This is a genomic window from Pseudogulbenkiania ferrooxidans 2002 (assembly GCF_000174355.1).
Taxonomy (GTDB): Bacteria; Pseudomonadota; Gammaproteobacteria; order Burkholderiales; family Chromobacteriaceae; genus Pseudogulbenkiania; species Pseudogulbenkiania ferrooxidans.
The window spans coordinates 270972-324799 of record NZ_ACIS01000001.1 but is presented as its reverse complement, the minus strand read 5'-3'; the positions used below and the strand labels follow the sequence as shown (position 1 = coordinate 324799).

Sequence of the window (53828 nt, the reverse complement as noted above, 5' to 3'; positions counted from 1 at the left end):
GTGCTGCCCGACCTCATGACCCAACCGCTGTTGCTGGGCGGTCTGCTGACGGGCTGGATCGTGGCCCCGCTCGCCGTCGCCCTGTGGAGATTCCGATGAAACTACGCACCGCGCTCACGCTCGCGGCGCTGCTGGCCGGCCTCGCCGCCTGCCAGGACGAACGCGCCGCCAAGACCGACCCGCTCGCCATCAAGCCCGACACCGCCTGCGCGCTCGACGGCATGCTGCTCGCCGACTACCCCGGCTCCAAGGCGCAGATCCACTACGCCCAGGGCGAGCCGGAATTCTTCTGCGACACCGTGGAGATGTTCTCGCTCTACCTCAAGCCGGAGCAGGCCAAGCGCATCACCGCGCTCTACGTGCAGGACATGGGCGCCACCCACGGCCAGGCATCCAAAGCGAACTGGATCGACGCGCACCAGGCGTTCTACGTGCAGGGCTCGTCGCAGCAGGGCTCGATGGGGGCAACGCTGGTGCCCTTCGGCCAACGTACCGAAGCCGACGCCTTCGCCAAACGCTTCGGCGGCAAGGTCCTGGCGTTCGCCGAGATCAAGGCCGACATGGTCGGGCTCGACGGCGGCGCCCTTCACGACAGCCATATGTGAGATTGCCATGTCCTACCAGAACTTCTTCCGCGACGTCGACTCCCCGCTCGCCGACAAGATCGACGGCCTCTCCAAACTGATGTACCAGCTGCGCGAAAGCCGCCGCGACATCCTGGCGCGCTACGCCGTCGACAGCGAGGAGGCCCTGCTCGACGCCATCCACGGCGCGCGCCTGGCGGAACACCCAGCTTATGACGATTACCTGTCTGCCCGGCAATTGCAGCAGCAATTTTTGGCAGTGCGCGATGAAATGACAGTCAGCCTGGAGAAAGCATGAAAAGCGCCGTTGATTACGAAATGCTGCGCGACGCCATTATCGACGACTACGGCGAAATACTGGCGCGCGATATTATCCTCTACCAGGATGCCATTAATCTCGAGTTATTAAATGGAACGTTGCTGGAAATCAAAGCGGCGTCGGATCGGGAGTATTGTTTTCTCTGGCAAGCCGGCGACCATGTGCTGCGCCTCGACACCGCGCCGCTGCACCCCGAGCTCGCCACCTTTCCGCACCATCTGCACGATGCCGCCGGCACCCTCCGCGCCGACCCGCTGACCGTGCCGGGCCGGCCGCTGGTGGACAACGTGCGGCCGCTGCTGGCCGCGCTGCAGCACGACCCGCTGCTGGGCTACGGCGCGGCCGGCGCCTGAAGCGACGACACACGCCACACGGCACGCCCCCTCACCCCGGCCCGCCCCAGCGCGGCGCCGGCGACATAAAAAAACGGCGGCCAGAGCCGCCGTTCGCTACCGTCTGGACGCGCCGAGATCCGCGTCCGGAGCGGCTCACGACACCTTGGACACCATGAAATCCACCGCTGCCTTGACGTCGGCGTCCGACAGCGCGCTGTTGCCGCCGCGTGCCGGCATCGCGCCCTTCTCGCCGGTGAAGCCTTCCAGTGCGTGCTTGTACAGGGTGTCCTTGCCCTGCGCCACGCGTGCCTGCCAGTCGCCCTTGTTGCCGAGCATCGGCGCGCCGGCGGCACCGGTCTGATGGCACATCACGCAAGTCTTCTTGAACACATCCTCGCCCGCCTTCAGCGCCGGATCGGCCGCCGCCGTGGTGGTCGCGGCAGGTGCCGCCGCCGGAGTCGCCGCCGCCTGGGCGGTGCCCTCGGCTGCCGCCTCTTTCTTGCCGCAGGCCGCCAGCGTCACCAGGCTCAACAGGGCCAGAACCAGAACCTTCTTTTTCATGCTTATCCCCTTAATTCGGAAACCGAAAAAATCGACAGCACTATTTTACCCGCTGCCTGCCGCATTAAAACCGCGGCAAGACGGTTTCTTTTAAAGGCTTGATGCGCGTCAATTCCAGCGCAGGGTCAAAAGGATTGCAATAGCGGCGAATTTCAAAATCATAAAACACGTTATTTCAGTACACTTGGAGTAAAAATTATGGCGAAGGAAGAATCCGTGTCCGACCTCAGCCGCCGTAAATTCCTCGGCACCTCGACCATGTTGGGGTTGGCGGGCATCGGCCTGAGTACCGGGCTCAGCGCCTGCAAGGACGGCGGCGCCCAGGCGGCCGCCGACAGCAGCGCAGGGGCGGCAACGGCGCCGGCCCACGGCGCCGGGCACAACCCGCACAAGCTGCCCGGCCAGCTCGACGACTACTACGGTCTGTGGTCCGGCGGCCACTCCGGCGAGATGCGCGTGCTGGGCCTGCCGTCCGGCCGCGAAATCAAGCGCATCCCGGTGTTCAACATGGACTGCATGGTCGGCTGGGGCATCACCAACGAATCCAAGGCCATCCTCGGCACCAAGCCGGACGGCACGCCCAAGTACATGGTCGGCGACACCCACCACGTGCACGCCTCCTACGCCAAGGGCACCTACGACGGCCGCTACGCCTGGGTCAACGACAAGATCAACTCGCGCCTGGCGCGCATCCGCCTCGACACCTTCGAGTGCGACAAGATCACCGAACTGCCCAACGTGCAGGGCTTCCACGGCATCTTCCCGGACAAGCGCGACCCGGTGGACCAGAACGTCGACCACACCACGCGCGTGTTCTGCGGCAGCGAATTCCACATCCCGCACCCCAACGACGGGCGTGATCTCGAATCGCCGGAGAAATACGGCGCGCTGTTCACCTGCGTCGACGCCGAGACCATGGAAGTGCGCTGGCAGTGCAAGATCGACGGCAACATGGACCTGGTCGCCACCTCGTACGACGGCAAGCTCGCTGCCTCGAACCAGTACAACACCGAGAACGGCATCCACTACGAAGACATGATGTCGGCCGAACGCGACGCCTGCGTGTTCTTCAACATCGCCCGCATCGAGCAGGCGGTGAAGGACGGCAAGTTCAAGACCGTCGGTGATTCCAAAGTCCCGGTGGTGGACGGCACCAAGGCCGCCAACGCCGACCCCAAGACCGCGCTCACCGCCTACGTGCCGGTGCCGAAGAACCCGCACGGCGTCAACGCCAGCCCGGACGCCAAGTACTTCATCTGCGCCGGCAAGCTGTCGCCCACCGCCACCGTGATCGAACTGGAGAAGGTGCTGGCCTGGTTCGACGGCAAGCTCGACGACATCAAGAAGACCATCGCCGCCGAAGTGGAACTGGGTCTGGGCCCCTTGCACACCGCCTTCGACGGCCGCGGCAACGCCTACACCACGCTGTTCCTCGACTCGCAGATGGTGAAGTGGAACGTCGCCGAAGCGATCAAGTTCTACGGCGGCGACAAGAACGCCAAGTACGTGGTGGACCGCCTCGACGTGCAGTTCCAGCCCGGCCACACCAACGCCTCGATGTCGGAAACGCGCGAAGCCGACGGCCAGTGGCTGGCGGTGGGCTGCAAGTTCTCCAAGGACCGCTTCCTGCCGGTGGGCCCGCTGCATCCGGAAAACGAGCAGCTGGTCGACATCAGTGGCGACAAGATGATCCACGTCGCCGACCACCCGGTGTACTCGGAGCCGCACGACTTCATCATCGTCAAGCGCGACAAGATCAAGACGCGCCAGGTCTACAACCTGGACGACTTCCCGCTGGCCCTGAAAGATCCGAAGGAAAGCCGCGTCGAGCGCCACGGCAACAAGGTGACGATCCACCTCGCCTCGCAGGCGCCGGCGTACAGTCTGAGGGAATTCAAGGTCAAGAAGGGCGACGAGGTGACAGTGATCCTGACCAACCTCGACAAGGTGGAAGACCTCACCCACGGCTTCGCCATACCGAAGTACAACGTCAACTTCATCGTCAACCCGCAGGAGACCAAGTCGGTCACCTTCAAGGCAGACAAGCCGGGCATTTACTGGTGCTACTGCACCCACTTCTGCCACGCGCTGCACCTGGAGATGCGCTCGCGCCTGATCGTCGAGCGCTGATCCGGCACTCACCCCTTGCAACGAAGCGTTTCGGGAAGGCCTGCGGCCTTCCCGCTTTTTTTGCCGCGCCGCCCGCTCAGTGCGGCGCCGGCTGCGCCGGTTTTTCCACCGGCAGTCCCGCCGCCACCCAATCGTCGAAACCGCCGGCGATGGAACGCACCGTGCTATAGCCCATCTGCAGCAGCGACAGCGCCGCCAGCGCGGCGCAATTGCTGGTCTGGCAATACAGCAGCACCGGACGCTGGCGCTTGGCCCACTCCGGCACCGCCTCCAGCCTGAATTCCAGCACGCCGCGCGGCAGGTTGAGCGCGCCGGGCACATGGCCGGCGGCGTACTCCGCCGGCTCGCGCACGTCCACCACCAGCACGCCGTCCGGCCGCCACGTCGCCGCCTCGGCCAGCGGCAGCTCGACGATGCGGCTACGCGCCTCCCGCACCAGATCGTGTGCGCTTCTCATCGCTTCGTCCTCTCGGCTTGTGAGGGAGGAGGTTCTCGATCACAACCTGAATGATAGCCAGCGGCGGCGCCGCTCGCCGCCCGGGACAGGCCCGAGTATGCAAGGGCAAAGAAAACGGCCCACGCCGGGGCGTGGGCCAAACACTTGGAGCGGGGTGGCGAACCCCGAGTACCGACAGCTTAGTACGCGCTGGCGAGGCCGGGAATGCGACCGATTGCCGCAGCCACCGGCACCAGGTTGGCCGAAGCCTCAGGCACGCACCAGGCGCGCGATCAGCCCACCCTCGGGGTGGTTTTCCAGCTCCAACGCGAGGCCGTGCAGTTCCGCCACGCGCTCGACGATGGAGAGCCCGAGGCCGCTGCCGGGCTGGCTCTGCCCCGGCGGGCGGAAGAAGCGCTCGCGCACCCGCTCCAGCCATTCGGCGGAAATGCCCGGACCGGTGTCGCGCACCGCGACGTGGTCGGCGGCCAGCACCAGCGTCACCGTGGCGCCGTCCGGCGAGTAGCGGATGGCGTTGTCGAGCAGGTTGCGCAGCAGCAACCCGACCAGGGTTTCGTCGCCGGAAAGCGGCAGCACCTCGGCGTCGGGGACGCTCTGCTGCAGCTCGACGCCAATGCCGCGCTCCGCGGCGACGTGCAGGGCCTCCTCCAGCGCCCGCGCGGCGATCGCCTGCCAGCGCAGCGGGGCGAGGTGGGCCGGGGTCTGCAGCGGGTCGAGCCGCGACAGCGCCAGCAGTTGCTCGGTCAGCCGCGTGGCGCGGTCGATGCCGAGCGTGAGCTGCCCCAGGGCGTGCTGCCGTGCCTTGGTGGTGGTGCTCAACTGCGCCACCTCGGCCTGGACCCGCAACGCCGCCAGCGGGGTGCGCAATTCGTGCGCGGCATCGGCGGTGAAACGGCGCTCGCGCGACAGCATCTCGGCGCCGCGCGCGATCAGCCCGTTCATGCCGTCGATCAGCGGCGCCAGTTCCGAGGGCACCGCGCGCGACAGCGGGGTCGGGTCGTCCGGGGTGCGGTGCTGCAGTTCCTCGCGCACCCGTTCCAGCGGCGCCAGCCCCCGCGCCACGCTGCGCCATAACAGGATCAGCAATACCGGCACCATCAACAGCCAGGGCAGCCATTGCGCCACGAGCAGGCCGCGCACCACCTCCCAGCGCTCCTTGAACTCCTGGGCCACCGCCACGCTGTAGTGGGCGTCGCTGAGATAGAACACGCGCCAGTGCTTGCCTTCTTCGGTATCGAGCGTCAGGAAGCCGGAAAAATCCGGATGGGGACTCAGCGCCAGCCCTTCGCCGTCGCTCATCAGCAGTTCGCCACTCGTGTTCCACACCGCCAGCGCCATGTGGTCGACCTCGCCCTCCTCACCGTGCTCGTAGGGCGGAGCGGGTCGGGTAAAGGCGCGCGAGGAATAGAGCAGCTGCTGGGCGAACAGGCGCTGCTGGCCGTCGTACTGCTCGTTGACCTCGTGCCAGGCGGCGTAGCCGGAGATGCCGGTGGCCACCAGCCACACCAGCGGCACCACCAGCATGATCATGCGCATCAGCCGGCCGCGCAGGCTCGGCGGTGTCTTCACTCCTCGTCCCCCAGGGTGTAGCCGATGCCGCGCACGGTCTTGATGAAGCCGCTGCCGAGCTTCTTGCGCAGATGGTGCACATGCACCTCGACCGCGTTGCTGTCGAGTTCCTGGTCCCAGCCGTACAGTTTCTCCTCGATCAGGCTGCGCGGCAGCACGCGCCCCTTGCTGACCAGCAGCAGCTCGAGCAGCGCCAGCTCGCGCGCGGTCAGCTCCAGCGGCTCGCCGGACAGGGTGGCGCGGCGCGCCACCGGGTCGAAGCTGAGCGCGCCGTGCAGGTAGAGCGGCCCGCTCTGGCCGTGGCGGCGGCGGATCAGCGCGCGCAGCCGCGCCGCCACCTCGGCCAGCGCGAACGGCTTGACCAGGTAGTCGTCGGCCCCGGCGTCGAGTCCCTTGAGCCGTTCCGGCAGCGCGTCGCGCGCGGTCAGGATCAGCACCGGTTCGCTGCGCCCGGCGCGGCGCCAGGCAGCCAGCACCTCCATGCCGTCGAGGCCGGGCAGGCCGAGGTCGAGGATCACGGCGTCGAAGGGCGCGCCGGAGAGCGCAGCCAGGCCGGACTTGCCGTCGCGGAACCAGTCCACCACGAAGCCCAGCTGGCCGAGCCCGGCCTTGAGGCCGTCGGCGATCATGTCGTCGTCTTCAATCAGCAGAATGCGCATGGCGTGCTCCGTCGCAAGGGTGGTCCATCAGGCACGTTAGCGTGCACTGTCACGCACCGGGCGCACCTTGATCCCGGTCACCATGGCGCGCACCAGGTTGACGCGCGAGAGCCGGCTCATCAGCAGCGCCGCCAGCACGTGCAGGCCGACGCACGCGGTCAGGGTATTGGCCAGCGCCTCGTGCAGGTTCTCCAGCCACTCCTCGCCCCAGTAGGCGTCGGTACCCATCAGGTAGCCGGTCACGCCGAGCGCCAGCACCAGCGCCATCAGCGCCAGCATCATCAGCGCGCCCAGCGGGTTGTGGCCGGGGTGGTGGTCGTCCCGCCCCTGGCGCAGCATGCGCCAGTGTTCGGCCAACCTGGACGGGGTCGGGAAGAAGTCGGCGAAGCGCGCGTGGCGGCTGCCGATGAAGCCCCACCCGATGCGCGCCAGCACCAGCGCGGCGGCGGCGTAACCGACCCAGCGGTGCGGCGGATCGCCCTCCTCCAGCAGCAACAGATTGGCCAGGATGCCCCCGGCCAGGGCCCAGTGGAAAAAGCGCACGAAACGATCCCATACCCTGATGGTTTCGTACTGTACGGTGTGGTTCATGCTCGACTCCCCGCAAACAAAAAGGCCGCAGGCGCGGCCGGGGTGTGATCCGTCTTGCGGACTCAATCCTGGATTTCGCTCTTCACCGGCTTGCCGGAGACGGTATCGTAGTAGATTTCCACTTTCTTGCCGTCCTTGTTCTTGCCGTAGAGCTCGTAGCAGTTGCCGTCCACCTTGAATTTCTTGATCTGGTAGCCTTCTTTCACCAGCTTCTGCTTGAAATCGGCTTCCTTGATCCACTGCTCCTTGGGGTGCTGCTCGCACTTGGCGGCGGCAAAGGCGGCAGGCGCGGCGACGGCGGCGATCAGGGCGGTCAGAACCAGTTTTTTCATGACAGTTTCCTCGAGTTGACGGTGGGGGGTAACGACGTGATGGCAGCCATTTAAGCCACCGCAACTTAACCGCACATTAATCGCGGCCATTATCCCGCCACTGTGGCGCGGCTGTCACACAGCCGTCACCGGACGCTCACCGCGACGTCATGTTGGCGCGGCACCATCGGACTGTCATCCGGACCGGGATACCGCCCTATGTCGCCCACACTCCAGCAAACCGCCCCCCGCCGCTACCGCGCCATCTGGATTTCGGACGTGCACCTCGGCACCTCCGGCTGCCGCGCCGAACACCTGCTCGACTTCCTACGCCACCACGACGCCGACTACCTCTACCTGGTCGGCGACATCGTCGACGGCTGGCAGTTGCGCAAATCCTGGTACTGGAAGCAGAGCCACAACGACGTGGTGCAGAAGATCCTGCGCAAGGCGCGCAAGGGCACCCGCGTGGTGTACGTGCCGGGCAACCACGACGAGGCCGCGCGCCAGTACGGCGGGCTCGACTTCGGCGGCATCGCCATCCGCCAGGAGGCCGAGCACCACACCGCCGACGGCAAGCGCCTGCTGGTGATCCACGGCGACGAGTTCGACGGCGTGATCCAGTACGCCAAGTGGCTGGCCTATCTCGGCGACAACCTGTACACGCTGATTTTGCAGCTCAACCGCGGCTACAACTGGGTGCGCAGCCAGCTCGGCCTGCCCTACTGGTCGCTGTCGCAATACCTCAAGCACAAGGTGAAGAACGCGGTGAACTTCATCAGCGACTTCGAACAGCTGCTGGCCGGCGAGGCGCGCCGGCGCGGCTTCGACGGCGTGGTGTGCGGCCACATCCACAAGGCCGAGGTGAAGGACATCGACGGCGTGCTGTACGGCAACAGCGGCGACTGGGTGGAGAGCCTGTCGGCGCTGGTGGAGCACGCCGACGGCCGGCTCGAAGTGGTGTACTGGACCCAGCTGCTCGGCAAGCCCGCCCAGGCCACCCACAACACCGAAGCCGCGGCTTCGGCCAACCTTGAACCCGCCCCGGAGGCCACATGCGCATCCTGATCGTCACCGACGCCTGGCAGCCCCAGGTCAACGGCGTGGTCCGCACGCTGACCGAGACCGTACGCGAACTCGAAGGCTTCGGCCACGACGTGGAAATGATCACGCCGCTCGAGTTCCGCACCCTGCCGTGCCCGACCTACCCCGACATCCGCCTGTCGCTGCGCCCCTACCGCGGCGTCGCCGCGCGCATCGCCGGGTTCGCCCCGCACGCCATCCACATCGCCACCGAAGGCCCGCTCGGGCTGGCGGCACGGCGCTACTGCCTGCGCCACGGCCTGGCCTTCACCACCGCCTACCACACCCGCTTCCCCGAATACATCCAGGCGCGCAGCCGGCTGCCGCTGGGCATCAGCTACGCCTGGATGCGCCGCTTCCACAACGCCGCGCGCGCCGTGATGGTGCCGACCCCGTCGATCGCCGCCGACCTCACCGCGCGCGGCTTCACCAACGTGGTGCTGTGGAGCCGCGGCGTCGACACCGCGCTGTTCACCCCGGGCGAGCGCGACCGGCTGGACGAATCGGCCCCGCCGCGCTTCGTCTACATCGGCCGGGTGGCGGTGGAAAAGAACATCGAGGCCTTCCTCAAGCTCGACCTGCCGGGATCGAAATGGGTGGTGGGCGACGGCCCGCTGCTGCCACGGCTGAAAAAGGACTACTCCGAGGTGTACTTCGCCGGGGTGTTTCCGCAGCACGAGCTGGCACGCTTCTACCGCGCCGGCGACGTGTTCGTGTTCCCCAGCCTCACCGACACCTTCGGCCTGGTGCTGCTGGAAGCGATGGCGTGCGGCACCCCGGTGGCGGCCTACCCGGTGGCCGGGCCGCTCGACGTGGTCGGCGACAGCGGCGCCGGCGTGCTCGACCACGACCTGCGCCAGGCCTGCCTGCAGGCGCTGCAGATCGACCGCGCCCACGTGCGCCGGGTGGCGGAAGGCTACTCGTGGACGGCGGCGGCACGCCAGTTCGAACGCCACCTGCACCCCAACCCCGAAGGTCTGGTGCAGCTGCAGCAGGCGCTTAGCGAAAGCCGTTAAAAGAACTTGCCCCAGCCGTAACGAGGACTATAGTGAGTACAGGACATCACAAGGAGGGCAGCGGATGCGTCATCGGCTAAAAATCGGTTGCTTTGCCTTGTTTCATCGCGCCCTGCAAAAAGTGGGCAGTGCCGGTCGGCACTAAAATCGGACCGGCTTCATTCTGCCCAAGGGTGCTACCAGCATCGCTTCCCGATGCAGGAACCCCGAAACAACCGGTTATGCCCAGGCGTTTAATCGAGAGAAAGAACAGACGACTTAATCCAGTACTTGTGGAATGAGGTTGCCGGTAAAGCAGCCGCATTTCGGGATGCCCGAAAGGGTTTGTCGAAACCGCTTCCAATGTAGCCAGATGTTCCGTTTGGAAGCATGGTGTTGTTGACCGTTCTTTATCCCTTTATACCGTTTTGGCAGGTAGACCTCGCTCACACTCCCCCCTCAGTGCATGAGGGCTTGGGTGTGAGGCAGTTAAGGTGTGAAGTAGCAGTAACATCATCGTTGACTGTTTATTGTGTATCCACTGATCTTTATGTCGTAGCAGAGGGCGCACCCACAGGGGCGCCCTCTTCCGTTTTCTCCCGCCCTCGCCCCGGCCCTATTCCGCCGGTTTGACCCAGCGCAAGCTCCGTCCCCTTTTGCCTTGCCCTCCCTCCAGCGCGCGCTAAGGTGGTAGAGAGACAAACCGTGCGGAGAACACCATGCGACAAAAATACTGGTTGAGCGGCCTTTGCGCCCTGCTGCTGGCGGCCTCGGTCGGGGCACAACCCTGGCAGGCCGGCCCCGACAACACCCCGGGCTGGAAGATGATGACGCCCGAGGAGCGCAGCGAGCACATCAAGACCATGCACTCCTTCACCTCGCTGGAGGCCTGTCAGACCTACCTCAAGCAGCACCGTGACCAGATGCAGCAGCGCGCCAAAAGCCGCCACATGCGCAGCCTGGGCCGGATGCGGCACGACCCATGCCAGCAGATGAAGGCGATGGGGCAGTTCAAACCCGCCCCCTGATCCCGGCGCTCAGCGCCAGCGCGCCGACGGCGGCAGCGGAATGAACTCGGTCTCGCCCGGCACCGCCGGGAAGCGGCCCTGCTCCCAGTCGTCGCGCGCGGCGATGATGGCCTCGCGGCGGCTGGAGACGAAATTCCAGTGCAGGTAGCGCGGGCCGTCGAGCGGCTCGCCGCCCAACAGCATCAGCCGCGTCTCCTCGCCCGCCTGCAGCCGCACCGTCACCTCCGGCTCCAGCACCGCCAGTTGCCCGGCCTCGACACGGGTTCCGTCCAGCGTCAGCCCGCCGGACACCACGTACACCGCGCGCTCCTCGGCCACGGCGTCCAGCGACCACGCCGCCCCGGCAGCCAGCCGTGCCGCCGCGAACAGCGTGCCGGAATAGCAGTGCACCGGCGAACGCAGGCCGAACGCCTCGCCCATCAGCAGGTGCAGCCAGACGCCGTCGGCCTCCTGCTGCGGCAGTTGCGGCTCCGGGTAGTGGCGGAACTCCGGCGCCATGTCTTCCAGCGCCTTGGGCAGCGCCAGCCACATCTGCATGCCCTCGACCGCCACGCCGCCGGCCCGGATATCCTCCGGCGCCCGCTCGGAATGGACGATGCCGCGCCCGGCCGCCATCAGGTTGACCGCGCCCGGCTCGATGCGCTGCACGCTGCCCAGGCTGTCGCGATGCATCATCGCCCCGGAAAACAGGTAGGTCACCGTGGCGAGCCCAATATGCGGGTGCGGCCGCACGTCGCCGGCGGTGGTGGCCGCGGCAAAATGCGCCGGGCCCATGTGGTCGAGAAACACGAACGGCCCGACCGCCTGCGTCACGGGGGCCGGCAGCAGGCGCTGTACCGGAAAGCCGATATCGGCGACGGCGGGGTCGATCAGGTAACGAATGGCACTCATGGCATTTTCCCTTCCGTATGACGGATCAAGAGCCCGTTCCAGCAGGCGGACGAGCCAAAGCAGCGTGAGGGCCGCCGGCGCACGGCAACCGGCATGGCCACGGAGGACATGAGGAGTCCGGAGCGCAGGGCGAATCACTGCCGGCACTCACGCTGCAAAAGCGCCGCCGCCTGATGGCATAGGCTAAAAGCGGCCGTGGCGGAAATCGTCGATGGCCGCCTCGACCTCCTCGCGGCTGTTCATCACGAACGGCCCCCACTGCGCGATCGGCTCGTGCAGCGGATGGCCGGCCACCACCAGCAGGCGGGCGCCAGCGGCGCTGGAGAGCGCCACCCCCTCGCGTCCCGGATGGTTGTCGAGGATCGCCATGTGCCGCTCGTGCACCTCGCGGCCGTGGCCACCGACCCCGGCCGTACCCTGGTAGACGTAGACGAAGGCATTGTGACCGTCCGCGATCGCCACCTCGTGCATGCTGCCGGCAGGCAAGTGGATGTCGAGGTAGAGCGGCAGCGTGACAGGCCGCTCCACCGCCCCGGCCACGCCGTCGGCGGCACCGGCGATCACCTGCACCTCGGCGCCGCTGGCGGCGGTATAGCGCGGGATCGCCTCGGCCGGAATGTCGCGGTAGCCCGGCGTGGTCATCTTCTGCTGCGACGGCAGGTTCAGCCACAGCTGGAAGCCGTGCATCAGGCCGTCCTCCTGCTCCGGCAGCTCGGAGTGCACGATGCCGCGCCCGGCGGTCATCCACTGCACCCCGCCCGAGGCCAGCACGCCTTCCCCACCACTGCTGTCACGGTGGCGCATGCGCCCGGCCAGCATGTAGGTCACCGTCTCGAAGCCGCGGTGCGGATGGTCCGGAAAACCGGCGATGTAGTCGTTTGGATCGTCCGAGCGGAACTCGTCCAGCATCAGGAAGGGGTCGAGGCGGCGCTGCAGATCCTGCGTCAGCACGCGCAGCAGCTTGACACCGGCGCCATCGGACACCGCCATCCCCTGCACCAGCCGCTCGACGTCGCGGCTGGCAAACGTGGTGGAAATCATCGATCTATACCTCAAGCAATAACGGGATCAACGTGCCGACTTGGCGGCGCCCAACGCCCCCGGGAACGCCAGCAACAGCAGGCCGCCGGTGATCGACAGGTTCTTCATGAACATGATCATCTGAATCTGATCGGCAAAATGGGTGTGGAAGATCAGCGCCGACACCAGGGTGAAGCCGGCCAGGGCCAGGGCCACCCAGCGCGTGAACAAGCCGGCCACCAAGAGCAGGCCACCGCCCAATTCCACCAGGATCACCAGCGGCAGCAGCGCCCCCGGCACCCCCATCGCCTGCATGTAGCCCTGGGTTCCGGCGTAGCCGGTAATCTTGCCGAAGCCGGAAATGATGAAGAGCTGCGCCAGCAGCACGCGGGAGGCGATCAGAGCCAGTTTATCCATGACATTCTCCTGTGGGGGGTCAAGCACGGAGACATTCCGTGTTGGTGTGCTGCATTATTGGCATGATTTTTTTGATTAAAAAGCGCAAAATTAAGCGCAGAAACAACCAAATTTTCGATATATGAATTTTCCCCGTACCTCGCTGGAACAATGGCGCGTACTGCAGGCCATCGTCGAACACGGCGGTTTCGCCCAGGCGGCCAGCGCGCTGAACCGCAGCCAGTCGGCCGTCAGCTACAACGTAGCGCGGCTACAGGAGCAGCTCGGCGTCGGCCTGCTGGAGGCGGAAGGACGGCGCATGAAGCTGACTGCCGCCGGCGCCGCGCTGCTGCGGGAAGCCACGCCGCTGATCGAGGCGGCGCTGCGGCTGGAGGCGCGAGCCCGCGCGCTGGACGCCGGCTGGGAGGCCGAGGTGCGGCTGGCGGTGGACAGCCTGTTCCCCACCGACGCCTTGCTGTGCGCCCTGGCCGGTTTCGCCGGCCACTGTCCCGACACCCGGCTGCAGGTGCATGAGGTGGTGATGTCCGGCGCCGACGACGCGCTCTACGCCGGCGCGGTGGAGCTCGCCATCGTCACCCGCGTTCCCAGCGGTTTCATGGGCGACTGGCTGATGGACGCCACCTTCGTCGCCGTGGCCGCGCCCGGCCACCCCCTCCTGGCGGCGGGGCAGCCGCTGGGCGAGGACGACCTGCGCCGCTACCCGCAGGTGGTGGTGCGCGACTCCGGCACGCGCCAGCCGCGCGACGAAGGATGGCTCGGCGCCAGCCAGCGCTGGACCGTGAGCAGCCCGCACACCGCGCTCGACGTGGTCAGCGCCGGTCTGGCCTATGGCTGGCTGCCGGAACACCGCATTCGCCAGCCGCTCGCCCACGGCCTGCTGCGCCCGCTACCGCTGGCGCAGGGGCAGCAGCGCAAGAGTTCGCTCTACCTGGTCAACGCCGCGGCCGAGGCGGCCGGCCCGGCCACGCGCTATCTCGCCGAGGGCTTGCGCCAGGCGGTGCAACAGCACCTGCAACAACAACTACAACAGGTTCCCTCCACGCAACAAAACAGCGACATGGCATAAGCACCACGATTCACCACTTTGTCGGCAATATCCCGCCCGGAAACGGCAAAAATTCGTGGAAAAACTGACATATATCATTTTTCTATAAAAACATAAGATATCAGTACAAAACAGTTATAGCGCAAAGGTGTAGAATGCCGCTCATTCTTCTCTTCATGTTTTGACGGACTGGCACATGGCGACTCTGACTTCCGAAAAAGTCCTTAGCGTTCACCACTGGAACGACACCCTTTTCAGCTTCACCTGCACCCGCGACCCGGGCCTGCGCTTCATCAACGGTCAGTTCGTGATGATCGGCCTGGAAGTCAACGGCAAGCCGCTGATCCGTGCCTACTCCGTCGCCAGCGCCAACTGGGAAGAGCACCTCGAGTTCTACTCGATCAAGGTACCGAACGGCCCGCTGACCTCGCGCCTGCAAGGCATCAAGCCGGGCGACAGCGTGGTGATCTCCGGCAAGCCGACCGGCACCCTGGTGCAGGACAACCTGCTGCCGGACGCCAAGAACCTGTACCTGTTGTCCACCGGTACCGGTCTGGCCCCGTTCATGTCCATCATCAAGGACCCGGAAGTCTACGACCGCTACGAAAAGATCGTGCTGATCCACGGCGTGCGCTGGGTGAGCGAGCTGGGCTACTACGACTACATCACCAAGGAACTGCCGGAGCACGAGTACCTGGGCGAGCTGGTCAAAGAAAAGCTGATCTACTACCCGACCGTGACGCGCGAACCGTTCCACAACCAGGGCCGCCTGACCGACCTGATCCTGAACGGCAAGCTCGCCGCCGACATCGGCCTGCCGCAGCTCAACCCGCAGACCGACCGCGCCCTGCTGTGCGGCAGCCCGGCGATGCTGGAAGACACCTGCAAGCTCCTCGACAACCTGGGCTTCAAGGAATCGCCGCGCATGGGCGAACCGGGCGACTACGCCATCGAGCGCGCCTTCGTCGAGAAGTAAGCCAAATCCCTCGGGACTCCCGACAAAAACAGCCCAGCCCGGTTTACACCGGCTGGGCTGTTTTTCTTGGAACTTAATCCTCCTCCTGCTCCGCCTTGTACCCCGCCGCCAGCCGCTGCTGCACCTCCTGCGGCACGGTGTCGTAGTGACTCAGTTCCAGGGAATAGGCCCCCTGCCCGGCCGTGATCGACTTGAGGCGGCCGGCGTAGCCTTCCAGCTCGGCCAACGGCACCTGGCCGCGGATCAGCGTCAGCCCCTGCGCCAGCGGCTCGGTCCCGCCCACCTGGCCGCGCCGGCCGGTGAGGTCGCCCGCGAGATCGCCGAGCCGGGCCTCGGGTGCGGTAATCTCGATCGCCACGATCGGCTCCAGCACGATCGCGCCCGCCGCGCGCAGCGCCGCCAGCATCGCCCGCCGCCCGGCGGCCTGGAAGGCGACGTCCTTGGAATCGACCGAGTGGCTCTTGCCGTCGTACACGGTGACCTTCACGTCCTCTACCGGGAAACCCGCCAGCGGCCCGGCGGCCAGCACCGAGCGCACGCCTTTTTCCACCGAGGGGATGAATTGCCCCGGGATGACGCCGCCCTTCACGGCGTCGACGAATTCGAAGCCGGCGCCGCGCGGCAACGGTTCGACGCGCAGGAACACCTCGCCGAACTGGCCGGCACCGCCGCTCTGCTTCTTGTGGCGGTGGTGACCCTCGGCGGGCCGGGTGATGGTTTCGCGGTAGGGCACGCGCGGCGGGCGGGTCGCCACCTCCAGCTTGAAGCCGCCGGCCATGCGGTCGAGCAGGTAGCGCAGGTGCAGCTCGCCCATGGCGCGCAGCACCGTCTCGTGGGTGGCCGGGTGGTAGTCGACCTTGACGCACGGGTCCTCCGCCACCAGGCGCTGCAGCACCTCGGTGATGCGCTGCTCGTCGCCGCGCCGCTTTGGCTCGATCGCCAGGCCCTGCATCGGCACCGGGAACGCCAGCGGCTGGAGGTGGATGTGATCCTCGTCGTGCGAGTCGTGCAGCACCGCGTCGAACTCGATCTCGTCGACCTTGGCCACCGCGCCGAAATCACCTGGAACCAGCCGGTCGACCTCGTCGTAACGCTTGCCCTGCAGGCGCAGCAGGTGGCCGACCTTGAACGGCTTGCGGCCTTCGCCGACGAACAGCTGGGTATCGCGCGTCACCGTGCCCTGGTGCACGCGGAAGATGCCGAGCTTGCCGACGAAGGGGTCTATCACCACCTTGAAGACGTGGGCGAGCACGTGGCGCGCCGGGTCGGGCTCGGAACGGAAGGCCAGCGCCGCCTCGCCCTCGCCCTTGTAGAACAGCGGCGGGTTGCCCTCGGTGGGGTTCGGCGCCAGCCGCGCCAGCACGTCGAGCAGCTCGGCCACGCCGGCGCCGGTCCTGGCCGAGACGAAGCAGAGCGGGATCAGGTGCCCCTCGCGCAGCGCGCGCTCCAGCGGCGCGTGCAGTTCTTCCGGCGTGACCTCGCCCTGCTCCAGGTAGCGCGCCATCAGATCCTCGTCGACCTCGACCACCTGGTCGACCAGCGCCTGGTGCGCCTCGGCCACCGACGAGAAATCGGCCGTGCCGGCCGGGTTGAAGAAACAGTCGACCACGCGGCGGGCGCCGTCGGCGGGCAGGTTGAGCGGCAGCACCTCCCGACCGAAGGCCTCGCGCAGCTGGGCCAGCAGGCCCGGCAGGTCGACGCGCTCAGCGTCGATCTTGTTCACCACCAGCATGCGGCACAGGCCGCGCTCCGCCGCCCACGCCATCATGCGGCGCGTGGTGAGCTCGATGCCGTTCTGCGCGTTGACCACCACCAGCGCCGTCTCCACCGCCGCCAGCGCCGGAATCGCCTGGCCGATGAAATCGGGGAAGCCGGGGGTGTCGAGCAAGCGGATTTCGGCCCCGTCGTGCTGGAAATGCACCAGCGCCGAACTCAGCGAGTGACGGTAGTCGCGCTCTAGTGGATCGAAATCGCACACCGTGTCTCCCCGTTCCACCGTCCCCGCCGCGGTGATCGCGCCACTCTTGTGCAGCAGCGCTTCGGCCAACGTCGTCTTGCCGCTATCGCCCTGCCCGACCAGGGCGACCGTGCGGATGGCTTCGACCGGGTAATTCGACATGACCGTCTCCTCGCATACGAATGCTCGAAGTATAGACATGTCATGGGGTGGTGCAGGCGGCGAAGGGGCAGGCACGGATTGGGGGCGACAGGGAGCGGTATCGGCGTTGGCGACGCCATCTTCATGATGACAGCGCCACCAGCGACGTTACGCTTGACCGGCGCCATGCTGATCGGTGGCGATAAACCCCCTGGACGTGATGCATCCCCAATCGGTCGTCGTACCACGGTGCGACGCCCGCTTGGAACCGAACACTACACAACTTCCTGCCAATCCGTGGCAGCATGGCGGGATTCACCATCCGGAATTCTCACCGTGTCCCGTGCCGAACGTCTGCTGCAACTGATACAGGTCTTGCGCCGCCACCGCTATCCGGTCAGCGGCGCCGCCCTGGCGGCCGAACTCGGCATCAGCCTGCGCACGCTGTATCGGGACATCGCCTCGCTACAGGCGCAAGGCGCATGCATCGAGGGGGAGACGGGTATCGGCTACGTGCTCCGCCCCGGCTTCCTGCTCCCACCGCTGATGTTCTCCGAAGAGGAAATCGAGGCCCTGGTGCTGGGCTCGCGCTGGGTGGCGAAGCAGGCCGATACCCCGCTGGGCGAGGCGGCGCGCAACGTGATCGCCAAGATCGCGGCCGTGCTGCCGCCCGAGCTGCGTCACGAACTCGACACGTCGGCGCTGCTGGTGGGGCCGGCCGAACCCGCGCCGGCCGGCGAGGTGGATTTAGCCGCCATCCGCCGGGCCATCCGCAGCGAACGCAAGCTGGAAATCCGCTACCGCGACCTCCAGGACCAGGAGTCGACACGGATCGTCTGGCCTTTCGCCCTCGGCTTCTTCGAACGCGTCCGCGTCGTCGCCGCCTGGTGCGAGCTGCGCGGGGCCATCCGGCATTTCCGCACCGACCGGATCGTGAGTCTGGCGGTCTCGGCAACACGCTATCCCCACCGCCGTCAGGCCTTGCTGCAAGAGTGGCGGCAGAGCGAAGGCATCGCCCCGTCTTAGCGCGTTCGCTACTGACAGAATCTGTCAGGGGTGGCGTCTACGATTCTTTGCAACAGGCCCGTGCCGTGCGAATGGTTCGCCGGCGACGGCCTTGTCGCAGACCTTCGGAGAACCGCCATGATGCACCCCAACTTTGTGATCCTGTACGTCGACAACCCGGCCGCGAGCGCCGCGTTCTACGCCGAATTGTTCGACCGTCAGCCCGACGAAGCCTCCCCCACCTTCGCGCTGTTCGCCTTCGCATCCGGCGCCAAGTTCGGGCTGTGGTCGAAACACACCGTGGAGCCCGCCGCCAGCACTGGCGGCGGTGGCACTGAGCTGGCCTTCGCGCTGAGCGGCGACGAGGCCGTCGATGCCCGCCATGCCGAATGGAGCGGGCGCGGACTCGAGATTCTGCAAGCGCCGGTCCGCATGGACTTCGGCTATACCTTCGTCGCCCTCGATCCCGACGGGCACCGGCTGCGCGTGTTCGCCCCGAGCGCACCGTGATGCGCCGCTGCTGGATCGCCGTCGCCTCCGCCGAACATGTCCGCCGGGGCCGTGCCGAGGGCTTCATGCAGGTGTGCCACGGCAAGGCCGCACCGTTGCGCCGCCTCGGTCCGGGCGATTGGGTGGTCTACTATTCGCCCACCGAGCGCTTCGGCGGCAGCACCCCGCTCAGGGCGTTCACGGCGATCGGCACGGTGCGGGACGGCGAGCCGTATCAGGTGGACATGGGCGACGGCTTCCTGCCGTTCCGGCGCGACGTCCGCTGGCTCGCCGCGCAAGAGGCCCCGATCATGCCGCTGCTCGATCGACTGGCGTTTTCGGCTGGCAAGCGCAACTGGGGCTACCCGTTCCGCTTCGGGCTCGTCGAGCTTGCCGAGCCCGATCTGCGGCTCATCGCGGCAGCGATGGGGGCGGTTTTGCCGGAGTGAATCTCCGGATGGGGAGCTCGGCATGCCCACCCCGCTTGTGTTAACAGGGTCAGATGGGCGGGAACGCGGCGAAGAACCGGCACAGCTCACCATCCGGGATTTGTCGATCCGCAAACGAGAAGCTGCCCTGCTCCTTCATCTCGACCGCCGCCTGCCGGATAAGGCCGTACGTCGCTCGCGCCAGACTGCCGCCGATCGTGATTCTCCTGACGCCCAACGCCGCCAACTGGCTGACGGAGAGCGCCGAACCGGACAGGCCCATGACGACGGTGAGCGGGCCGTCGATTTCTTTTACCAACGCCGCGATCACGTCCGGATCGGAGACGCCAGGCACGAACAGGCAGTCGGCTCCGGCTTCGCGGTAGCGGTTGGCGCGTTCCACCGCGGCGGCGAAGGGATTATCGACCCTTGCCAGATAACAGTCGGTCCGCGCCGTGAGCGTAAAGGGCAGGCCCGCAGCATCGGCCGCTTCACGGGCGGCCCGGATGCGCTCGGCGGCCAGGGCGAGGTCGAACAGCGGCGCGCTCGGCTCGCCGGTGAAGTCCTCGATGTTCCCGCCAACGGCCCCCACGGCGATGGCCTGGCGGATGGTCTCGCCGACCTGTTCCGGCTCGACGCCGTAGCCCGCCTCGAGATCGGCGCTGACGGGAAGGTCGACGGCCGCGGCGATCTGGCCGACGCGTTCCAGCATCGCCTCGCGGCTGACCGCCCCGGCGTAGTCGGGCAGCCCCAGGGAAAACGCGATGCCGGCGCTGGTGGTGGCGATGGCGGGAAACCCGAGCGACGAAAGCAGGCGGGCACTGCCGGCATCCCAGGCGTTCGGCATCAGGAAGGCGCCGCTGCGGCGATGCAGTTCCTTGAAAAGCCGGGCCTTGTGGCGTTGATCCATGGGCTTCTCCTCATCGGGCGTCGGCCCGGACACGGTTGGGACAGGGCAAGAGGCGCATGCGGATCGTGCCCCCATGGCGGGGATGACGCGCTCTTCCCTGCGTCGCAGCATGCCACAGCGCACTTCATGACAAAAGAATCCGGTGCCGCCTGCCGACGAGAGCAGATCCCATATCCACCCCAGAAAAACCAAACGGCCCTTCGGGGCCGTTTCGGGTCGCAACGTTGGCCGAAGCCTCAGTCCGCCAGCGTCAGCACCACCGGTGTGTGGTCGGACGGGCGTTCCCACTTGCGCGGGGCCTTGTCGATGACGCACTCGGTGGCGCGCGCCTTGAGCGCGTCGCTGATCAGGATGTGGTCGATGCGCAGGCCGAGGTTGCGGCGGAACATCATGGCGCGGTAGTCCCACCAGCTGTACTGCTTCTCGTCCTGGTTGAACAGGCGGAACGAGTCGCTCAGGCCGAGGCCGATGAGGCGGCGGAAGGCGTCGCGCTCGGGCACCGAGCACAGCACCTTGTCCTTCCACGCGTCCGGGTCGTACACGTCGCGGTCGTCCGGCGCGATGTTGTAGTCGCCCAGCAGTGCGAGGGACGGGTGGCGCGTCAGTTCGTCGGCCACGTAGCGCTCCAGCTCGGCGAGCCAGGCCAGCTTGTACGGGTACTTGGGCGAATCGACCGCCTCGCCGTTGACGAAATAGGCGCAGATCACGCGCACGCCGCCGACGGTGGCGGCGATGACGCGGCGCTGCTCGTCGTCGTAGCCGGGAATGCCCGGCACCACGTCGTCCAGGCTGTGGCCGTCGCGCACCAGGATGGCGACGCCGTTGTAGGTCTTCTGGCCCAGCCAGGCGGCGCGGTAGCCGGCGGCCTCGATCTCGGCCAGCGGGAAGGCGTCCTGGTCCATCTTCAGTTCCTGCAGGCACAGCACGTCGACCGGGGTCTCGGCCAGCCACTGCAGCACCTGCGGCAGGCGCACTTTGAGCGAGTTGACGTTCCAGGTGGCTAAACGCATCGGCAAGGTGTTCTCCAGTCAGTGCTTGTGAAAAAAGCAGATTTATTCACAAGCTCTCAGTCATTGGGAGGCCAAAGGTAACCGCTGGCGCGGGCTTCGGCCAACCTTTTTTAGCCCTTGCAGCTCTGGAACAGGTCCAACTTGGCGTCGTAGACCTGGGTCTGTACCCCCAGCACTCCCAGCACCGAGTGGAACAGGTTGTCCTGCGACCAGGCCTGGTCCTTCTTCGCCGCCAGACAGCGGGCGTTGACGCCCAATTCCTTCTGGAAGCCGTCGGAGAACCACATCACCGCCGGGATGTGCTTCTGCGCCTCCGGGGCGAACAGGTAGGGCATGCCGTGCAGGTAGACGTTGTTCTCGCCCAGCGATTCGCCGTGGTCGGAGAGGTAGATCATGCCGCTGTTGACCCCAGCGTCGGCGCGCAGCAGGTCGATCAGGCCGGACAGCACGTGGTCGGTGTAGCGGATGGTGTTGTCGAAGCCGTTGACGATGTCCTGCTGGCTGCACTGGCTCAGCTCGCTGGTGCGGCACACCGGGGTGAACTGCTCGAAGCTCTTGGGGTAGCGCTTGTAGTAAGCCGGGCCGTGGCTGCCCTTCTGGTGCAGCACGATCACGCTGTCGTGCTGCAGGTTCTGCAGGCGCTCCTTGAGACCGTCAAGCAGGATGTCGTCGTAGCATTCGCCGTCGTCGCACAAGCCCGGCGTCTTGAGGTTCGCCAGGTCTTCGTAGGCGACGCGGTTGCACACGCCCTTGCAGCCGGAATTGTTGTCGCGCCACAGGATGTCGAAGCCGGCGTGCTTGAGCACGTCGAGCAGGTTTTCACGCTTCGAGGCGGCGTCACCGGCATACTGCTCGCGTCCCATGCCGGAGAACATGCACGGCACCGACACCGCGGTTTCGGTGCCGCAGGAGCGCACGTTGGTGAAATTCAGCAGCCCGGCCTGCTTGGCAAGCTGCGGGTTGGTATCGCGCGAGTAGCCGTTGAGCGCGAAGTGGTCGGCGCGCGCGGTCTCGCCCACCACCACCACCAGCACCGTCTTGCGCTGATGCGCGGCCCAGGACGACGCCTTCTTGGCGTCGGTGCCGAGCGGCGTCACCACCACCGGGCTGCTGTCGGCGACGTGGCGCAGGTAGCTGTTGGTGGCCTGGATATAGTTGCTCGGCGTGACGATCAGGCGCAGCTGGCGGTTGTTGCGGAACAGCGAGGCGAAATCCTGGTAGGCGAAGAACACCACCCCCAGCAGCACCGCCACGCTCACCAGCAGCGTCACCAGCCGCACCCCCAGCTCGCGCAGCGGCGGGCGGTAGGCGATCGGGGTCTTCCACAGCCACAGCGCCGGCAGCACGCCCAGCCCGAGCGCGAACAGGCCCATCTTGACGGTGAGCAGGTCGCGCGTTTCGGCCGGATCGGTCTGGAACACGTTCTGGATCATGTGCATGTCGACCATGATGCCGTACTGGTTCATGAAGTACGTGACGAAGGCCGTGCACACCAGCAGCAGCGTCATCACCGGCTTGAACACGTAGGGCCAGGCCAGGAGCGCCAGCACCAGGTTGAAGAACGCCAGCAGCAACACGAAGGCTTCCGCCAGCAGCACCGGGCCGTGCCCGCCCAGGCCGGCGGTGATGCGGCCCATCTCGCGCCAGAACGGCACGTTGTAGAACACGATCAGCGCCAGCGAAAGCAACAGCGTCATGCGCTCGGGGCGCAGGGGTCGAAACAGGGACATGCGATCTTTATTCAGCAAGTAGAGGAATCGTAGGGTGCCCGGGGCACCCGGAAAGCCGCCATACTAACGCACCACGGCCGTCTTGGTACAAATACCCCCTATTTATCAGGGGGATGGCGTGTACGATCGCCACAAAAAAGCCCCCGCCACGACGGGGGCCAACAGACACGCCAACCCTGTCCGCAGACAGGGCCAGGGTCTGGTCGCTTGCTGCTCCGGTTGCCCTGAGAGCCTAGCTTAGAGTCGGCCGCGGCGCGGCGGTTCCGGCCGGGCGCACGGAACCTGCGGCGGGAGCCGTGCCGCGACGAGGACAGCCGCTGCCGCGCGGCGGGCGAAATGAACGAGGGCGCACGCGCCCTCGCCTGATGATGCCGTCAGCGGGCGTCGGCGCGCGGTCAGACCGGCGCGATCTCGACCATGCCGGAATGGCGCAGCAGCGCGTCGATCTGCGGGTCGCGGCCGCGGAAGGCGCGGAACGACTCCAGCGCCGGACGCGAACCGCCCACGGCGAGGATTTCGTTCCAGAAGCGGCGCCCGGTGTCCGGGTTGGCGCCGCCCGCCTCCTCGAACGCGGCGTAGGCGTCGGCCGACAGCACCTCCGCCCACTTGTAGCTGTAGTAGCCCGCCGCGTAGCCGCCGGCGAAGATGTGGCCGAAGCTGTTGGGGAAGCGGTTGTATTCCGGCGGGAAGTTCACCGCCACCTCCTCGCGCACCTTGGCGAGCAGTTCCAGCCAGTTGCCGTGCTCGGCGTCGAAGGCGGTGTAGAGCAGCATGTCGAACAGCGCGAACTCGAGCTGGCGCACGGTCTGCATGCCGCTCTGGAAGTTCTTGGCGGCGAGCATCTTGTCGAACAGCTCGCGCGGCAGCGGCGCACCGGTCTCGACGTGGGCGGTCATGCCCTGCAGCACGTCCCATTCCCAGCAGAAGTTCTCCATGAACTGCGAGGGCAGCTCGACCGCGTCCCACTCCACGCCGTTGATGCCGGCCACGCCCAGCTCGTCCACCTGGGTCAGCATGTGATGCAGGCCATGGCCGAACTCGTGGAACAGCGTGGTGACCTCGTCGTGGGTGAACAGCGCCGGCTTGTCGCCGACCGGGCGGCTGAAGTTGCAGGTGAGGTAGGCCACCGGGGTCTGCAGCGCGCCGTGGCGCACGCGGCGGCCGCGCGCGTCGTCCATCCAGGCGCCGGAACGCTTGCCCTCGCGCGCGTAGAGGTCGAAGTAGAAGCCGCCGATCACGGCACCGTCCTTGACGATGTCGAAGAAGCGCACGTCCTTGTGCCAGGTCGGCGCCTGGCTTTCCTGCACCGTCACCCCGTACAGCGTGTTCACCACGCCGAACAGCCCGGCCAGCACCTTGGGCTCGGGGAAATACTGCTTCACTTCCTGATCGGAGAAGGCGTAACGCGCCACGCGCAGCTTCTCGGCGACGTAGGCGAGGTCCCAGGCCTCCAGCGTCTCCATCCCCAATTGCTCGCGCGCGAAGGCCTCCAGCTCGGCGCGGTCGCGCAGCGCGAACGGCTTGGCGCGCTGCGCCAGGTCGCGCAGGAACGCCACCACCTGCTCCGGGGTCTCGGCCATCTTGGTGGCCAGCGACAGCTCGCCGAAGCTGGCGAAGCCCAGGAGCTGCGCCTCTTCGCGCGCCAGCTGCAGCTTCTCGCGGATCACCGGGGTGTTGTCGAGCTCGGCCGGGCCGAACTCGGAGGCGCGCATCACGTAGGCGTCGTAGAGCTGGCGGCGCAGCTCGCGGTTGTCGGCGTACTGCATCACCGGCAGATAGCAGGGGAACTGCAGGTTGAGCTTGTAGCCTTCTTCGCCCTCGGCCTTGGCCATCTCGGCCAGCATCGCGATCACATCTTCCGGCAGGCCGGAGAGCTCGGCCTTGTCCTCCACCTGCAGGCTGAAGGCGTCGGTGGCGTCGAGCACGTGCTGCTCGAACTGCGCCGACAGCTCGGCGAGGCGGGTCTGGATCGCGGCGAAGCGGGTCTTCTCGGCCTCCGGCAGTTCGGCGCCGGAGAGGCGGAAGTCGCGCAGGTCGTTGGCGATGATCTTCTTCTTGGCGGCGTTGTAGCCGGCGTACTCCGGCTGCTCGGCCAGGGCCTTGAAGCGCGCGAACAGCGCCAGGTTCTGCCCCAGTTCGGTCCAGAACGCCGACACCGCCGGGATGTTGGCGTTGTAGGCTTCGCGCAGTTCCGGCGTGTTGACCACGGCGTTGAGGTGGCCCACCACGCCCCAGGTGCGCGACAGTTTCTCGGTGGCGTCGGTCAGCGGTTCGACGAAGTTGTCCCAGCTCGGCGCGGCGCTCTGAGCCGTGAGCCGTGCCACGGTGGCGCGCGCGTCGGCCAGCAGTTGTTCGACGGCCGGGGTGATGTGGGCGGGGGTGATCTCGGCAAAGCGCGGCAGACCGGAGAGATCGAGCAGCGGATTCTGGCTCATGGGCGTGGCATCCTTGGACGGTTCGGCTGATGGACTCCTCGACAGCGCCTCCCCCGTGCCGGCCGGCGACACCTTTCACGGAGCGTTTCGCCTGTCCCATCAAGGACATGCCATGCCGAAACGGTCCATGCGCGCCGGATCGTGCACGGAAGCTGAGGTTTTGCGAGGAGCCCCTGTATCATAATGATGGTTTTTAGATGAGGACGTTCCGATGAATCGCAATATCCGCCGCTACGACGGCCACACCCCGCAGGTTCCCGATTCCTGTTTCGTCGACCCCTCCGCCGTGGTGATCGGCGAGGTGACGCTGGGCGAACGCGCCTCGGTCTGGCCGTGCGCGGTGATCCGCGGCGACGTCAACAGCATCCATATCGGCGAGGGCAGCAACGTGCAGGACTTCGCCATGCTGCACGTCAGCCACAAGCGCGACGAGGACCCGCTGGGCGCGCCGCTGGTGATCGGCGACAACGTCACCATCGGCCACCACGTCACGCTGCACGGCTGCACCATCGGCGACGAGGTGCTGGTGGGCATCGGCAGCACCGTGCTGGACCGCGCGGTGATCCAGCACCAGGTGATGATCGGCGCCGGCAGCCTGGTGCCGCCGGGCAAGGTGCTGGAGTCGGGTCATCTCTACCTGGGCAACCCGGTGAAGCAGGTGCGCCGCCTCAGCGACAAGGAAATCGCCTTCCTGAAGTACTCGGCCGAGCACTATCAGCGCCTGGCGGTGAAACACCAGCAGGCGCTGGACGAGGCCGATGGCGAAGCCGGCTAACGCGGGCTGTAGCTGATGCCGTTCGGCCCCTCCCCGACGGGATGGGTGGCCACAACCTTCCGGCTGGCGGTGTCGATCACCGAGAAGGTGCCGTCCTCGAGATGGCTGACGAAGGCGTAGCCGCCGTCCTGGCTCATGGCCACGCCGTGCGCCCCGCGCCCGACCTGGATGGTGGCGAGGAGCCGGCGCGTGGCCGGGTCGATCACCGACACCCGGTTGTCCGGGGACTGCGCCGTGCCCTGGTTGGCGACGTAGAGCTGGCGCCCGTCAGGCGTGGCGAACAGCTGCACCGGCAGGCGGCCGACCGCGACCTTGCCGAGCAGCCGGCGCTGCGCCCGGTCGATCACGCCCACCTTGTTTTCGGCGCTAAGCGAGACGTAGACCTGCTTCCCATCCGGGGCAAAGCCGACCTGCACCGGGGCGCGTCCCACCGCGATGCGCGCCGCCTCTTCCTGCTTGGCGACGTCGATCACCGATACGCTGTCGTCCTTCATGTTGGCAACGTACAGCTCCTTGCCGTCCGGGCTCAGGCGCAGGCCGTGCGGGTAGCGCCCGGTCGGGATCGCGCCGACCCGGGCGCGGCTGGCGAGGTCGAACACCAGCACGGCGTTGGCGCCGGAATCGCTGACGAAGGCGAGCCGGCCCGCCGCGTCGCTCACCACGTGCGCCGGGTGGCTGCCGGCCGGCAGCACGAAGGCCGGCCGCTCCAGATCGGCAATATCGAACACCAGCAGCTGGCCGGCGTCGCCCGCCGCGGCGTGATGGCCGGCGTGGGCGCTCATGCCCACCGCCAGCAGCCATTGCCCGTCGGGCGTGACCTGCACGTTGTGCGGCGCGATGTCGAGCGCAACGGTGCGGGTGGCGCCGTCGGCCAGGTGCACCGCGCTGATCGAGCTACCGCGTTCGTTGGCGGTGAACACGGTGCCGCTCGGTGCGGCCTGGCTGATGGCGCAGGCCAGCAGCAGCGCGCCGGCCTGCAGGGTGAATCGGGGGAAAAGCATGCTTGAGGCTCCGGCAAGACGGTAAAGGAACAGGGGACAGGCAGGGGCCTGCCACGGCAGACCCCTGCCTGGCTGCCGCAGCAGCGGCGACTTCGGACGGATTACGGCCGCGGCGGCATGCGCACGTTCTCGCGGTCCATCATCATCTGCATCATCATCTGCATCATGTCCATGCGCTTCATCATCATGGTGTTGCCGGTCTGATCGCCCATCATGCCCATGCCGCCGCGCGGCCCCATCATGCCGCCCATGTCCTTCATCATGCCCATGCCCTCCTGCATCAGCTTGGCCTGCTCATCCATCAGCTTCTGGCGTTCCTCGGGCGTCTTGGCGGCCAGCATCCGCTCGTGCATGTCCTGCATCCGCTTCATGTGCTCGTCCATCAGGCGGAACGACGGCCCCTGGGCCGCCGGGGGCTTGGGGGCGTCGGGCGCTTTGGCCGCCAGCAAGATACGCTGGCTCGCCGCCGGCGCGGCGTCGGCCGGATGATGGGTTTCGTTGGCCCAGGCGGTGCCGGCCACGAGCGGCAGGAGGGTCGAGGCGGCAACGACAATGATCTTCTTCATGGTGTGACTCCTGAGTGATGTCGGGGAAACAGCAGGGCTTGCGCACCGTGACCGACCCGGACGGATCGGACGGCCGTGCGCCTCCCGGCCCTGGGGCGGGAAGGACGGTGAAACGGCAGGCTAGTTATTGAAGCGGTGGAAACGAATGGTGGGCGGTGGATCGCCGACGATGGCGACCTGGGCATCGGCAAGGCGCCGGGCGGGCATCGCCAGCGGCAGGCTGGCGAGGCGCACCACGCTACACAGCACCAGGATCAGCATGCCGAGCTGGAAGAGATCGGAGGCCGGCGGCTTCAGCACACCGCCGAGGCTGTCCTCGCAGTGCTTGGCACAGGCCACGCGCGCGCCGGTGTCCGGGGCGGCGGGAGCGGCAAGCGGGGCATGGTGCGGATGCGCCGTCGCCAGCTGCGGCGTCGCCGCGCTGGCCGATGCCGCCGGCTGCGGGGCGAAACACTCGCCCAGCATGCCCGCCGAGAGCGAAAACAGCCATAGCGCGGCCAGCAGGCCGCACAGCAGGAGCAGGTGTTTTCGCAGGAAGGGCATGTCGTCGCCTTGGCGGAGGACTGTTTTCAGCCTAGCAGGCGTGGCGCCGATAATCATTGCGGCAGATCAAGGGGGACCTCGGGGGCCGTCATCGTCGTGTCATGCGGGCACGCTAGACTTAGTCGTCTATCATTGTGGCGTTCCCCCCATGACCCTCGTGAAACGCTTGTGGCTGACGGTGCTGTTCAGCGTCGCCAGCCTGATCCTGGTGCTGGCACTGGCCGGCTACCAGCTCACCTCCCTGACCCGCCAGTTCGAGCACTACCGCGAACGCCAGGCGCTTTCGGCCAACCTCAACGAACTGAAGGCCGCAGTGCTGTCGCTGGCGCGCGCCGACCCGCTGCTGCCGGACACCCCGCAGCGCCTGGCCGGCATCGAGGCCAGCGTGTCCCGGCTGCGCCAGCGCATCGTCCCCGCCCTGCCCGCCGCCCAGCGCCAGGCCGTCGGCGCGGCACTGGACAAGCACTGGGGCGAATTCGCCAAGAACCTGAAGAACGCCATCACCATCGCCGAGACCGCGCCGCAGGACGCGCTGTCGATTCCCGAGCAGGCCTACCAGTTGCACATCGTGCCGCTGGTCGAGCTGATCGACGCCCGCTTGCAAGGCGAGCAGCAGGCGCTCGGCGGGGAAGAGACGCGCATGCAGAATGCGCTGGGCGAACTGGCGATCATGGTGCTGGGGCCGATGGCGCTGGCGAGTGCCCTGGTGGTGCTGATCCAGCTGGCACTGGCACGCCACCTCAAGCGCCAGCTCGGCGCCATGGCGCAGGCGGCCGACCGCCTCGGCGAAGGCGACCTCGGGGTGCGCCTGCCGGCGCACGGCAAGGACGAGCTGGCGCAGGCATCGGCCCGCATCAACCGTTTTCTCGACCAGCTGGGCAAACTGATCCGGGCGGTGCACGACAATGCCCAGAGCGGCGAGCGGCACAGCCGCCAGGTGCGGCTGCTGACCGCGCAGGTGGAAGAGGAAACCCGGCTGCAGGCCGCCAAGAGCGAGGACAGCCGGCTCGCGGTGGGGCTGATCGCCGAGGCTTCGGCCAACATCGCGCGCCACGTCAGCCACGCCGGCCTCGGCACCCAGGACGCCGCCAGCCGCACCGAGGACGCGCGCCGCGTCGGCGCCGCCAGCGCCGAGGCCATGACCCTGCTGGCCGAGCGCATCCAGCACGCACTGGCCGACATGCAGGCGCTGCGCCAGTCGATCGGCGACATCTCCCAGATCAGCACGCTGATCCGCGACATCGCCGAGCAGACCAACCTGCTGGCGCTCAACGCCGCCATCGAAGCGGCGCGCGCCGGCGAGGCCGGACGCGGCTTCGCCGTGGTGGCGGATGAAGTGCGCAAGCTGTCGGAACGCACCTCGGACGCCACCACGCGCATCTTCACCACGCTGCAGCAGGTCGAGAAGGCCACCCACACCCTGCAGCAGACCATGGACGAGGCGCGCGGCGCCAGCGCCGAGAACACCGCGGCGCAGCAGACGCTGGGCAGCGCCCTGCTCGCCGTCGACCAGGCGCTCGCCGAGGTCAACCAGCTGATGAACGACATCGGCCAGGCCACCGAGGAACAGGGCCAGACCAGCCAGCAGATCCGCCAATCGGGCCAGGAAGTGGCCGAGCTCGCCGCCGGCATCAACCGCCAGATGCAGGAAATCACTCCGGCCATGGAGCAACTCTCCGGCGCCGCACGGGAACTCAACCAGAACCTGGCCTGGTTCCGCCTGGACGGACGGGCGGACACGCCCCAGCCGGACGCCGCCCTGGCGACGGCGCAACCGGCCTACCTGGCCGGCTGAAACGACGGCGGCAACGAAAAAACGGGGCGAATCATCGCCCCGTTTTGCATGGTGCCTCGAGCCGGCTTACAGCGCGGCCAGCGCCGCGTCGTAGTTGGGCTCGCTGCCGATCTCGGCCACCAGTTCGCTGTGCAGCACAGAGTTGTTCTCGTCCAGCACCACCACCGCGCGCGCGGTCAGGCCGGCGAGCGGGCCGCTGGCCAGCTTCACGCCCAGCGCCTCGGCGAATTCCGGGTGGCGGAAGGTGGACAGGGTGGTGACGTTGTCGATGCCTTCGGCGCCGCAGAAGCGCTTCTGCGCGAACGGCAGGTCGGCCGAGATGCACAGCACCACGGTGTTGTCGCGGCCGGCGGCCTTCTCGTTGAACTTGCGCACCGACATGGCGCAGGTCGGGGTGTCGATGCTCGGGAAGATGTTGAGGATTTTCTTCTTGCCGGCAAAGGAAGCCAGGCTGACTTCGGACAGGTCGGCCGCGGTCAGGGTGAAGTCGGCGGCGCTGGCGCCTTGGGCCGGGAGTTGGCCGGCGACGTCGACCGGGTTGCCGCGCAGGGTTACGGTTGCCATGGTGTGCATCCTCGAGAGTGGGTGGACGAATCCCGTAAGTGTGGGGGAACACGCCAGGATTTCAACCCCGCCGGCAACAGGGTCGGCACTGCGGCCCGACGTAAATAGCCTATTTTCCGGATGGAAAATCCCTGCTCAAGCTGGCATACTCCCGCCCCTTTCACTGGGTATGGGGATGATTTCGATCATTTTCATGACACCCGGCTGTACATATCGTTACAGAACTCAGGACGGCGCCGCTCTACAGTGCCGGACTTTCATCCAAGGCAGACCTACAAGAAACCGGCCACGATCCGGGCGCATGACGGAGCCGTACCACGGCCCCTTCCCAACACACAGACAGGAGAGTCTTCCCTTGAATCACCAGCATTCCCGCCATATCGGCCCGATCGCCCTGATGCTGACCGGCCTCGGCTCCATCATCGGCTCCGGCTGGCTGTTCGGTGCCGCGCACGCGGCGCAGATCGCCGGGCCGGCCGCCATCGTGGCCTGGCTCGTCGGCATGGTCATCATTCTGTCGATCGCCCTGAGCTACGCCGAACTGGGGGCGATGTTCCCGGAATCCGGCGGCATGGTGCGCTACGCGCGCTATTCGCACGGCTCGCTGCTCGGCTTCATCGCCGCCTGGGCCAACTGGATCGCCATCGTCGCGGTGATCCCGATCGAGGCCGAGGCCTCGGTGCAGTACATGAGCTCGTGGCCGTGGCCGTGGGCGCAGGCGCTGTACCAGCACGGCGAGCTGAATCCGACCGGCCTCGGCATCGCCGCGGTGCTGGTGGTGGTGTACTTCCTGCTCAACTACTGGGGGGTGAAGCTGTTCGCCAAGGCCAACAGCGCCATCACCGTGTTCAAGCTGGTGGTGCCGGCGCTCACCGCGCTGGCGCTGATCGACAGCGGCTTTCACAGCGGCAACCTGGGCAGCGCCACGCCGGGCGGCTTCGCCCCGTTCGGCTGGGCCAGCGTGATGACGGCGGTGGCCACCAGCGGCATCGTGTTCAGCTTCAACGGCTTCCAGAGCCCGATCAACCTGGCCGGCGAGGCGCGCAACCCGGGCAAGAGCATTCCCTTCGGCGTGATCGGCTCGATCCTGCTGGCGGCGGTGATCTACGTGCTCTTGCAGGTCGCCTTCCTCGGCGCGCTGACCCCGGCCGACCTGGCGCACGGCTGGCAGGGCATCGACTTCAGCTCGCCGTTCGCGCAGCTGGCACTGGCGTTCGGCCTGAACTGGCTGGTGATGACGCTCTACTTCGACGCCTTCGTCAGCCCGAGCGGCACCGGCGCCACCTACATGGCCACCACCTCGCGCATGATCTACGGCATGCAGAAGAACGGCACCATGCCGGCGCTGTTCGGCCACATCCACCCGCTCTACCGCATCCCGCGCGCGGCGATGTGGTTCAACCTGGCGGTGTCGTTCATGTTCCTGTTCTTCTTCCGCGGCTGGGGCACGCTGGCGGCGGTGATCTCGGTGGCCACGGTGATCTCCTACCTGACCGGCCCGATCAGCGCGGCCTCGCTGCGCCGCGCCGCGCCGGACCTGCCGCGCCCGCTGCGCCTGGCCGGCCTGAACCTGATCGCGCCGTTCGCCTTCGTCTGCGCCTCGCTGGTACTGTACTGGGCGCGCTGGCCGCTGACCGGCCAGATCATCTTCCTGATCGTGGCGGCGCTGCCGGTGTACTTCTGGTACCAGGCCAAGGCCGGCTGGCCGGACTTCGGCCGCGAGGTGAAGGGCGCGCTGTGGATGGTGCTGTACCTGCCGGCGCTGGCGCTGCTGTCCTACGTCGGCAGCACCGACTTCGGCGGCATCGGCCTGCTGCCGTACGGCGTGGACATGGCGGTGGTGGCGCTGATGGCGCTGGGCTTCTACGCCTGGGGCGTCAACAGCGGCTGGCGCACCCGCTACCTGGAGCAGGAGCATGACGCCGCCGCGGTGGCGGCGATGCACGAAGCGTCGCAGGAGAGCAAACGCGCCGGCCGCCTGGCCGGGCAGAACGCCTGATCTCCTCCGTTTGACAAGCATGTCATAGCAAAACGGCCAGCTTCGCTGGCCGTTTTGCCGTCCGGGCTACTGGTCGTCGGGCAGTTCCAGCCCGAGTTCGGCCAGCACCTCGCGCGCCGCGCGCACCGCCTCCAGCATGGCCGGAGCGCCGGCGTAGACGGCGGAGTGCAGCAGCACCTCGCGCAGTTCCACCAGGCTGGCGCCGTTGTTGAGGGCGCCGCGCACGTGGCCTTTCAGCTCGTGGCTGCGTCCCAGCGCGGCCAGCATAGCGCAGGTGACCAGACTGCGCGTCTTGAGGTCGATGCCCTCGCGCTGCCAGGTGCTGCCCCAGGCGTGTTCGTTGATCCAGTCCTGCACCGGGCGCGAAAAGCCATCAAGGTTGTCCATCGCCCGCTCGACGAAGGCTTCGCCCATCACCCGGGTACGCATCGCCCGGCCATTGTCGCGGTCTTGTTCGCTCATCGCGAAGTTCTCCTCCTATATAGTGGTGCTCAGCTCTTGGCAAAACGGGTGGACAGCAGCACGCCGGCCAGGATCGCCGCGATGCCCGCCACGTGGTAGACGCGGATCGTCTCGCCGAGAAACAGCAGCGACAGCAGCGCGCCGAACGCCGGCATCAGGTGGATGAAGGTGCCGGCCCGTGCCGCGCCGACCTGGGCCACGCCGTAATTGTAGCAGTAGTACGCCGCCACCGAGGGCAAGGTGCCGACGTAGAGGAAGGTGGCCAGGGTGGCGGCGTTGAGCGGGGTGGTGCGCCCGCTCGCCAGCTCGGCGGCGAACAGCGGCGCGATGCCGGTGAGCCCGACCGCCACCAGCACGGTGAGGATGCCGATGCGGTCGAGCCCCGCCGGCAGGCCGCGCAGCAGCAGGGTGTAGAGCGCCCAGACGACCATCGCGCAGAACACGATGGCGTCGCCATGGTTGATGTCGAGCTCCAAGAGCCGAGCCGGCTCGCCGTGCGCGACGATCGCCAGCACGCCGAGAAACGACACCGCGATGGCGCCCGCCTGGCGCAGGGTGAGCCGGAGACCGAAGCCCAGCGCGCCGAAGATCACGATCAGGATGGGGATGAAGGAATTCATCAGCACCGCGTTGGTGGCGGTGGTGCTCTGCAAACCGAGGTAGACCAGCGAGTTGAAGCCGCATACGCCGAGCAGACCGAGCAGCAGGATGCGGCGCCAGTGCGGCAGCCACAGAGCACGCTGGTTCCAGGCCGGACGCAGGCCGAACGGCAGCAGCAGCAACAAGGCGATGCTCCAGCGCACGAAGGACAGGGTCATGGGTGCGACGCTGGCGTGCATGGCGCGTGCCAGCACGAAATTGCCGGCCCAGAACAGTGGAGCCAGCGTCAGCGACAGGTAGGCGAACGAGGGGGAAGAGCGGGTGGTCATCGCATGACCATGCCATGCCCTCCCTGCGGCTGGCAAGCCCCCGTCACCGTCGGCGCTCAGGCCTCTGAGCCGCGCTCGAGAAACAGTCCTTCCTGCTCGACCTTGTGCTGCCGCTCCCGGATCGCTTCGGCCAACTTCGCCAGGGGCGGCGGCAGTGCGCTGCCCTCCAGCCGTGACAGCCGCACCGCGTCCTGCTCGGTCAGGGGCTGTGCGCCGTTGGCCAGCGTCAGCGCCTCGGCCTCCATCTTCCATGGCTGCCAGGCGCAGCCGGCCTGCTCCGCCACGGCGCCGACCTGCAGCGCGATGGCGATGCCGGCCGGGTCGAGGTCGCACCCCACCTGCAGCGGCAGGCGCAGCAACGCCAGCAGGTGGCCCACCGCCGCGCGCCAGCGCCGGTGCGGGTAGCCCGGCACCCACACGGTGAGGAAGGGCTGCGCCGCGCGCGTCAGCCCCTCGAACACGCTCAGGTTCTGCACCACGCGCACCCCGCGCACGCTGCCCTGCAGCGCCGTCACCGCCAGCAGCGCCTCCGGCGCCAGCGCCACGCCCTGGCCCAGCAGGTTGGCCGAAGCCAGCGGCTCGGCGCCGGCCACCAGCGTCAGCGGCCCGGACAGGAACAGGTGCGGGGTGTGAGCAGAGATGCCGCAGGCTTCCAGCTCGATGCCGTGGCCGGCGAGCCAGTCGCGGTCGCCGGCGTTGAACGCCTTGCTGCGGCCGAAGGCGTGCTGCGAGAACTGACGCTCGCTGCCCCACTGACCGGCGCTGAGCCAGGCGTCCAGCGCCTGCGCCAGCTTGAGGCGGCGCTCCAGCGTCGAGGTCGGCAGGCGGCTGCCGAGGCTGTCGGCAAGTCCCGCCAGCTCGGCGTTGCGCGGCTGCCAGCCGCGCCACAGCGCCACCGTTTCGGCCTGCTCGCGCGGATCGACCAGCCCGGCCAGGCTGCGCAGCCCGTACATGTCGCGCCAGCTCACCCAGAACGGTTGCAGCGGCGACTGGCGCAGGCCGGCTTCGGCGTGCAGCTCGATCTCGCACCAGCCCGCCTCCAGCAGACGGCGCAGCAGGTCTTCGGCCAACCCCGGGTTGGCCGTGGCGGCCATCAGCGTGCTCCAGCGCACCCGGCTCGCGCGCGAGCCGAGCCAGGTGCCGATCAGCAGCGCCTCCTCGGCGCCGAGCAGCACCGGGCGCGGCTCGCCGCGCGGCGTCAACAGCAGGTTATGGCCGCGCACGCCGAGCGGGGTGCGGGCGACGTGGTCGGGGTCGATCAGGGCGAGCCAGCGGGACATGGGCGATTCCGGAAACGGAGGGGTGGAAAGGAATAGACCGGGCGGGCGGCGACGGTTTCCGCCACCCGGCAAAAAAATCGGCCGCCCCGGGCGTGGCCAGCACGCCGGGGCGCGAGCTCAGAACCTGTCACGGCGCCGGTTCCGCGCCCTCCACCCGCCGCCGCGCCTGCAGGATCGGCGGCGCCCAGGTTTCGCCCGGGCGTTTCTTGCGCGTCGCCAGGGTCAGCTCGGACGGCGCGAAGATGTTGACGTTGTGGGTGTTGGGCGTGGTGATCAGGTACTGCGCCTCGGTGGCCTTGAGGAAGCCGGCGACGCGGTCGATGTTGAAGATGTCGAGGTGCGCGAACGGCTCGTCGATGAACACGAAGCCGGACGGGTTGGCCTCGTCCATCATCAGCGCGATGAGCAGGATCAGCGACTTCATCACCTGCTGGCCGCCGGACGCCTCGCCGTCGTTCATGCCCATCATGCCCTTCTGGTCGAAGTTGAACTTCAGCACCAGGCCGGCCTGCGCCAGCACCGCGTCGTCGTTGGCGAGCTGCGGCAGCTCGACCTCGACGCCGATGCCGGCCAGTTCGCCGAGCCGCCGCACGTTCTGGCCGTAGGCGCGCACCGTGGCGCGCAGCTTGCCGATGTAGGCGGCGCGGGCGTCGTCGGTGAGCTCGCGCGAGCGGTCGACCTCGGCCTGGCGCCGGCGGCGTTCGCGGTCGATCTGCGCCAGGTCGTCGACCAGCTTGTCCTTGAGCTGCAGCACGGCGTCGTCGGTTTCCCACTCGCCGTTGCCCAGCCGTTCTTCCAGATAATTGAGCTGGTGGCGCGCGTCGGCGGCGCCGTCGAACTCGTCTTCCAGCGCGGCGATGTGCTCCGGCGCCAGCGCGCCCTCGGGCAGCCGCGCCGCGCCCTCGCGCAGCTCGGCCAGCAGCCGGCGCAGCTGGCGCCGCGCGCCGTCCACCTCCTGACGCTGCTGGCGGTAGGCGGCGAGGCTGTCCTGCTCGCGCTGGCACACGCGGTCGTGCGCCAGGCGGGCGTCGCCGTAGCGCGTGTCGGCGGCGGCCTTCTCGGCGGCGGCCTCGGCCAGCACGGCGCCGAGCCGGGCGATTTCCGCCTCCAGCGAGGTCTTGCGCGCCTCCAGCGCGGCGAACTCCTCGGCGCGGCCGTCGAGCTGGCGGATCGCGTCCATGCCGGACAGGTAGTCGGCCAGGCCGGCCGCCTCGCGCGTCGCCGCCACCAGTTGCTCCTCGTCGGCGAGGATCTGCACGTTGAGACGCTTCAGCTCCTCGCGCAACGCTGCCAGGCGCGACTGGCGCGCCGCCTCGCCGAAGGCGTAGTCATGCGGCGCCACGCCGATATGGCGCGCGCCGCGCCGCTCGCGGAAATAGCCGTCGCGGGTGATCCAGTCGCCGTCCACGGTGGCGCCGGCGCTGGCGTCCTCGACGCGCGTCACGCTGTTCATCTGGCGGTAGAGCCAGTCCGGCGCCTTGGCAGAGAAGCGCACCACCTCGAGCAGGCTGCCCGGCTTGGCCGCTGGCGGGCTGGCGCGCTCCGGCACGATGAAGTGGCGATAGCGCTGGCGCTCGCCCAGCTGCCAGGCGGCGCGGCGGTCGGCGGGGTCGTCCAGCAGCACCACGTGACGATACGGCCGCAGCAGCGCCTCGACCGCGCCCTGCCAGCGCGCGTCGGTGACCTCGACCAGCTCCGCCAGCATGGCGTGGCCGATGCCGGCCTCGTCGAGCGCGGCGCGGAAGTGGCGCACCTCGTCCGGAGCACGGCCGCGTCCCAGCTCGAGCGCCTCGAGCTGCTGCGACTTGTCCTCGCGCTGCTGCTTGAGCGCGCGCAGGCCGTCCTTCAGTGTGTCGGCACGGTCGCGCAGGCCGGCTAGCTGCGCCGCCAGCGCCGCCGCGTCGGCACCATATTCCTTGCCGGCCAGCGCCTGCAGGCGGTCGCGCTCCTTGAGCTGGCCGGCCACGCCGGCATGCTCGGACTTGGCCGTCATGAAGGCGTCCTGCGCCGCCTGGCGGGCGCTTTCCGCGGCGCCGCGCGCGGCGTCGGCGGCGACCTCGGCGGCCTTGAGCCGCGCCACCAGCTCCAGCGTGTCGGCGTGCTCGCCGCGCGCCCGGTTCAGCGCGTGGTAGCCGCTGCGGTAGCCGCGCCACAGCCCGGCGACCGACGCCTTGCCGTCGAGGTAGCCCAGCACCGGCAGCGCCTCGTCGCGCAGACGGGCGATGCTGTGCTGCAGCTGGCGCCACTCCAGGTGGCGGTTGGCGCGCGTCTTCATGGTTTCGACGCGGCCTTCCAGCACCTCTTCCTGGCGCGTCAGCGCCTCCAGCTCCAGCTCGGTGGCGCGCTGTTCCTCGCGCGCGCGCTGGTAGTTGTCGAGCACGTCCTTGTCGCCGAAGACTTGAAAGACGAGGTCGAGCAGCTGGCGCGGGCTGTACTCGGTGAGCTTGTCGGTATCGCCCTGCTCCAGCGCCAGCACTTCGGCCACCGCCGGGGTCAGCCCGGCCGCTTCGAGGCGGCGGCGGTACTCCTGCACGCCGAGCCACTGCGCCTGCCCTTCGGCCAACTCCAGCGCCACGTCGCCGTCGAGGATGGCGTAGTGGCGCACCCAGTCGCCGCCCTGCTTCTTGATGCGGCACAGCAGCGTCACGGTGTCGCTGACGATGGGGAAGAACGGCGTCGGGTAGAGCCCGCCGGAGGGGCGGCGCGGGTTGTCGACCACCCCGCGCAGGTAGGCGAAGGCCTCGCGGTTGTTGCGCACGTAGCGCTTGTAGTCGCGCTTGCCGGAGCATTTGATCGCCAGCAGCGTGCGCATCGCGTCGAGCAAGGTGGTCTTGCCCGAGCCGTTGGGGCCGATGATGGTGACGATCTGGGCGTCGAGCGGCACCGTCAGCCGCTGCCAGAAGTCCCAGTGCACCATTTCCACCGCTTTCATCTGGAACATCAGCGCGTCTCCTCTTGCTCGAACAACGGGCCGTCACCGGCCGCGGCGGGGTCTTCGGCCAACGTGTCGGCCTCAAGGTTGGCCGAAGTAGCGGATTCCAGCGCCTTGTCGGCCAGCGCCGCGCGCCCCTCGCGCTGGCGCAGCACCTCGGCTAGCGCGCCGTCGATGATGCGCGGCGCGAGCTGGGCGTAGTCGATCATCAGGTCCAAGAGCGGCCCCTCGTCCAGCCACTTGTTGCGGCGCACCACGAAACCCAGGTTGACCAGGCGGCCGAGGTTGGCGTTGAAGCGGGTGCGGCCGCCCAGCGCCTTGCCGAAATCGGCGTAGAGCGCCTCCTCCGACACCCCGGTCGACACGGCCTCGCCGGTTTCCAGCGGCTTGTGCGTGCCGAACATGTCGTGCTGGCTCTCGCGTCCGGCCTCGACGCGGGCGATCTGGCGCTCGCGCTTGGGCAGCACGATCAGCGCCCACAGGATCACCAGCAGGGCCACGCCGTCGCGCGGCAGGCCCAGGTTGTTGTTGAGCCAGGCCTCGCCCGAGCCGAACACCGGCTCGGTCATCTCCGGCAGCAGCGCCACCGCGACGTGTTCGGCGTAGGGGTTCTCCACCAGGCGCAGGCCGACGTCGGCGAGACGGCGGTCCAGCTCGCTGCGGAAGTTCTCGTCGAGCAGGGCGCGGCGCGCCAGCGCATCGGCGCGCGGCAGCACGCGCTGCGCCAACAGGCGCGCGGTGAGGGTCTTGAGTTCCAGTTCCATGGCTCAGTTCGGGGTGTGGGGCCGCAGCCGCGCGTCGGACAGCGCGGCCACTTCCGGGTGATCGGGTTCGATGACGGCATCGCCGCCGGTCAGTTGCAAGGGCAGCTTGGCCAACGCGGCGACGATGCTGGCGTCGCCGCGGCTTTCCGGGTCGCCGAGCAGCGACAGCAGCGACAGGCGGTAGGCGGTCTCGTTGTAGCTGTCGGCCAGTACCGCGCGGGCGATCGGCAGCTCGGCCGCGCCGCTCTCGCCCAGCTCCAGCCCGAGCTGCAGCAGCTCGTCGTACATCGCCTCGGCGGCGAACAGGCGCTCCACCTCCGGCGCGTCGGCCAGCGGCGCAGCCTCGGCGCCCGGCAGCACCGCCACGCCGGCCTTGGCGCGCTCGCGCGCCAGCAGCTCGAATTCGGCCACGTCGGCCAGCTCCGGGGTGGCGAGGAAGGCCGGCTCGGGGCAGAGCGACAGGCAGCCCGACAACTGCGTCGCCAGCTGGCCGACCTGCTGACGGCGCAGCCAGTCGGCGATGTCGGTCGAGGTCAGCCCGGAGCTGCCCAGGTGCACGCGCTGCGCCGCCAGCTGCGCCAGGCGCCGCTCGAAGGTGCCGGCCAGCGCCAGCATGCGGCTTTGCGCCAGCGCGATCGCCTGCGCCTGGTTCAGCGTGGCCAGGTCCAGCGTGTCGTCGGCGGTGAGGCGGCGCACCACCTCGGTCGATTTGGCCACCCAGCGCCACACCGCGTCGAGGCGATGCTGCGCGGCGCGGATACGGAACTCCGACTGCGACTCCAGCGCCGCCTCGAACTCGGCGTACAGCTCGTTGAGCCGCGCCAGGAGGTGGCGTAGCGCCTCGTCCGACACCTGCCCCACCGCCTGCCCGGCGGCGACCTGGCTGGTCAGATAGCCCAGCTCCACGTCGTCGCCGGCGAAGTCGATCATGGTGGCCAGCGCCGCCAGCGCCACGCGCGCGCCCTCGGAGAGCTGGTAGCGGCCGCCGTCGGACTCCCACACCAGGAGCTCGCCCTCGCGCAGGCGCTTCAGAATGGTGTCGAGCTTGGTCGGATTGAGGTAGGCGAAGCGCTGGGCGATCTCGGCCGGGGTCCACAGCGGCGCATCGGCGCGGTTGCCCAGCTCGCGCAGCACCAGAAGACGCAGCAGCACTTCTTCGTCGCCGCCGCGAAACAGCGTGATGAAGACGGAAAGGTAGGGCCAGGCGGCGGTCAGGCGATTGACCGAGGACAGGCCGTCCGGATCGATGCCGGGCTGGAAGAAATCGGAAAGCGAGTGCACGGACAATCCGGTCATGACAAAAACCGGATTGTCCGAGCGGAGGGATTACTCGTCAACGCCCGCGGTGCGGGTGATCACGTTCTGGCGCGCCGCCTTGGCCGCGGCCTTGGCTTCGGCTTCGCGCTGTTCGGCCAACTCGGCGGCGGCGCGCTCGGCCTGCCGCACGCGCTCGATGTATTCCATCATGGCGTAGGTCACCGCCTGCGTGCCCTCGCCGGTCAGCGCCGACACGGTGAACACGCGCGGCGCCCCCATGTCGAACTCGAACTCGTCGTTGGGCTGCTGTTTCGGCCAACCGAAGGCCTCGAGGAAGGCGGCGATGCGCTCCTCGCGCTCGTCCTCCGGCAGCATGTCGACCTTGTTCAGCACCAGCCAGCGCGGCTTGTTGTACAGCTCCTCGTCGTACTTCTTCAGTTCCTCGACGATGGCATGCGCTTCGCGCACCGGGTCGACCTCGGGGTCGAACGGGGCGATATCCACCACGTGCAGCAACAGGCCGGTGCGGGAGAGGTGCTTGAGGAAGCGGTGGCCGAGGCCGGCGCCTTCCGCCGCGCCCTCGATCAGGCCGGGAATGTCGGCGATGACGAAGCTGCGCGTATCCTTCATGCGCACCACGCCCAGGTTGGGGTGCAGCGTGGTGAACGGATAGTCCGCCACCTTGGGCTTGGCGGCGGACACCGCGCGGATGAAGGTCGACTTGCCGGCGTTCGGCATGCCCAGCAGGCCGACGTCGGCCAGTACCTTCAGCTCGAGGCGCAGGCTGCGGCGCTCGCCCTCCTCGCCCGGCGTGCACTGGCGCGGGGCACGGTTGGTCGACGACTTGAAGTGGATGTTACCCAAGCCGCCCTTGCCGCCGCGCGCCAGCATCACGCGCTCGCCGTGACGCGCCAGGTCGGCCACCACCTCGTCGGTATCGGAGTCGATGATCACCGTCCCCACCGGCATTTTCAGCTCGATGTCGTCGCCGCCCTTGCCGTAGCAATCGGCGCCGTGCCCCTTCTCGCCGTGCTGCGCCAGGTATTTCTTGACGAAGCGGTACTCCACCAGGGTGTTGACGTTCTCGTCGGCCACCGCGTACACGCTGCCGCCCTTGCCGCCGTCGCCGCCATCCGGCCCGCCGAACGGCACGAACTTCTCGCGGCGGAAGCTGGCCGCGCCATTGCCGCCCTTGCCGGCGATCACTTCAATACGGGCTTCATCGATAAACTTCATGGGTCCTCCAGATAAGTCCAGTGAGGAGTCAGGCGTCAACGGCCGCGGCCAGCCGCTCACGCCTCACGCCTCGTGAAAAAACAAAAAAGCCCTATCGCCAGGATAGGGCTTTTAACCGGTAACTGACGATTACTCGCCGTCTACACCGGTGTACGGAACCACGTTCACGGTCTTGCGGCTCAGAGCACCCTTGGTGGTGAACTCTACATAGCCATCGACCTTGGCGAACAGGGTGTGGTCCTTGCCCATGCCGACGTTTTCGCCAGCGTGGAACTTGGTGCCGCGCTGACGCACGATGATGGAACCGGCCGGAATCAGTTCGCTGCCGTAAACCTTAACGCCCAGGCGTTTGGCTTCGGAGTCACGACCGTTGCGGGAGCTACCGCCTGCTTTCTTGTGTGCCATGACTGTTTACTCCTTACTTGGAAATCTCGTCGATGCGGATTTCGGTGTAGTTCTGACGGTGACCCTGGTGTTTCTGGTAGTGCTTACGACGACGCATCTTGAAGATGCGGATCTTCTCGCCACGGCCATGAGCGACCACGGTCGCCTTCACGGTCGCGCCAGCAACGCGCGGAGTGCCCACAACAACCTGTTCACCGTCAGCAATCATCAGCACTTCTTCAAGTACGATTTGGCTGTCGACGTCTGCAGGTATCTGTTCTACTTTAAGTTTTTCGCCGACGGCAACTTTGTACTGCTTGCCACCAGTTTTTACGACCGCATACATTCGCTTAGCTCCTGAATAGGGAATCCAAATTCCTGCACCAGGCACGCCCGACACAGGAAGCCGGGAATCATACTTAAGTCACTGAAACATGTCAATTTTTTTACCCACACCACACCATGCGAGTGGTGCATGGCGGGAACAGGGGCTTTTCTGGTAACATCGGCCGGGATTTTCGGCCAACGAGCCTGTCCCAGTTGTAGGCGAGCGAGCCAAAGCAGGTTGAGTGCCGCCAGAGCACAGGAAGCGGAATGTACAGACCGTGCATGAGCATTCCGGGCACTGCCGGCGCTCACGATGCAAAGGCGCAGCCGCCTAATCGAATGGGCTCCAAGTACAACATAAACAACCGGTTTACCATCGTGTCCACCACCCCGCTCTTCCGCTCCCTGCTCGCCGACGACATGCAAACGGTCGACCGCGTCATCCGTGCCCGCCTGCACTCCGACGTCGTCCTGATCCGCCAGGTGGCGGAATACATCATCTCCGCCGGCGGCAAGCGCCTGCGCCCGGTGCTCACGCTCTTGGCCGGCAAGGCGCTGGACTATCGCGGCGAGCACCTGCACGAACTAGCGGCGATGATCGAATTCATCCACACCGCCACGCTGCTGCACGACGACGTGGTGGACGAATCCGAACTGCGCCGCGGCCGCGAAACCGCCAACGCCCTGTTCGGCAACGCCGCCAGCGTGCTGGTCGGCGACTTCCTCTACACCCGCGCCTTCCAGATGATGGTCACCACGCGCAACATGGCCATCCTCGAAGTGATGGCCGAAGCCACCAACATCATCGCCGAAGGCGAGGTGCTGCAGCTCCTCAACATCGGCAACACCGACGTCACCGAGGCGCAATACCTGCAGGTGATCCAGTACAAGACCGCCAAGCTGTTCGAAGCCGCGAGCCGCGTCGGCGCGCTGATCGCCGCCGCCTCGCCGGAGCAGGAGAAGGCGCTGGCCGACTACGGCATGCACCTGGGCACCGCGTTCCAGATCATCGACGACGTACTCGACTACTCCGGCGACGCCGAGACCATCGGCAAAAGCCTGGGCGACGACCTGGCCGAAGGCAAGCCGACGCTGCCCCTGATCCACACCATGCGCCACGGCAGCCCGGAAGCCGCCACCACCGTGCGCGACGCCATCGAGAATGCCCGTGGCGACCGTTTCCACGAGGTACTGGCTGCGGTACAATCCTGCGGCGCGCTGGACTACGCCAAGAGCGAAGCGGTGCGTGCCGCCGAGCAGGCGGTCGCCGCCATCGCCGGCCTGCCGGACAGCCCCAGCAAGCAGGCGCTGGTCGAACTGGCGCGGCTCTCGGTCGAACGCAACAGCTGACCCCGTTTTCAGGCCGTCCCTGTAGTTAATGGGGTCGACTAGACAGAAACACCGTTTTACTTCATGAAGTTACACGCTGACTCCGTTGCCGTGTAGCACTTTCATAGCGCTGCCGTAGTTCAACGGATAGAACGGCCGCCTCCTAAGCGGCAGATACAGGTTCGATTCCTGTCGGGAGCGCCAACAAAAAAAGACCCCCACAACCCGAAGGCTGTGGGGGTTTTCTATTAGGCCACCTTCTGCTGGTAGCCCTCAAAAATCTGGCCATACGATTCGGCCTGATCATGAACGAGATCGATCAGGACCGGAATGTCAGCAGCGTCAGCACCACGCATGCACTTGACCAGGACACGCATCTTCTCGACACAGGCAACGCTATGACCCACCAGGTCACAAGCATCAAGCCCACTCAACCCATTACGCTTCATCCATGACTCCTTATCCGTTATTTATCGAACGACTGCAGGCGATTTGCGGCGGATTCGTGCACACGCCAACCCGCCAGACACCAACCAAACTACCCTACGAAATCCGAATATCAAGCCCGAATTTATGGGGTTTCCTGCATAATTTTCGGGGTTGATTTCGGGTCTTTTTGTGGTAGGTGCCACAGCACTTCAAGCCGATCGACACACCGGTTCAGCTCCACCGCTACGGCGTCGGCTTCAGCGGCGAGCCCGACAAGAAATCCTGCAGCCGCGTCAGAAAGTTCGGCTCGTGGCGCTGGATCTGCTGCGCCTCCGGCGCCTTGGGCTGTAGATCCTGCAGCTGGGCAGCTGGCAGCCTTGACGGGGACTGACAGCCGCCGCCGGCCAGCAGCAGCATCAGCAAGCAGGCGGCTTTTCTCGGCTTCAACATGACGTAGTGACTCCTGGTAGTTGGTTTCTGCGGCCAACAGCTGGCTGGCCGCCCTGGCTTCCTGCCGACGCAACTGCTGCTGCAGATCGTTGATGGTGGCGTTGTCGTTTCGCTCACGGGTGGCATCGGCAAGTTTCCAGGCGGAAGCCACCACATCCTTGCCATGGCGGTAGGCCCACCAGTGCGAACCCACCAGCAGCCCGAGCAGCAGCAGCCATGGAATGGCTTTTCTCCACATGGTCAGCCTTTCAGAACCTGGCTCGCCTTTGCCCAGATGGCGCGACGATCTTCACGGCCGTTCTGGCCGCCGTTGATACGGCGAGTAATGGCATCAAATGCCCCCTTGTCTGCCAGCTCGTTGAGGCCTGCGTTTTGCCAAAACCAAGCTGCGGAAAGCGCGGCGTAGGCAGGCTGCTCCAACAGCTGCGGCTGGCCGAGCAGATCCAGCTCCAACGCCAGGCCGCACAATTCGTAATTGCGACGACCGGTGATCTGGATCAGCCCACGTCCGCAATAGCGCTGACCATCACCATCGGCCGCCGGCGTATTACCGAGCCTGGTAGCCAGCGTGCCGGTGTCGTACTTGGCCAGGTAAGCATTGCCGCCCAATTCCCGGACATAGTTGAACTGGCCAGATTCATGGCCGATCTGCGCCAGGAACGCAGCCTGCCGCTCCGGCGTATCGATGCCATACGCCGCCATGGCGCCGATCAGCGGCTGCAAAAAAGCGCGCACTGCGGCGCGCTTGGCTTGAGGCAGAATCAGCGCGAGCTGATTCTCAGTGGATAGCAGGGGCATGGCCACACTCCATAAAGGACAAAGCCCCGCGCGTGGCGGGGCTGGTTTTCTTTCGTCTCACTCAACGGCATCGACTACCAACTAGCCGGCAGCGCTGTCATTCACAGGGCGCTCCGCCATATCCGCGGCCGGCAGCGCGGCGTCCTTTGCACCCAGCCGACTGGAGATCAGCCGCTTGATCCAGGCGACGTCCTTCAGCAGCGCCAGCACGGCCTCGAGCAAGGGCACAATCAGGCAGGCGCACACCGTGCCGGCCACCCCCACCCCGCCGGCGCCGAGCTTCGGCCAGACCTCCACCGCCAGCTGACCGCCGTAGTACGCAGCTAGGAAAGCACCCAGCACCAGCACCACCTTGTCCACCAGCGGCCGGCCACGCAACTGCACCCACAGCAGCAGGCTGCCCGCAAACGCCCCGATGAAGGCCGGGAAGTGCACCCCCGCCGCCTTGCCACCGGCCGCGCCGGCCGAGGATGCAAGGGCGCTGGCGCTGAGGCCGGACAGCAGCGCCGCGATCGCCACGCCAGCCAGATTGCGGAATGCAATGAATGCCAGCGCACTGGCCGCCAGCGCCCCCAGGAACAGCCATGCCTTGCGTTTAACGGTTACTGCCATACCACCCCCAAAAGAAAAGCCCCGGCGCGTAGCCGGGGCAGGTTTGCCCTCATCGGGCTCGATTGATTTTTCGCAGTGGCCGGGATCGATCCAGTCCAGCAGACGGCACAGAATGCACCAGTGCCAGCGCCCTGCCCGCGCACCCTTGGCCGCACGGCTGCTGATGGTTTCATCCTCGCTGCCACCAATGGCGGCGTTGGCCGCCTGATCCAGCGCCACCGCCACCCGCACCACCCGCCCACTGCCCGCCAGGACAGCCAACACGCCCCAGCCAACAGCAAAAAGGCCAGCGATAGCGCCGGCCAGCAGAAGAAACAGCAATTTCAGGCGCGGCGACAGCACGCCCCACGACCACTTGAGCAGCATCATGCCGGCCATTGGATCGCCCCCAACTGCTCGGCTGCGTCCGGCGCGCTCAGGTCCACGGCGTGGATAGTATCTTCCAGCGCCTGGCGCTGGCCGATGATCCGGCCAGACGCGACAGCATAGGCCTGGACCTTGGCGCGCACGCGGGCTGCCAACTCCTCGACTGTCAGTCCTCGCGAGGCGGCGATAGCAGTCAGCATCGGTGTAGCGGCACCGGGATCGACGGCCAGTGCTTCGGCCTCGCGCGTCTGCTGAGCCCAGCTCTGCACCTCGCCATCGGGATAGGCGGCAGATAGGTTGGCCAGTAGTTCAGAAGCACGACCATTGATAGCCGCCAGGCTGGCAGCCCTTATCTGATCCATCGATGGAGCGCACAGCGCGGCAGCTTCTGCATCACCGATACGAACGCAGCCAAGCGGCAACAGATACTCGAACTCGGCCGAGTCCAGCACGTGAACCCTGTTTTCTTGGTCTTTGTAGTGCGGCATGGTCTTTCCTTAGCGAAGCTCGTACCAGCTAGAAATGGCTGGCCCTGAGTTAAGAGAGTAACTAGCGAACGCCGGAATAATGATGCCGAACGGCCGTTCCGACGATGACGCGTAGGCGTAACACACCGGCACTGATACGCCATTGATCGTCATGCTCACCGTTGCCCCCAGTTGGCCGCACAGTACCGCGAGAGCGATAGGCCTTCCCGTCGTGTTGTAGTAGGTCGTACCAACAGCACGGCTGGCCGTCATGTTCTGCCACGACTGTCCATAACCTAACGAAGACAGTGATGCCAACGACATTCCGCCCTGACCTTGAATCGTGGACGGGGCAGTCGCCCACGTGCCGGCTGCCGCCTCGGTGATGTCGATAAAACCCACCACGCGGAACGGCACAGAGGCGCGTGCCGTGGCGGAATAGATCGTGCTGGCGCTAGCCGCAGCGGCGCTGATCGCCGTGGTCGAAATCAGCGTGGTCTCATCCAGGTTGACGCCACCAGCCAAGTTGGCAACCGCCAGTTCAACGGCGCCTGCGTTGTCGATCGCCAGCAATGCTAGGCGTGCAGATTGCCCGTTAACAGTTCCCAATGTTGCCCCAGCCGGGACCACCAGAGAGATCGCAGCAGGAACAGATCGGTTATTCACAGTGCCACTGTTCAAGGGGACGCCCCGGAAATCCAGCGTTGTCGGATTGAGAGTCAGAGTTAGCGCATTAGCAGCGACTGAGGCAGTAATCGACTGGATCTGCTTCTGTTTCGGCGCAAGAGCGGCAATGGCTTGGGCTACTTTCAGCGGCGTCATCGGTACGGAATCGCTTGTGCCTGCTTCGGCCTGAGCCTGAGAGGCAATTGCAATAGCGTAGCCAGCAAGGGTTGTAGCCTTGTCCGCCTTGTTTGCCAGCGCCGCCAGGATCAGAGTTTTGATCTGGTCGCGCTTGGTCGGGTCGAGGGCACTACCGAAACCCTCTACCAGGTTGGCCAACTCCTCCTGTACCGCATCAAACCACTCTGCCCCTGGAGTCGTCGCTGCCACCCCCGCCTGCGGATCACCCGCGGTAAAACCATTTTTCCCGGCGCCGAATTTGTCGACTGCCGGATTACGATTGGCTGCTACACGTTGCATCAGCTTGCTCCATAGGAAATCAAAACAGTGGATGGCTGCGGGCACTCACGCGCCATCACACAAGCCAGTTCAGTGCCGCCCCAACTGCGCAGCGGGTCTTCGACTCCGGACTCGCAGGTGGCTTCCGCCACCCGCACGGCATCGGGCACCTGCAACGTCCAGACAAAGCGCCAGTCAATGCTGTTGATGGGTTCTTCGCAGGTGAATTCGCAGGTATGCAACCGGTGACGCTTTGTCGTCACGCTCTCATAGCCCAGCGCCTCGGCGATCTGTACGAATCGGGGGATGCGCACCCCGCCGGCATCGGTCAGCCTGGCAACCAGCGAGGCACGGCGCTCGGCGAGCGTGGGCGCGGCAGCACTGCAGCTGTCAGGCAGGCCGAAATCCGCCTCCCAGTCCGGCAGCATCGCCAGGGTTTTGTAGGGGTTGCCTTCATCCAGCAACTGGGTGGCCGCTGCATCTACTGCCGCCAGACGCCGGGCGCCGACTCTCACAAAAGCAGCCAGGTCGGCGTTGTCGCGCGACCAGGCCGGTCCGGGCGGCAGCAGCCGCCACAGCACCTCTTGGTAATCGCTTACGTCCATGTGATCACCCCCAGCTCAGCCAACTCGCCCACCGCGCACACCACGTTGCCGGCCGGCACCGTCAGCACGTGGTCGGTTTCGCCGGACACAGCACTGATGGCCTCGGTCAGATGACTGCGCAAGATGGTCACCCCCGCCACCGGCAGCACCGTGCGACCACTCGCGTCACGCGCTACCGGCGCAGCCTCTGCGGCGATCTTGTCATGCAGCGCTGCCGTGACAGCCGTCCGCATCGACGGGGTATCCGGCTCGATGTGCAGGGTGATGTTCACCGGCTTGGCAACCGGCGCCATGGCGAAGATTTCCCCCCACGGGGCGCCGGTAGACTCCAGGTGCAGGCGCACCGTCTCGCACTCGGCCGGCGCCGGGTAGGGATCGACGTCGTCATCGCGCATGAAGTACAACCCCATACTGCCCAGGCCTAGCAGCTTGGGTGCCGCCCAGGCACGGGTGACGCCGGCAACTTCCAGCGCCCAGTTCTCCCAGTCCACCGCCCGACCGGTCTGAGCGCCCGCCTCTGTCGCACTGAGAATGCGCTGCCGGTAGCTTTCGATATCCTCTTCGTCGGCGCCGCCGGTCAGTCCATCGGCCTGCACCTGCGCGGCAGCATCCACCCCCGCCACGCCACTGGTGAGCGTGAGCCACACGCCGGCATCGGTGTCGCCGTCGAAACCGCCTTCGGCCGCCTTGACGGTCAGATCGACATAGCCACCGGCACCGACAATGCCGCCGGTCACAACGACGAACAACCGGCCATCGTCGCGCTGCAGCTCAACGTCAGCAGCTACCGGAGCACCAACGTTGCCGGTAAAGCGGACCGAGCCGCTGCTTTGCTCCGCCGCCTTGGGCTTGTCGCCACGTAGGTAGAACGGCCCCTGCCAGGCTAGCAAGGTTGACTCTGCCGCCGAGCTGGGCAGCAGCTGACGGGCCTGATACTGCAAATAGCCATACATGCCGTGCACTGCCGCCGCGATCGCACGGCCGAACACGTCGGCATCGGAGCGCAACAGGGCATCCGGGTTTTCTGCGCCCAGGTCAGCCCGGATGTCGCGGGTGAGCTGGCTCAGGGTCGGGATTTCATACGCCATGGGTCAGGCTCCAAATGTCAGAAAGGTCCGCCGTCAAGGTCTTGCCGCTGCGCAAGGTGATTTCCACGCGAATAGCCAGACCGTCGTCACCCAGCCGTGACACCGTCACTTCCACCGCGCTAGCCAGCTTGCTATCCAGCCACCACTGCAGCGCTTCGCGGGTGTAGTCGTGCGCATCGCGCTGGGCATCGGCATCGAGCCGGCGACGCTGCAGCAGCCACAGCCGCGAGCCGATGCCAGCCGGCAATGAGGCATCCAGCCCCTCCGCCCACCAGCCCTGCCAATCGTCATCGACCGGGTCGCCGGCCTCAGCGCGGCGCCAGGTAAACAGGCTGATGGCCATGGCGCGTGCGTAGGCGTGGCTGGCAGCCAGCGGCTTGCCATCCAGTTGAACGAGAATTTCCATGGTCAGACCTGCAGGTTTGGCGGATCGGTCGGGCCGTTAGCCGTACCGTTGTGTTCGACGTGGGTGTGGTCGTTATGGGCATCGCGCACCGCAGCCAGCGAACTCCCCCCGCCCGCCGTGTTGTCGACGATGTCTGCCGCCGCCTCGATGCGGCCGGTGGCGCGCAACAGCGGCGTGTCGGCCACCACCTCTTCAGCCGCCTTGAGCACGATGCGCGGCGCGGTGATCTCGATGCGGTCCTGATACAGCACAATGGTGTGCCCGGCCGAGTTGTAGGCCGCCGACTCCCCGGGCTGCAGCCCGCGCACGCGGTAGCGGCGATCGCTCACGCTGATCACCACACCGTTGCTGCGGTCGCCACCCAAGAACAACGCCAACGCCTCCGCCCCGGGTTCCGGGCAGGCGGTAAAGCCGAACGGCTCGGCGTGCTCCATGCCGTCCTTCAGTTCGTCCGCCGTCAGCATCAGCTGTACCTGCTGCATGTCCGGCGCGGAGTTGGCGCGCGTCACGCGCCCGCGGCCGATGAGGCCGAACAAACGCTGCATGGCCTCTCTCATGTATTGGGCTCCCAGTCAGACGGCAGCAAGTACTCGAACTTGTCGCCCTTTTTCTTGCGGTTTTTCTTGCGCTTTTCCGGGTCAGGCGGCTCGGGCTGATAGCCCTCCGGCGGCGCCACCACCATGCGTACCACCGAGCCGTGATCGTCTAACCGGTAGTTGCAGGACACGATCAGCATGTCGCGATCGAAACCCAAAATCGGGTCGATCACGCGCACGATCTGATTGACCTGCCACAGCCGGCCATCGCTCTGGCGCCAGCCGGCCACTTCGTAATTAGTGGTCAGCGCCTTGCCGATGCGGTGATCGCGCTCCCACTGCGCCCGGGTCGTAGCCATGACCGGGGTGAGATTGCCGCTCTCGGTGATAACCTTCACCCGCTTGCGGGCAATGCGGCTATCCGCCGCCGTGCCGGCGATCTCGTTGGCAGCGGCGCCGTTGCGGTGGTTGCCGGTGGCGTGCTGGCCGATGACGCGGTATTCGCTGAAGCACTCGCTGAAATCAAACCCGCAGTCACCCGCCTGGACATTGCGGCCCACCTCGATCGGATCGGTCGCCCGCCCGGCACTGCCCGGCGCGGCGAGCACCAGCCGCCCCTCGGCATCATCTGTGGAAAGCAGGCGGCCAATCTTCAGCAGTCGGTCGACGCTCTCGAAAACCGTCTCACCCGGCTGGATGGTGTGATCGGCCACCACCTCGCCCTCGCCCACCTGGCTCACCACGGCGATGCCATATGGCGCCGCCAGCGCCGTGGCAATGGCGCGCATGGAGCGCTGCTTGAACTGCGGCGGCTTGTTGATGGCGGCACAATCCACCAGATCGGCCGTCAGGCTGCGACCGGCAATGCCGAAGGCGGTGCTCTGCGGATCATGCGCCTTGGGTGTGGCGAACACGTAGCCGGTCACCACCAGATCTTGCCCGATGCGCAGTTGGCAGCGGTCGCCGTGCTGGATGGGCACCTGATCGATACCGCCCGGCCCCAGCCGAGCAATGCCGATCTGGAAAGACCGGCACTGCTCATCCAGGCTGGCGGTGACATCCACGCTGGTCCAGCCCTCCCAGGCATTCCCCCCAACGGTCAGGCTGACACGGCTCGCCGGGTCCAGCGCAGTAGTAGCGGCATCAGTCATAGGTCACCTGTAATTCCTGCACCGGCACGAACAGCGGGTGCACGATGTTGTTACGGCTCAGCAGTTCATCCGCCAGCGAGGCGTCACCCTGCGCCCGGTAGGCCAGCACCAGCGCCGGCATGACGGCCGGCGGCGTAATGGTCTGCAGCTGCAGGCCGATGGCCTCCACCTGGTTGAGGTGCGCCACGGCAGCACGTTGCACCACCAGCAAAGACGCGGCCTGCTCGTAGTCGGCCCCGTCTGCGAGCGCCCACAGCGAGCCAGACAGGTCCTGCCGCAGGTTGGCCACATCGGTAGCTACCGGCAGGTTGCCACCATCGGCGGGGCGGCTGGTCGGCAGCGTAGCCACCGCCTGCAGTGTGTTAGCCGCCACACCGGCCGCCATCAGGCCAACCAGCACCCCGGCCACCTTGGTGGACACCGTCCCGTTGCGGCGCCCGCTCAGCGCCTTGCTGCGCGCGCGCAACACGCGCATGGCGCGGCTCTGATTGATGCCCCAGCGGGGCAGGTCGCCGTAGCGGTCGAACGCCCGGTCCACCGATTCCAGAATGCCGAGGATCTTGCCCACGGCCGTCGCCGGCAGCGTGAGCACGGTGTTCACCAGCGACTGCCAGCTATCGAAGTAATCCAGCACCGCTTCCACGGCATTGCTCACGCCCTTGATCGCCGACATCACCGCCGACACCACAGCGCCAACCTCGGCACGCGCCAGATCCAGCACCGCCAGCGCCTGCTCGGCCATGGATTGCGTCGTGCTCAGCATGTCGTCGCTGGCGCTCTGCAGCGGCGCCGCCGTACTGGCCAGCGGCACCGGGAACAGCAGATCGCCGTTCTCGATGAACTCCAGCGGGATATCCACCCGCCCGCCGGCATCGAGGTTCAGCGACCAGCGCGCAGGCTTGGCATACACCGTGATGCGCCCGAACAGCGGGTGCACCAGCTCGCCGGCGCCCGGCTCCTCCAGCACCGCCAGCAGGGTGTTGAGCTGCTGCAGCCAGTCATCACCACAGCACACTGCCATGAAGCGATAAGGGCGCGTGGACCGGCCCATATCCTCCACCCACGGTCTGTCGCGCTGCGGGAATTCATGCTCGGCCACGCGACGGCCGTTTTCGCCCTCCAGCGAGATCCACTTGATCGGCACGCCCTTGAACGAGGCGTCACGCAGCTGATCTTTCCACCCCATGTTGGCCTCCGGCCGTAAAAAAACCCGCCGAAGCGGGTTAGGTTGATTAGCTGGTTGGCGACGCCAGGGCACGGCGACCGGTGTTCTGGTTCACCGTCAACTTGGTATTGGTAGTGGCGGGCTGCTCGACGCGCGTGCCAGCCGGCGCGCCATTGAGGTTGACCGTCAGTTCGGCCTTGGCCTGCTGGGTCGCCCCCTTGATGATGCTGGTGCCGGCATTCAGGCTCTGGCCAACCACACCGGATACGGCATCGCCAGCCCATTTCGCCGCGCTGATCATGGGCTCGATGTAGGGCTTGACCCGCTCCCACATGCCCTTGAAGAAGGCCACGATGGGCTCCCAATTCTTGATGATCAGCCCCAGTGGGGTGAAGTTTTCAAAGCCCCACTTGATGAACTGCCAGCCGGCATCGAACACCACCTTCAAGCCGCCCCACAGCGCCCCGAAGAACGCCTTGATCGGCTCCCAGTTGTTCAGCACCACACCCAGCGGCGTCCAGCCCAGATAGGTCTTGATGAAATCCACCCCGGTGGACACCACCCGCTTGATACCATCCCACAGCCGGGAGAAAAACGGCCCGACTTGCCCCCAGTTCGACAGCAGGAAGCCAGCGGCCAGCGCCATGACACGCACGGCAATCCCCACTGGCGACAGGCTGGCCACCGCGTTGAACAGGTTCAGCGCCCCCACCGTCGCCATCAACGCAAGGCGCATGCCCAGCATGGCCGCTCCAGCGCCCAGCAGCCCCTTGATCAACCAGGGGTTGGCCGCCGCCATGTTCGACAGACTGGTGACCATCGGGCCGGCCAGCGCCATGAACTCGTTGAGCGGCGGCAGCAGCACGTTGCCGACGGCAATGCCGACATCGGTGACGCGGTTCCAGAACAGCTGCAGGCCGTTGGCCGTGGTGGCGGCACGCACCTCGAATTCCTTCGACATGGAGCCGGCGTAGCCCGTGGCATCCCCCACCAGCTTGAGGTTGGTTTTCAGCAAATCCAGGTTGGAGATGAACGGCGCGATTGCTTCGATGCTTTCCTTGCCGAACAGCTCGGACAGCACCGCCGCCTGTTTGGCCGGGTCCACCGCCTTGATGCGGTTGAGTACGTCCAGTACCGTACCCTTGGAATCCATCTGCATCGACTTGGCGACCTTGCCGGCATCCAGCCGCAACGCCTTGAGCGTTTCTTTCTGCGACTTGGATGCCGCCGTGCCCTGCGTCAGCGCCAGTACAAAGTTCTTGATGCCGGTGGCGGCAACATCGGTCGGCACTTTCACCGCATCCATGGTTGCCGACAGCGCGGCGATGGTGCTGGCCGACAGGCCCGCCACCTTGCCGATGGAGCCGACCCGCGTGACCACCTCGGCCACGTTCTTGGCCGAGCTGTTGCCCTT

The 53828-nt window shown here is 66.9% G+C and carries 57 protein-coding genes and 1 tRNA gene (2 of these 58 cut by a window edge); 18 read left to right on the top strand and 40 right to left on the bottom strand.

The genetic code is table 11. From position 1 onward, the window contains the following. The 4 genes in view from FURADRAFT_RS01680 to FURADRAFT_RS01665 are tightly spaced (at most 7 nt apart) and all read left to right on the top strand, a layout consistent with a single transcriptional unit that may run on beyond the window. Positions 1 to 99 carry the 3' portion of an ABC transporter permease subunit gene (locus tag FURADRAFT_RS01680; RefSeq protein WP_008952363.1) on the top strand. It extends 717 nt beyond the left edge of the window, so only the last 99 of its 816 coding nucleotides appear in the window; its start codon lies off the left edge, out of view; it ends in the stop codon at positions 97 to 99. After that, positions 96 to 605: a nitrous oxide reductase accessory protein NosL gene (locus FURADRAFT_RS01675; RefSeq protein WP_008952362.1), complete on the top strand. Its 510-nt coding sequence runs from the start codon at positions 96 to 98 to the stop codon at positions 603 to 605. The genes FURADRAFT_RS01680 and FURADRAFT_RS01675 overlap by 4 nt, the downstream gene beginning before the upstream one ends. Positions 606 to 612: 7 nt before the next feature. Beyond that, a complete protein-coding gene (locus tag FURADRAFT_RS01670) occupies positions 613 to 882 on the top strand; it encodes a hypothetical protein (RefSeq protein ID WP_008952361.1) in 270 nt (89 codons plus the stop codon). Continuing rightward, positions 879 to 1256 (top strand): toxin-antitoxin system TumE family protein, encoded by a 378-nt coding sequence (locus FURADRAFT_RS01665; protein ID WP_008952360.1) that lies wholly within the window; start codon positions 879 to 881, stop codon positions 1254 to 1256. The genes FURADRAFT_RS01670 and FURADRAFT_RS01665 overlap by 4 nt, the downstream gene beginning before the upstream one ends. Before the next feature lie 135 nt (positions 1257 to 1391). Here FURADRAFT_RS01665 and FURADRAFT_RS01660 read toward each other — a convergent pair whose 3' ends face one another. Next, positions 1392 to 1799: a c-type cytochrome gene (locus FURADRAFT_RS01660; RefSeq protein WP_008952359.1), complete on the bottom strand. Its 408-nt coding sequence runs from the start codon at positions 1797 to 1799 to the stop codon at positions 1392 to 1394. Between the two features lie 216 nt (positions 1800 to 2015). Here FURADRAFT_RS01660 and nosZ point away from each other — a divergent pair, with 216 nt between their 5' ends. Further along, positions 2016 to 3929, top strand: a complete 1914-nt coding sequence (gene nosZ / locus FURADRAFT_RS01655) for a TAT-dependent nitrous-oxide reductase (protein WP_236261509.1) — start codon at positions 2016 to 2018, stop codon at positions 3927 to 3929. A 76-nt stretch (positions 3930 to 4005) separates the two neighbouring features. Here the strand turns inward: nosZ and FURADRAFT_RS01650 are convergent, their stop codons facing one another. The 5 genes from FURADRAFT_RS01650 to FURADRAFT_RS01630 form a co-directional block, all read right to left on the bottom strand. Next, positions 4006 to 4386 carry a rhodanese-like domain-containing protein gene (locus FURADRAFT_RS01650; RefSeq protein WP_008952357.1) on the bottom strand — a complete coding sequence of 127 codons (381 nt, stop codon included), beginning with the start codon at positions 4384 to 4386 and terminating at the stop codon, positions 4006 to 4008. 249 nt (positions 4387 to 4635) lie between these two features. Next, entirely contained in the window at positions 4636 to 5955 is a 1320-nt protein-coding gene (locus tag FURADRAFT_RS01645; RefSeq protein ID WP_150104981.1) for an ATP-binding protein, read from the bottom strand. Continuing rightward, a complete protein-coding gene (locus FURADRAFT_RS01640; RefSeq protein WP_008952355.1) occupies positions 5952 to 6614 on the bottom strand; it encodes a response regulator in 663 nt (220 codons plus the stop codon). The genes FURADRAFT_RS01645 and FURADRAFT_RS01640 overlap by 4 nt, the downstream gene beginning before the upstream one ends. Positions 6615 to 6650: 36 nt before the next feature. Beyond that, positions 6651 to 7205 (bottom strand): cytochrome b/b6 domain-containing protein, encoded by a 555-nt coding sequence (locus FURADRAFT_RS01635; protein WP_008952354.1) that lies wholly within the window; start codon positions 7203 to 7205, stop codon positions 6651 to 6653. A 62-nt stretch (positions 7206 to 7267) separates the two neighbouring features. Continuing rightward, on the bottom strand, positions 7268 to 7537 hold the full coding sequence (locus tag FURADRAFT_RS01630; RefSeq protein ID WP_008952353.1) for a PepSY domain-containing protein: 270 nt from the start codon (positions 7535 to 7537) through the stop codon (positions 7268 to 7270). 198 nt (positions 7538 to 7735) lie between these two features. On the opposite strand from FURADRAFT_RS01630, the gene FURADRAFT_RS01625 reads away from it, so the two are divergent. The 3 genes from FURADRAFT_RS01625 to FURADRAFT_RS01615 all read left to right on the top strand — a co-directional run bounded on the left by FURADRAFT_RS01625 (position 7736) and on the right by FURADRAFT_RS01615 (position 10622). Continuing rightward, positions 7736 to 8584, top strand: coding sequence for a UDP-2,3-diacylglucosamine diphosphatase (locus FURADRAFT_RS01625; RefSeq protein WP_008952352.1), 849 nt, complete (start codon positions 7736 to 7738; stop codon positions 8582 to 8584). After that, positions 8572 to 9615, top strand: coding sequence for a glycosyltransferase family 4 protein (locus FURADRAFT_RS01620; protein WP_008952351.1), 1044 nt, complete (start codon positions 8572 to 8574; stop codon positions 9613 to 9615). The genes FURADRAFT_RS01625 and FURADRAFT_RS01620 overlap by 13 nt, the downstream gene beginning before the upstream one ends. Before the next feature lie 698 nt (positions 9616 to 10313). Then, the gene (locus FURADRAFT_RS01615) at positions 10314 to 10622 is read left to right on the top strand and encodes a hypothetical protein (RefSeq protein ID WP_008952350.1); all 309 of its coding nucleotides are present in this window, start codon (positions 10314 to 10316) and stop codon (positions 10620 to 10622) included. Between the two features lie 9 nt (positions 10623 to 10631). Here the strand turns inward: FURADRAFT_RS01615 and FURADRAFT_RS01610 are convergent, their stop codons facing one another. From FURADRAFT_RS01610 to FURADRAFT_RS01600, 3 genes are all read right to left on the bottom strand, one after another. Further along, the gene (locus FURADRAFT_RS01610) at positions 10632 to 11513 is read right to left on the bottom strand and encodes a pirin family protein (protein ID WP_008952349.1); all 882 of its coding nucleotides are present in this window, start codon (positions 11511 to 11513) and stop codon (positions 10632 to 10634) included. Between the two features lie 183 nt (positions 11514 to 11696). Next, positions 11697 to 12554, bottom strand: a complete 858-nt coding sequence (locus FURADRAFT_RS01605; protein WP_008952348.1) for a pirin family protein — start codon at positions 12552 to 12554, stop codon at positions 11697 to 11699. Positions 12555 to 12581: 27 nt separating this feature from the next. After that, positions 12582 to 12950, bottom strand: a complete 369-nt coding sequence (locus FURADRAFT_RS01600) for a DoxX family protein (RefSeq protein ID WP_008952347.1) — start codon at positions 12948 to 12950, stop codon at positions 12582 to 12584. A gap of 121 nt (positions 12951 to 13071) precedes the next feature. Between FURADRAFT_RS01600 and FURADRAFT_RS01595 the strand changes: the two genes are divergently transcribed. Together FURADRAFT_RS01595 and FURADRAFT_RS01590 are read left to right on the top strand one after the other, a co-directional pair. Beyond that, entirely contained in the window at positions 13072 to 14016 is a 945-nt protein-coding gene (locus FURADRAFT_RS01595; protein ID WP_008952346.1) for a LysR family transcriptional regulator, read from the top strand. A 175-nt stretch (positions 14017 to 14191) separates the two neighbouring features. Continuing rightward, positions 14192 to 14971 carry a ferredoxin--NADP reductase gene (locus FURADRAFT_RS01590; RefSeq protein ID WP_008952345.1) on the top strand — a complete coding sequence of 260 codons (780 nt, stop codon included), beginning with the start codon at positions 14192 to 14194 and terminating at the stop codon, positions 14969 to 14971. A gap of 73 nt (positions 14972 to 15044) precedes the next feature. On the opposite strand, the gene fusA is transcribed toward FURADRAFT_RS01590, so the two are convergent. Continuing rightward, positions 15045 to 17090 (bottom strand): elongation factor G, encoded by a 2046-nt coding sequence (gene fusA, locus FURADRAFT_RS01585; RefSeq protein ID WP_008952344.1) that lies wholly within the window; start codon positions 17088 to 17090, stop codon positions 15045 to 15047. Between the two features lie 315 nt (positions 17091 to 17405). On the opposite strand from fusA, the gene FURADRAFT_RS01580 reads away from it, so the two are divergent. From FURADRAFT_RS01580 to FURADRAFT_RS01570, 3 genes are all read left to right on the top strand, one after another. Further along, on the top strand, positions 17406 to 18095 hold the full coding sequence (locus FURADRAFT_RS01580) for a helix-turn-helix transcriptional regulator (protein ID WP_008952343.1): 690 nt from the start codon (positions 17406 to 17408) through the stop codon (positions 18093 to 18095). 117 nt (positions 18096 to 18212) lie between these two features. Further along, positions 18213 to 18584, top strand: a complete 372-nt coding sequence (locus tag FURADRAFT_RS01575; RefSeq protein ID WP_008952342.1) for a VOC family protein — start codon at positions 18213 to 18215, stop codon at positions 18582 to 18584. Beyond that, on the top strand, positions 18584 to 19012 hold the full coding sequence (locus FURADRAFT_RS01570) for an EVE domain-containing protein (protein ID WP_008952341.1): 429 nt from the start codon (positions 18584 to 18586) through the stop codon (positions 19010 to 19012). The genes FURADRAFT_RS01575 and FURADRAFT_RS01570 overlap by 1 nt, the downstream gene beginning before the upstream one ends. Before the next feature lie 49 nt (positions 19013 to 19061). On the opposite strand, the gene FURADRAFT_RS01565 is transcribed toward FURADRAFT_RS01570, so the two are convergent. From FURADRAFT_RS01565 to FURADRAFT_RS01550, 4 genes are all read right to left on the bottom strand, one after another. Then, a complete protein-coding gene (locus FURADRAFT_RS01565; RefSeq protein ID WP_008952340.1) occupies positions 19062 to 19901 on the bottom strand; it encodes an isocitrate lyase/PEP mutase family protein in 840 nt (279 codons plus the stop codon). 236 nt (positions 19902 to 20137) lie between these two features. Further along, on the bottom strand, positions 20138 to 20911 hold the full coding sequence (xth, locus tag FURADRAFT_RS01560; protein WP_008952339.1) for an exodeoxyribonuclease III: 774 nt from the start codon (positions 20909 to 20911) through the stop codon (positions 20138 to 20140). 110 nt (positions 20912 to 21021) lie between these two features. Beyond that, positions 21022 to 22641, bottom strand: a complete 1620-nt coding sequence (locus FURADRAFT_RS01555; RefSeq protein WP_008952338.1) for a phosphoethanolamine transferase — start codon at positions 22639 to 22641, stop codon at positions 21022 to 21024. Positions 22642 to 23036: 395 nt separating this feature from the next. Next, entirely contained in the window at positions 23037 to 25076 is a 2040-nt protein-coding gene (locus tag FURADRAFT_RS01550) for a M3 family metallopeptidase (RefSeq protein ID WP_008952337.1), read from the bottom strand. Between the two features lie 211 nt (positions 25077 to 25287). On the opposite strand from FURADRAFT_RS01550, the gene FURADRAFT_RS01545 reads away from it, so the two are divergent. Further along, on the top strand, positions 25288 to 25851 hold the full coding sequence (locus FURADRAFT_RS01545; protein WP_008952336.1) for a gamma carbonic anhydrase family protein: 564 nt from the start codon (positions 25288 to 25290) through the stop codon (positions 25849 to 25851). Here the strand turns inward: FURADRAFT_RS01545 and FURADRAFT_RS01540 are convergent. The 3 genes from FURADRAFT_RS01540 to FURADRAFT_RS01530 form a co-directional block, all read right to left on the bottom strand. Beyond that, a complete protein-coding gene (locus FURADRAFT_RS01540; protein WP_008952335.1) occupies positions 25848 to 26852 on the bottom strand; it encodes a YVTN family beta-propeller repeat protein in 1005 nt (334 codons plus the stop codon). The two genes, FURADRAFT_RS01545 and FURADRAFT_RS01540, sit on opposite strands and share 4 nt — an antisense overlap. Before the next feature lie 101 nt (positions 26853 to 26953). Further along, positions 26954 to 27418: a hypothetical protein gene (locus FURADRAFT_RS01535; protein WP_008952334.1), complete on the bottom strand. Its 465-nt coding sequence runs from the start codon at positions 27416 to 27418 to the stop codon at positions 26954 to 26956. A gap of 120 nt (positions 27419 to 27538) precedes the next feature. Continuing rightward, a complete protein-coding gene (locus FURADRAFT_RS01530) occupies positions 27539 to 27961 on the bottom strand; it encodes a hypothetical protein (RefSeq protein WP_008952333.1) in 423 nt (140 codons plus the stop codon). Positions 27962 to 28109: 148 nt separating this feature from the next. Between FURADRAFT_RS01530 and FURADRAFT_RS01525 the strand changes: the two genes are divergently transcribed. Beyond that, positions 28110 to 29756 carry a methyl-accepting chemotaxis protein gene (locus FURADRAFT_RS01525; protein WP_008952332.1) on the top strand — a complete coding sequence of 549 codons (1647 nt, stop codon included), beginning with the start codon at positions 28110 to 28112 and terminating at the stop codon, positions 29754 to 29756. A gap of 66 nt (positions 29757 to 29822) precedes the next feature. Here FURADRAFT_RS01525 and tpx read toward each other — a convergent pair whose 3' ends face one another. Next, positions 29823 to 30320 carry a thiol peroxidase gene (gene tpx, locus FURADRAFT_RS01520; RefSeq protein ID WP_008952331.1) on the bottom strand — a complete coding sequence of 166 codons (498 nt, stop codon included), beginning with the start codon at positions 30318 to 30320 and terminating at the stop codon, positions 29823 to 29825. A gap of 355 nt (positions 30321 to 30675) precedes the next feature. Between tpx and FURADRAFT_RS01515 the strand changes: the two genes are divergently transcribed. Continuing rightward, complete coding sequence (locus FURADRAFT_RS01515) at positions 30676 to 32319, top strand: APC family permease (protein ID WP_008952330.1); 1644 nt, start codon at positions 30676 to 30678, stop codon at positions 32317 to 32319. A 66-nt stretch (positions 32320 to 32385) separates the two neighbouring features. On the opposite strand, the gene FURADRAFT_RS01510 is transcribed toward FURADRAFT_RS01515, so the two are convergent. From FURADRAFT_RS01510 to rplU, 9 genes are all read right to left on the bottom strand, one after another. Continuing rightward, positions 32386 to 32781: a carboxymuconolactone decarboxylase family protein gene (locus FURADRAFT_RS01510; protein WP_008952329.1), complete on the bottom strand. Its 396-nt coding sequence runs from the start codon at positions 32779 to 32781 to the stop codon at positions 32386 to 32388. A gap of 29 nt (positions 32782 to 32810) precedes the next feature. Then, positions 32811 to 33710, bottom strand: a complete 900-nt coding sequence (locus FURADRAFT_RS01505; protein ID WP_008952328.1) for a DMT family transporter — start codon at positions 33708 to 33710, stop codon at positions 32811 to 32813. Between the two features lie 56 nt (positions 33711 to 33766). Further along, complete coding sequence (locus tag FURADRAFT_RS01500; protein ID WP_008952327.1) at positions 33767 to 34990, bottom strand: DUF2399 domain-containing protein; 1224 nt, start codon at positions 34988 to 34990, stop codon at positions 33767 to 33769. A gap of 127 nt (positions 34991 to 35117) precedes the next feature. Beyond that, on the bottom strand, positions 35118 to 37931 hold the full coding sequence (locus FURADRAFT_RS01495) for an ATP-binding protein (RefSeq protein WP_008952326.1): 2814 nt from the start codon (positions 37929 to 37931) through the stop codon (positions 35118 to 35120). Further along, the gene (locus FURADRAFT_RS01490) at positions 37931 to 38686 is read right to left on the bottom strand and encodes a hypothetical protein (RefSeq protein ID WP_008952325.1); all 756 of its coding nucleotides are present in this window, start codon (positions 38684 to 38686) and stop codon (positions 37931 to 37933) included. Before FURADRAFT_RS01490 ends, FURADRAFT_RS01495 begins: the two co-directional genes overlap by 1 nt. Positions 38687 to 38689: 3 nt before the next feature. Beyond that, positions 38690 to 39982 (bottom strand): hypothetical protein, encoded by a 1293-nt coding sequence (locus FURADRAFT_RS01485; RefSeq protein ID WP_008952324.1) that lies wholly within the window; start codon positions 39980 to 39982, stop codon positions 38690 to 38692. A gap of 30 nt (positions 39983 to 40012) precedes the next feature. Beyond that, complete coding sequence (gene obgE / locus FURADRAFT_RS01480) at positions 40013 to 41179, bottom strand: GTPase ObgE (protein ID WP_008952323.1); 1167 nt, start codon at positions 41177 to 41179, stop codon at positions 40013 to 40015. Between the two features lie 129 nt (positions 41180 to 41308). Further along, entirely contained in the window at positions 41309 to 41584 is a 276-nt protein-coding gene (rpmA, locus tag FURADRAFT_RS01475) for a 50S ribosomal protein L27 (RefSeq protein ID WP_008952322.1), read from the bottom strand. A gap of 13 nt (positions 41585 to 41597) precedes the next feature. Then, positions 41598 to 41909, bottom strand: coding sequence for a 50S ribosomal protein L21 (gene rplU, locus FURADRAFT_RS01470; protein WP_008952321.1), 312 nt, complete (start codon positions 41907 to 41909; stop codon positions 41598 to 41600). 356 nt (positions 41910 to 42265) lie between these two features. Between rplU and ispB the strand changes: the two genes are divergently transcribed. After that, positions 42266 to 43240 carry an octaprenyl diphosphate synthase gene (gene ispB, locus FURADRAFT_RS01465; protein WP_040652251.1) on the top strand — a complete coding sequence of 325 codons (975 nt, stop codon included), beginning with the start codon at positions 42266 to 42268 and terminating at the stop codon, positions 43238 to 43240. Between the two features lie 108 nt (positions 43241 to 43348). Then, positions 43349 to 43423: transfer RNA gene (locus FURADRAFT_RS01460), tRNA-Arg, on the top strand. Positions 43424 to 43467: 44 nt separating this feature from the next. On the opposite strand, the gene FURADRAFT_RS01455 is transcribed toward FURADRAFT_RS01460, so the two are convergent. From FURADRAFT_RS01455 to FURADRAFT_RS01395, 13 genes are all read right to left on the bottom strand, one after another. Next, positions 43468 to 43668, bottom strand: coding sequence for a hypothetical protein (locus FURADRAFT_RS01455; RefSeq protein WP_008952319.1), 201 nt, complete (start codon positions 43666 to 43668; stop codon positions 43468 to 43470). Positions 43669 to 43790: 122 nt separating this feature from the next. Further along, complete coding sequence (locus tag FURADRAFT_RS19955) at positions 43791 to 44336, bottom strand: lysis system i-spanin subunit Rz (protein ID WP_081455922.1); 546 nt, start codon at positions 44334 to 44336, stop codon at positions 43791 to 43793. 2 nt (positions 44337 to 44338) lie between these two features. After that, on the bottom strand, positions 44339 to 44896 hold the full coding sequence (locus tag FURADRAFT_RS01445) for a glycoside hydrolase family 19 protein (RefSeq protein WP_008952317.1): 558 nt from the start codon (positions 44894 to 44896) through the stop codon (positions 44339 to 44341). Between the two features lie 81 nt (positions 44897 to 44977). Further along, entirely contained in the window at positions 44978 to 45877 is a 900-nt protein-coding gene (locus FURADRAFT_RS20765; protein ID WP_008952316.1) for a hypothetical protein, read from the bottom strand. Next, positions 45874 to 46362, bottom strand: a complete 489-nt coding sequence (locus FURADRAFT_RS01435) for a hypothetical protein (protein WP_008952315.1) — start codon at positions 46360 to 46362, stop codon at positions 45874 to 45876. The genes FURADRAFT_RS20765 and FURADRAFT_RS01435 overlap by 4 nt, the downstream gene beginning before the upstream one ends. Positions 46363 to 46371: 9 nt before the next feature. Next, positions 46372 to 47484 carry a hypothetical protein gene (locus FURADRAFT_RS19850; RefSeq protein ID WP_008952314.1) on the bottom strand — a complete coding sequence of 371 codons (1113 nt, stop codon included), beginning with the start codon at positions 47482 to 47484 and terminating at the stop codon, positions 46372 to 46374. Then, a complete protein-coding gene (locus tag FURADRAFT_RS19845; RefSeq protein WP_008952313.1) occupies positions 47484 to 48068 on the bottom strand; it encodes a YmfQ family protein in 585 nt (194 codons plus the stop codon). Before FURADRAFT_RS19845 ends, FURADRAFT_RS19850 begins: the two co-directional genes overlap by 1 nt. Beyond that, on the bottom strand, positions 48059 to 49156 hold the full coding sequence (locus tag FURADRAFT_RS01420; protein WP_008952312.1) for a baseplate J/gp47 family protein: 1098 nt from the start codon (positions 49154 to 49156) through the stop codon (positions 48059 to 48061). Before FURADRAFT_RS01420 ends, FURADRAFT_RS19845 begins: the two co-directional genes overlap by 10 nt. Further along, the gene (locus FURADRAFT_RS01415) at positions 49146 to 49562 is read right to left on the bottom strand and encodes a phage GP46 family protein (protein ID WP_008952311.1); all 417 of its coding nucleotides are present in this window, start codon (positions 49560 to 49562) and stop codon (positions 49146 to 49148) included. Before FURADRAFT_RS01415 ends, FURADRAFT_RS01420 begins: the two co-directional genes overlap by 11 nt. A gap of 2 nt (positions 49563 to 49564) precedes the next feature. Then, positions 49565 to 50107 carry a phage baseplate assembly protein V gene (locus tag FURADRAFT_RS01410; RefSeq protein ID WP_160165301.1) on the bottom strand — a complete coding sequence of 181 codons (543 nt, stop codon included), beginning with the start codon at positions 50105 to 50107 and terminating at the stop codon, positions 49565 to 49567. Positions 50108 to 50115: 8 nt separating this feature from the next. Continuing rightward, the gene (locus tag FURADRAFT_RS01405; RefSeq protein WP_008952309.1) at positions 50116 to 51249 is read right to left on the bottom strand and encodes a phage baseplate assembly protein; all 1134 of its coding nucleotides are present in this window, start codon (positions 51247 to 51249) and stop codon (positions 50116 to 50118) included. Further along, the gene (locus FURADRAFT_RS01400; protein ID WP_008952308.1) at positions 51242 to 52435 is read right to left on the bottom strand and encodes a DNA circularization protein; all 1194 of its coding nucleotides are present in this window, start codon (positions 52433 to 52435) and stop codon (positions 51242 to 51244) included. Before FURADRAFT_RS01400 ends, FURADRAFT_RS01405 begins: the two co-directional genes overlap by 8 nt. Positions 52436 to 52481: 46 nt before the next feature. After that, positions 52482 to 53828: the 3' portion of a phage tail tape measure protein gene (locus FURADRAFT_RS01395; RefSeq protein WP_008952307.1), read on the bottom strand. Its footprint extends 519 nt past the window's final position; only the last 1347 of its 1866 coding nucleotides appear in the window; its start codon lies beyond the right edge, outside the window — the gene reads right to left on this strand; it ends in the stop codon at positions 52482 to 52484.

What these genes read in the sequence shown, in the direction of transcription:
- FURADRAFT_RS01675 (WP_008952362.1), top strand. Translation starts at nt 96, where the DNA reads ATGAAACTACGCACCGCGCTCACGCTCGCGGCGCTGCTGGCCGGCCTC.
- FURADRAFT_RS01670 (WP_008952361.1), top strand. Translation starts at nt 613, where the DNA reads ATGTCCTACCAGAACTTCTTCCGCGACGTCGACTCCCCGCTCGCCGAC.
- FURADRAFT_RS01665 (WP_008952360.1), top strand. Translation starts at nt 879, where the DNA reads ATGAAAAGCGCCGTTGATTACGAAATGCTGCGCGACGCCATTATCGAC.
- FURADRAFT_RS01660 (WP_008952359.1), bottom strand. Translation starts at nt 1,799, where the DNA reads ATGAAAAAGAAGGTTCTGGTTCTGGCCCTGTTGAGCCTGGTGACGCTG.
- FURADRAFT_RS01650 (WP_008952357.1), bottom strand. Translation starts at nt 4,386, where the DNA reads ATGAGAAGCGCACACGATCTGGTGCGGGAGGCGCGTAGCCGCATCGTC.
- FURADRAFT_RS01640 (WP_008952355.1), bottom strand. Translation starts at nt 6,614, where the DNA reads ATGCGCATTCTGCTGATTGAAGACGACGACATGATCGCCGACGGCCTC.
- FURADRAFT_RS01635 (WP_008952354.1), bottom strand. Translation starts at nt 7,205, where the DNA reads ATGAACCACACCGTACAGTACGAAACCATCAGGGTATGGGATCGTTTC.
- FURADRAFT_RS01630 (WP_008952353.1), bottom strand. Translation starts at nt 7,537, where the DNA reads ATGAAAAAACTGGTTCTGACCGCCCTGATCGCCGCCGTCGCCGCGCCT.
- FURADRAFT_RS01625 (WP_008952352.1), top strand. Translation starts at nt 7,736, where the DNA reads ATGTCGCCCACACTCCAGCAAACCGCCCCCCGCCGCTACCGCGCCATC.
- FURADRAFT_RS01620 (WP_008952351.1), top strand. Translation starts at nt 8,572, where the DNA reads ATGCGCATCCTGATCGTCACCGACGCCTGGCAGCCCCAGGTCAACGGC.
- FURADRAFT_RS01615 (WP_008952350.1), top strand. Translation starts at nt 10,314, where the DNA reads ATGCGACAAAAATACTGGTTGAGCGGCCTTTGCGCCCTGCTGCTGGCG.
- FURADRAFT_RS01610 (WP_008952349.1), bottom strand. Translation starts at nt 11,513, where the DNA reads ATGAGTGCCATTCGTTACCTGATCGACCCCGCCGTCGCCGATATCGGC.
- FURADRAFT_RS01605 (WP_008952348.1), bottom strand. Translation starts at nt 12,554, where the DNA reads ATGATTTCCACCACGTTTGCCAGCCGCGACGTCGAGCGGCTGGTGCAG.
- FURADRAFT_RS01600 (WP_008952347.1), bottom strand. Translation starts at nt 12,950, where the DNA reads ATGGATAAACTGGCTCTGATCGCCTCCCGCGTGCTGCTGGCGCAGCTC.
- FURADRAFT_RS01595 (WP_008952346.1), top strand. Translation starts at nt 13,072, where the DNA reads ATGAATTTTCCCCGTACCTCGCTGGAACAATGGCGCGTACTGCAGGCC.
- FURADRAFT_RS01590 (WP_008952345.1), top strand. Translation starts at nt 14,192, where the DNA reads ATGGCGACTCTGACTTCCGAAAAAGTCCTTAGCGTTCACCACTGGAAC.
- fusA (WP_008952344.1), bottom strand. Translation starts at nt 17,090, where the DNA reads ATGTCGAATTACCCGGTCGAAGCCATCCGCACGGTCGCCCTGGTCGGG.
- FURADRAFT_RS01575 (WP_008952342.1), top strand. Translation starts at nt 18,213, where the DNA reads ATGATGCACCCCAACTTTGTGATCCTGTACGTCGACAACCCGGCCGCG.
- FURADRAFT_RS01570 (WP_008952341.1), top strand. Translation starts at nt 18,584, where the DNA reads ATGCGCCGCTGCTGGATCGCCGTCGCCTCCGCCGAACATGTCCGCCGG.
- FURADRAFT_RS01565 (WP_008952340.1), bottom strand. Translation starts at nt 19,901, where the DNA reads ATGGATCAACGCCACAAGGCCCGGCTTTTCAAGGAACTGCATCGCCGC.
- xth (WP_008952339.1), bottom strand. Translation starts at nt 20,911, where the DNA reads ATGCGTTTAGCCACCTGGAACGTCAACTCGCTCAAAGTGCGCCTGCCG.
- FURADRAFT_RS01555 (WP_008952338.1), bottom strand. Translation starts at nt 22,641, where the DNA reads ATGTCCCTGTTTCGACCCCTGCGCCCCGAGCGCATGACGCTGTTGCTT.
- FURADRAFT_RS01550 (WP_008952337.1), bottom strand. Translation starts at nt 25,076, where the DNA reads ATGAGCCAGAATCCGCTGCTCGATCTCTCCGGTCTGCCGCGCTTTGCC.
- FURADRAFT_RS01545 (WP_008952336.1), top strand. Translation starts at nt 25,288, where the DNA reads ATGAATCGCAATATCCGCCGCTACGACGGCCACACCCCGCAGGTTCCC.
- FURADRAFT_RS01540 (WP_008952335.1), bottom strand. Translation starts at nt 26,852, where the DNA reads ATGCTTTTCCCCCGATTCACCCTGCAGGCCGGCGCGCTGCTGCTGGCC.
- FURADRAFT_RS01535 (WP_008952334.1), bottom strand. Translation starts at nt 27,418, where the DNA reads ATGAAGAAGATCATTGTCGTTGCCGCCTCGACCCTCCTGCCGCTCGTG.
- FURADRAFT_RS01530 (WP_008952333.1), bottom strand. Translation starts at nt 27,961, where the DNA reads ATGCCCTTCCTGCGAAAACACCTGCTCCTGCTGTGCGGCCTGCTGGCC.
- FURADRAFT_RS01525 (WP_008952332.1), top strand. Translation starts at nt 28,110, where the DNA reads ATGACCCTCGTGAAACGCTTGTGGCTGACGGTGCTGTTCAGCGTCGCC.
- tpx (WP_008952331.1), bottom strand. Translation starts at nt 30,320, where the DNA reads ATGGCAACCGTAACCCTGCGCGGCAACCCGGTCGACGTCGCCGGCCAA.
- FURADRAFT_RS01510 (WP_008952329.1), bottom strand. Translation starts at nt 32,781, where the DNA reads ATGAGCGAACAAGACCGCGACAATGGCCGGGCGATGCGTACCCGGGTG.
- FURADRAFT_RS01505 (WP_008952328.1), bottom strand. Translation starts at nt 33,710, where the DNA reads ATGACCACCCGCTCTTCCCCCTCGTTCGCCTACCTGTCGCTGACGCTG.
- FURADRAFT_RS01500 (WP_008952327.1), bottom strand. Translation starts at nt 34,990, where the DNA reads ATGTCCCGCTGGCTCGCCCTGATCGACCCCGACCACGTCGCCCGCACC.
- FURADRAFT_RS01495 (WP_008952326.1), bottom strand. Translation starts at nt 37,931, where the DNA reads ATGTTCCAGATGAAAGCGGTGGAAATGGTGCACTGGGACTTCTGGCAG.
- FURADRAFT_RS01490 (WP_008952325.1), bottom strand. Translation starts at nt 38,686, where the DNA reads ATGGAACTGGAACTCAAGACCCTCACCGCGCGCCTGTTGGCGCAGCGC.
- FURADRAFT_RS01485 (WP_008952324.1), bottom strand. Translation starts at nt 39,982, where the DNA reads ATGACCGGATTGTCCGTGCACTCGCTTTCCGATTTCTTCCAGCCCGGC.
- obgE (WP_008952323.1), bottom strand. Translation starts at nt 41,179, where the DNA reads ATGAAGTTTATCGATGAAGCCCGTATTGAAGTGATCGCCGGCAAGGGC.
- rpmA (WP_008952322.1), bottom strand. Translation starts at nt 41,584, where the DNA reads ATGGCACACAAGAAAGCAGGCGGTAGCTCCCGCAACGGTCGTGACTCC.
- rplU (WP_008952321.1), bottom strand. Translation starts at nt 41,909, where the DNA reads ATGTATGCGGTCGTAAAAACTGGTGGCAAGCAGTACAAAGTTGCCGTC.
- FURADRAFT_RS01455 (WP_008952319.1), bottom strand. Translation starts at nt 43,668, where the DNA reads ATGAAGCGTAATGGGTTGAGTGGGCTTGATGCTTGTGACCTGGTGGGT.
- FURADRAFT_RS19955 (WP_081455922.1), bottom strand. Translation starts at nt 44,336, where the DNA reads ATGTGGAGAAAAGCCATTCCATGGCTGCTGCTGCTCGGGCTGCTGGTG.
- FURADRAFT_RS01445 (WP_008952317.1), bottom strand. Translation starts at nt 44,896, where the DNA reads ATGCCCCTGCTATCCACTGAGAATCAGCTCGCGCTGATTCTGCCTCAA.
- FURADRAFT_RS20765 (WP_008952316.1), bottom strand. Translation starts at nt 45,877, where the DNA reads ATGATGCTGCTCAAGTGGTCGTGGGGCGTGCTGTCGCCGCGCCTGAAA.
- FURADRAFT_RS01435 (WP_008952315.1), bottom strand. Translation starts at nt 46,362, where the DNA reads ATGCCGCACTACAAAGACCAAGAAAACAGGGTTCACGTGCTGGACTCG.
- FURADRAFT_RS19850 (WP_008952314.1), bottom strand. Translation starts at nt 47,484, where the DNA reads ATGCAACGTGTAGCAGCCAATCGTAATCCGGCAGTCGACAAATTCGGC.
- FURADRAFT_RS19845 (WP_008952313.1), bottom strand. Translation starts at nt 48,068, where the DNA reads ATGGACGTAAGCGATTACCAAGAGGTGCTGTGGCGGCTGCTGCCGCCC.
- FURADRAFT_RS01420 (WP_008952312.1), bottom strand. Translation starts at nt 49,156, where the DNA reads ATGGCGTATGAAATCCCGACCCTGAGCCAGCTCACCCGCGACATCCGG.
- FURADRAFT_RS01415 (WP_008952311.1), bottom strand. Translation starts at nt 49,562, where the DNA reads ATGGAAATTCTCGTTCAACTGGATGGCAAGCCGCTGGCTGCCAGCCAC.
- FURADRAFT_RS01410 (WP_160165301.1), bottom strand. Translation starts at nt 50,107, where the DNA reads ATGCAGCGTTTGTTCGGCCTCATCGGCCGCGGGCGCGTGACGCGCGCC.
- FURADRAFT_RS01405 (WP_008952309.1), bottom strand. Translation starts at nt 51,249, where the DNA reads ATGACTGATGCCGCTACTACTGCGCTGGACCCGGCGAGCCGTGTCAGC.
- FURADRAFT_RS01400 (WP_008952308.1), bottom strand. Translation starts at nt 52,435, where the DNA reads ATGGGGTGGAAAGATCAGCTGCGTGACGCCTCGTTCAAGGGCGTGCCG.